Here is a 57,671-nt window from a genome sequence, read left to right as displayed (position 1 = left end):
TTTTTGGTAAGGGATACCGAATCCACCACCCAAATCTACGAATTCAAGATTATCAAATTTTTCAGCTATGTCTAAAACAGATTTAACACCCTCAACATATTTATCACCTTCCATGAATAATGAACCTATATGTTGATTAATACCTACTAGGTTAAGTTTATATTTAGATAGAATTTCTCTTATTTGTGGTATAAAACTAGGATCCACACCGAATTTGGTTTTCTTACCACCTGTAATAACTTTTTCATGATGTCCTGCACCCACACCAGAATTAAATCTTATACATACTTTTCCACCTTCATTAATCTGACCATAGGACTCTAGTTGTGATACTGAATCTACACTTACTAGAATATCTCTATCTACTGCAAACTGCATTTCTTCTTTTGATACATTATTACTAATGTACAATATTTGTTCTGGTTTGAATCCTGCTTTTAATTCAACAAAGATCTCACCTGGTGACATTGCGTCAGCATTAAGACCTTCTTCACGAGCAATTTGTAATAAAGTGAGATTACCATTAGCTTTTACAGAATAATTTACAGAGAAATTAGGATATGTTATAAGATTTTTCAGCTCTCTACATCTTTCTCTCATTACATTTTCATTATACACATATAGTGGACTACCATATTCTTTTATTAACTTTACTGGGGTAGTATTACCAAAAAAATTATTTTCATCAGATACTTTGTTATATGTTGTTAGCATACTCTGTTGCTCCTTTCTAAGAAATATATTGTAATAAACTAGTTTAATTATTTTTAATTAGATATATTATTCTTTATATCTATTAAACGAATTTCATTAATTATTGCTTCTCTAATAAGTTGCACTAAAGTAGCATTACGAGAGTAGAGTGCTTGATTCAATGTTCCTGTAATAACTTCTTCAGTATCTATAATAAGCTTAAAAGATTCGTAGTTAAATGATTTATAGAATTTGTTATGACTGAACTTTGGAACCTCTGGTGATAGAATTACTATTTTTTTATTTTTATTATAAGCTTCTATTATCTCATCAGAAAATATATCCAGAATTTTTTTATCAGCACAAAAATATAATCTGTACTTAGACTGTGTAATCATGTTTTTTATTTTATTAATTATATTTTTAGTGTCTACAATAGTAATATATGGATTATTAGTAACTAGGTTGAATTCTAGATTATCTCTAATAACTTGTATATTTTCATCAAAATCTCTTGTAGCATTCATAATCAGTTCGTTTTTAGAGATAGCAATGTATTTTGCAGAAGTACCTTCTATTATATTAGCACTACCTTTGTCAACCAGACTTGATAGTGCAGCGTAGGCATTAGAACGTGATATACCAGATATTTTTGCTGCTTCGTAGCCAGATAATTCTCCATGCTTACACAAGGTAATGTATATAATTGATTCCTGCTGAGTAAAGCCAATGCTTCTTAATGCATCAATCAAATTCATATTTTCACCTCATTAGTATTCCTTTATAGAACTACTATAAAGCATGTATCTATAATTGTCAAGAAAAAACTAAGGGACAGTATTCTCTAATATATTTTGCTGAATATAACCCTAAGTCGGTAACGCTAGTTTATCGATAAACTAATGTTGCAAAAAATATATTTGGATACTGTCCCTTAATGGATATTTTAGATATCAGATTTTTTATAAACAAACTTATTGCTTGTGAGTACTAACTAATGATTAATCATTATGGAAGATTAGGATTCTGTGTAGGTTAAAAACTGTAATTATCACCAAAGTTATTATCCCAATAAGTTACACCATTAATAGTATATCCGATAACATACTCGCCACTAGAATTTACAGGGAAAGGACTTTTTTCTTTTATGGTATTAAATGACCATAATTCTATATCATTATCATATTTGCAATTATAATGGGCGTTAATATCATGATAAGTTTGCCAGTTATCTGTAGTATAACGTACTATAACTTTTTTATCATAAGATAAATTTTTTAAGAAAATGTAGCCCCATAAAGAATTTGGAGTAGATATACCCTTGTCTAACATAACAACACTCTTAGATAATGCATAAGGAGCATTGTAAATCATTGTAGTATCTTGAAGAAAATAATTTTCACCATTATTATTATCCCAATATGTATTCCCATCAATCTCATATTTTATAGCAAATTTACAATTATATTCAATTTGATGTGTAGGTGTATAAGATTGTTCAGGTGTTTTGAAATTCCATAATTCAGAACCATCTGCTAATGTTTTTTGATAATAAGCAGACTGATCCAACCAGTTGGTACCGTCATAAGTATAGTGTACTGTAACATTTTTGTTAGTACCTAAATCTTTGATATAGATATTACCAGTTGAATAATAACCAATGATGTTACCCATATCACCGTAGGTTGGTAATATTTTTGCAGAATACAATTGTACATTTGTTGTCTCAGCTAAAATACTAAAACAATTAATGTTAAGTACCAAAATAAAACAAATTATAAAGGTTATTAAGTTTGTAAAATACTTTTTTTTCATAATAATTCCTCCTATATTTTTTATAGAACATATTATAATAGTAAAATAGAAACATGTCAAATAATAAACAGAATATTAGTTAATAATAAAATATTATAATACTAATTATTTGTTGTCCAATTTTCAATATCATTTGCATTTGTATGTTATAATAAACAGATAGATACAGTAATAAATTAGTTCTAATACAAGAAATATAGAAAAATTATAATCAGTATAGATGACAGAGGAGATAGATATGGATTTATTTGATATGATGAGAGAGAAAACTCTAGAAACTGAATCCCCATTAGCGGCTAGACTACGACCAACGTCTATAGAAGAAGTAGTTGGGCAAGAGCATATAATAGGAAAAGGTAAATTATTATATAGAGCGATAAAAGCAGACAAACTAGGGTCACTTATTTTCTATGGACCACCTGGAACAGGGAAAACCACCCTTGCAAAAGTTATAGCAAACACCACAAAAGCTGAATTCGTTCAATTGAACGCAACTATATCTGGAAAGAAAGACATTGAAAAAGTAGTAAATGAAGCTAAGAACAGACTTGGTATGACGCTGGGAAGCACTATCCTGTTCATTGATGAGATTCATAGATTCAATAAAGCACAGCAGGATGCCCTTCTGCCATATGTTGAAGATGGTACCGTAACACTTATCGGTGCTACTACAGAGAATCCTTATTTTGAGGTAAACAGTGCTCTTGTATCTAGGTCTAGAGTATTTGAACTAAAGCCTTTGGAAAACAAAGATATTCGAAAGCTCATAATGAGAGCCATTGAGGATAAAGAAAAAGGACTAGGTAATTTTAATGCCAAGATCAATGAAGAAGCCATAGAGTTTTTGTCAGATAGAGCCAATGGTGATGCAAGAGCCGCTCTTAATGCCATTGAACTAGGGGTTCTTACCACTGAACCAGATGAAGATGGAATAATCAACATAGATATAGATGTAGCATCTGAATGTATACAAAAAAGAGTTATCAGTTATGATAAAAACGGAGATAATCATTATGATACCATATCAGCTTTCATAAAAAGTATGCGAGGTTCAGATCCAAATGCAGCAGTCTATTATCTTGCAAGAATGATTTATGCAGGAGAAGACCCTAAATTCATAGCGAGAAGAATCGTTATATGTGCTGCTGAAGATGTAGGAAATGCTGACCCAATGGCGATACAAGTTGCAATGGCTGCCGCTGATGCAGTTAATTTCATAGGTATGCCCGAAGGTCGTATAATATTATCCCAGGCAGCAACATATGTTGCATGCGCCCCAAAAAGCAATGCTGCTTACGTAGCTATTGATAAAGCACTGGAAGATGTAAAAAGAGTACAGATTACCACAATACCATCTTATCTAAAAGACAGCCATTACAGTGGTGCAAAAAAACTAGGTCACGGAACAGGATATAAATATGCTCATGACTATGAAAATCACTATGTAAAACAGCAATATTTACCAGATGAACTTGTTGATGAGATATATTATAACCCTACTGAACAAGGGTATGAAAAGAAAATTGTAGAGCATTTCAACAAGATAAAGGGGAAGGTTAAATAGTTCTTTCCAACATTTTTTATAAAAAAACATTTATAGCCGTTAGTTATGTTAATTAGAAGAAAAAGTGTTTTGTGATTATATTGTAGATGCTAGGAAGCAAAATAGTATATGTATATGTGGAGTAGTGAGGCAGGACGCCGAACCCAGCTTTTTGCTCAGGACGAGCAAGTAGCTGGCGTAACATATACATATACTATTTTGCAATAACCAAGTCAGAACAAAACACTATTTCTGACTTACTTGCAATATAATCTAATCTAGATAAAAAACAGAAAACTCAAAAGCTAGTTTTATCTTGACATATCTATATTAAAGTATATAATAAAACTATCTTTGGATATATTTATATATAACATAAGATACTAAAATTTAATAGATGAAAAGGTACTCGTTGAGTTAAAAGGGAAAGTGGTTAGATGCCACTGCAGCCCCCGCTACTGTAAATGGTATGAAATCTAAAATGTCATTGGGAAACTGAGAAGACTAGAGAGTAAGTTAAGCCATAAGCCAGGAGACCTGCCTTTTTATAAGTTTTAAGCTTTCGGTGGGAGAGTGTAGATTTACATATTTATTTGTAATCTGACTGTGCCTTAGCACAGTTTTTTGTTGCTTATAAACAGAAAATGCTGCATGAGTATACCGAGTGTTAATCACTTTTCTTATTAAAGAAGATATTATGGAGGTTTAAAGGATGAAAAAATTATTAAAGCTGTTACTGACAACTATGTTAATTTCAGTACTCGTTTTTAGTTTAGCTGCTTGTGGCGGCAAGAAGACACCAAAGGATGATACATACAATCAAGAGAATCAAGTAGAAAAAGATGATACATCAAAGACTGATGAAGACAAAGATACTAATGAAGATAAAGATACTAATGATAAGAAAGATGAAACCACTAGTAATGAAGATGAAAAAGATACTAGTAGCGAATCAGATATTTATCCATTAACTATAACAGATAAGTATGGTAAGGAAATAACAATTGAAAAAGAACCAAAAACTGTAGTTTCAATTTCACCAGAATTTACAGAAACAATATTTGCTCTAGGAGCAGGAGACAAAATCATTGGTAGAACAGATTTTTGTGACTATCCAAGTGAAGTAGCGAATATAGAATAAATTGGTGGTTTAGAAGAATTTAATATCGAAAAAGTAGTAGACCTTAACCCTGATGTTGTAGTTACATCTGCTCATGTAAAAGATGATGCTGTAGCTAAGTTACAAGAACAAGGTATCACTGTCTTATCACTTTCTTGGAATAATAGTTTTGATGGCGTATACGGATATATAAATACAATCGGCGAAGTTCTTAACAAAAAAGAAGAAGCGGATAAAATAGTAACTAGTATGAAAGATAAAGTATCAGAAATCCAAAAAGCAATAGAAGAAAAAGAAAAACCAACAACATATTTTGTAGTAGGATATGGAGAAGGTGGAGATTATACAGCTACTGGAAATACCTTCTTAAGTGAGGTCATGGCTATGGCTGGAGCTGATAATATAGCGAAAGATGCTACAGGTTGGGCATATAGTATTGAACAAGTAGTTGATAAAGATCCTCAGATTGTTATATGTTCAGATAAGAATAATGCTAAAACTACGTTAGAATCATTAGAAGGATATAAAGATTTAACTGCTGTCAAAGAAGGAAGATTATACGAAATTGATGAAAATCTATTCTATAGACAAGGACCAAGAATAGTTGATGGATTAACTAAATTAGTAAAAATAATTCATCCAGACGCTATTAAATAATGTAAAAAGATTAGAATTAAGTATACTTTAAGTAAGTCTATGTTAAATATAAACATAGGCTTACTGTGTTATAGATAGAAATGACATATTAAAGTAAAGCAGGTTAAGACTATGAAGATATTTAGAAAAAGTAATATTATAATAAGTTTATTAGTACTTATAGCAGTAGTTATTATTGCATGTGGATTTGGTTCTGTCAGAATAGATTTTGTTGACAGCAGTAAAGTATTATTAAGTAAAATTCCATTCATTAATGATTTGATTTCCCTTGAGGGTATTAAGGAATCACATATAAAAATAATAGCTGACTTAAGGCTACCTAGAATAATACTTGCATTATTTACTGGAGGAGCATTAGCAGTTGTTGGCTGTTCTTTCCAAGGGGTTTTCAAGAATCCCATGGCAGACCCTTTTGTATTAGGTATCTCATCAGGTGCAGCACTAGGTGCAACAATTGGACTTATATTCAATTTTAATAAAACTATTTTTGGTTTTACTGGAGTGAGTATGTTTGCATTTATTGGTGCCATGCTTACAGTTCTGGTAGTACTGAGAATATCAGCAATTGGTAAAAAACTTCCTACTACAACATTATTGCTGGCAGGTATATCACTTAATTACTTATTATCAGCCCTTATGTCTTTGATGATGTTATTGAACAGGGATAAATTAGAAAGAGTATATCTATGGACATTAGGAAGCTTTAGTACATCAAGCTGGAAAGAAGTAGCCATTATAGCACCTTGCGTAATTATATGTTCTATTATCTTGATGGTATTTAAGGAAGAGTTAAATCTTATGTTATTAGGAGATGAAACGGCAAGGAGTCTAGGAATTGATGTAAACAGAACTAAGAAGATAATATTGGGGATATCATCAATAATGGTGGCTGTTGTTGTTTCCGCTAGTGGAATTATAGGATTTGTAGGACTTATCATACCTCATATAATAAGAATGATTAATGGCCCTGACCATAAAAAACTAATACCACTGGCAATGCTTATAGGAGCAATTTTCATGATTGTATGTGATACTATTGCTAGAACTATCATATCACCGGCTGAACTATCCGTAGGTATAATTACCTCGTTATTTGGAGTTCCATTTTTCTTGTTTTTATTATATCAAAACAAAAAAAGAATTATCTAAATCAGTAGCATATTACAGAAGGAATGAACAATATGAATAGTATAGTTAGTACAAAAAAATTAAATTTCAATTATGGGGGAAAAAATGTTTTAAAAGATTTGTCAATCAATATGGAAAAAGGTCTGTTTTATAGTATAATCGGACCTAATGGTTCTGGAAAAACTACTTTATTGAAGTTATTGGCAGGTATTTTGCCTTCTAATAAAAAGACAGTCTATATTAAAAATGACGATATCCATGTTATCAAACAAAAAGAAATTGCTAAGAGATTATCAATGGTACCACAGATAATGGATATACAGTATGAATTCTCGGTTTATGATATTGTCATGATGGGAAGGACTCCATATACTTCCAAATTTCAAAAAAATACTGAAGAAGATGTAAAGATAGTTAACGATGCAATGAAAGAAACGAGAGTCATAGGATTGAAAGATAAGAAAATCACTCAGATTAGTGGTGGAGAACTTCAAAGAGTCATTATTGCTAGAGCTATAGCCCAAGAAACAGATATCATGTTGTTAGATGAACCAATATCCCATTTGGATATTGGATATCAATATGAAATAAGTGAGTTGGTTCATAAACTATGTAAGAAAAAAGGAATTACGATTATAAATATTGTTCATGATTTAAATATCGCTATGAGGTATAGTGATAAGATATTGATGTTGAAAAATGGTCAAGTATATAGATATGGTGATCCAGAGGATGTAATAACCAAGGAAACCGTTAAAGATGTATATTCTATTGATGTAGAGTTAATAAATCATCCCATTTTAACTGATAAAAAAGTAATTATTAAGTAATATTTCAATATGTACTTGCATATATATATTTATTGTGGCAATATAGTTATATAAGATAAACTATCAATTAATTTGTAATTGATAGAAAATTATAATTAATTTTTATATGTAATTAAGAAAGGATATATGCAAGATGTCAGATAGTAGATTTGAAAATGTTTTACGTCTAGAATACCCACTATTTGAAAAAACACTGAATGATAATCTAACTAGAGATTACGTAGGAGAAATATTAAAACTATATAAAGATTTAAAAAAAGATGCCTGTAGATTTGAGACAAAAATCTATAAGGTATATTTAGATTTTGCTGTAGCTATTAACGCAGTCTATAAGTATCTATTGGTGAATGAAGTAGAAAAAGATAAAGCACTTAAAATATTGTCAGAATTTTGTATAAATACAATAAATAAGTCTTTGGATAGACTAAGTTTTATACAATTAGCATTTCACTATTCTACTAATAAAGCATATCTTAAACTTATTACAATAAGTTCAATTATAACGTTGGAAAGTCTTAAGTTGGCGAATGAATTAAATGAACATGATATGGATGAAGAACTAAGTAAATGCATGAAAGAATGTAGGATATTAGATTATTTCAACTATTATGGGGTAGAAGAGTTAATGGAAATAGTTGAAGTAGTAGAAAATTCATTCCATATGTTCTTAGATAAAAATGTTAATCACAATAAAGGAAAAGAAGTAGTTATTAAAATATGATAAAACAATTCTTCAAGGGGCTATTCATTTGAGAATGAAACAGCCCTTTCTTAATAAGATCCTCTTATAGATACATGATGTCACTTGTTTTTCCTTATCCTCAATATAATTCCAATAAAAACTGATAACACACAAGTAGAAGCTATACAGAAAACTATTATTTCACCACTATTTTCTCCGTGGGTTAATGCATAATAAATAGCAATACCATAGAATCCCAACAAGATGATTATTACAGCAAAAACCAGTATTCTTTTTAAATTAGTCATATGTTCACCTCTAACCACTCAACATTTGTATATGATTAGTATATTTGAAATGATTCAGTATGTCAAATAATCTGGAATTAATAAAAAATATGAATGAATAAAAATTTATACAATATATCAAGGTAACTGTCATAAATTAGAATAAGAGAGTTTTATTAGGGTGAGATAATGGATAATAATCAAAAAGTCGATGATAAATTGAATCTAGCTGTTGATCTGACTAGTGATGAAAGACAGTATACCAATAATCTGAATGTGGGCTATAACGAAGAAGCTAATACGTGGGAACTAATTGTGAAATACAATGGTAATATTAGAGATATTCCTGAAATAAGAACATTGACAGAAGATATTGAGCAGCTAACAATGGATTATGCTATAGTCACAATAAAACAAGAAAATATCGATAAATTTGCTTCCTTCCCAGAGATAGAATATGTAGAGAAACCTAGCAGCCTATATTTTAATCTTGATACCAGTCTTAGAGATGCATGTATCACATCAGTTCAAAATGTTTTTCCACGTTTAAAAGGTAAAGGCGTTTTATTAGGGATAATTGATTCCGGTATAGATTATTCCCATCCTGACTTTAGAAATGAAGATGGAACAACTCGTATAGTATCCTTATGGGATCAATCTATACAAGGTAGCCCACCTGAAGGATTTAGTGCAGGGACTGAATATAATGATGAACGAATAAATGAGGCACTTAGTATGAATAATAGATTTGAAATGCTTGAATTAGTTCCTTCAGATGACTTCTTAGGTCATGGAACCCATGTAGCAGGTATAGCAGGAGGCAATGGCAGAGCAAGTGACGGACAATTCATTGGGGTAGCACCAGAAGCAGAATATATCATTGTCAAGTTAGGAAGGAGAGGTCAGGAATCATTTCCAAGTACAACTGAGATTATGAGAGCGTTGGTTTATGTAACAAGAAAGGCAGAAGAGTTAGAGAGACCAATATCTATCAATCTAAGTTTCGGCAATAATTATGGATCTCATGATGGTAAATCATTATTTGAAACTTTTATTGATAGTATAGCTAGTGAATGGAAAAATGTTGTTTCTGTTGGCTCCGGAAATGAAGGGAGTACAGCACTTCATACTAGTAATACACTTGATGAAGGTGATGAAGAAATTGTTGAAATAGCAGTATTCACTGGAGAGCCTAACATAACTATACAATTATGGAAAGCTTATTCAGATGCAATAAATGTGTCAATCCTAGCACCTAATGGTGTGTCTTCAGGTTTTATATCGCCTACTCTTGGTAAACAGCAATTTAACTTAGATGGAACTAGAGTTTTATTATACTATGGTGAACCATCACCTTATAACTTGGATCAACAAATCTATATTGAACTAATTCCACAATCTGGTAATTATGTTACTGAAGGAATATGGAAGATAACTCTTCAAGCTGATACTATAGTATCTGGCAATTATGATATGTGGTTACCTGGTTCAGTGGGAAAAGATACAAAATTTCTTAGACCTACCATAGATACAACCCTTACTATGCCTTCCACAGCAACAAAAGTAATAACAGTTGGAGCATATGACTCATCAACAGGAAGTTTAGCACCATTTTCAGGAAGAGGATATACTAGAAGGTCCAATACAATAACTGTAAAACCAGACCTAGTAGCACCAGGGGTTAATATTGTAGCAGCATATCCAGGTGGGGGTTACGATTCATTAAGTGGAACCAGTATGGCAACCCCCTTTGTCACAGGATCAGCAGCTTTGTTGATGGAATGGGGTATTGTACAAGGTAATGATCCTTATATGTATGGTGAAAAGGTAAAATCATATTTGCAGAGATCCGCAAAGAGGAACGAAGCCCTATTTGATTATCCTAATAATTTATGGGGATATGGAACTCTTTGTTTAGCTAATGCTTTTAGAGGATTAGGCTCGGTTGAAATAGTTGAAAGTAAGGATAGAGTAGAAGAGATTAGAAAACGAGTTATTGAAGGAAGTGACCCTGAAATATGTAAACAAGCAGTAATATCAGAAGAGTATTTTGATTTACTGATTGAATATGAGAGTATAGAAGATATATATGAGAGATATAACCCAGAGTGTATACAGATATTGGATGACCAATATGCAGTAGTACATATATTTATTGGCAATGATGGATGCAGAGGGATTATTGATAGAGTTGATCTAAGTGATATTCCACACTGCTTTGGACCATATGCAATAAGTGCGTTAGAAGATGCAGGTATATTAACCTTTCATAATCAGCCATATGTACCTCTTAGAGGTGGGGGAGTTATGATTGGAATAATTGATTCGGGAGTTGATTATACTAACTCAATATTTAAATACGAGGATAATACTACTAAAATTAAAGCTATCTGGGATCAATCTATACAAGGTTCACCACCAGAAGGATTTATATATGGAACAGAATTTACGGAAGAACAGATTAATGAAGCATTACAAGCAGAAGACTCGTTAACTATTGTACCGTCTGTTGATAATACTGGTCATGGAACTTTTCTAGCTGGTATGTCTGCTGGGCGTGAAGATAGGGCTAACAATTTTGTTGGAGCTGCTCCTGATGCATCAATAGTAGTAGTAAAATTAAAAGAAGCTAAAAAATGCCTTAGAGATTTTTACTTAATACATGATAATGTTGAGAGTGTTTATCAAAATACAGATGTAATATTTGCAGCCAAATATATACGTGAATTGTCTGTTAAATTACAAATGCCACTTTCAATAATAATAGGTGTAGGAAGTAATCAAGGAGCACATGACGGAAGTTCAATAACAGAGAGTTATTTACAGTCAATCGCTAGAAGGATAGGTAATACAGTAACAGTTGCTGTTGGAAATGAAAGCAACTTGGCACATCATTATAGAGGTCAATTTGAAGAAAATGATGAACTTAAGAATGTAGAAATAAGAGTACCACCTAATGAACCAGGATTTACTTTTAACATTTGGAGCAATGCACCTGATAAAATATCAATATCTATTACATCTCCTACAGGTGAATTTATTGATAGAATACCAGCTACACTCGCAAAAAAGGAAGAAATAAAGTTTTTATTAGAAAGAACAACCATTTATATTGAGTATCAATTATCAGAAGGCAGAACTGGAGATGAAGTTATCTTTGTAAGAATGGAAGAGCCTACAGAAGGAATCTGGACCATTACTGTATATGGTGACTTGATAGTGAATGGAAGAATTGATGTTTGGTTACCTAGAAAAGATTGGATAAAAGAGGAAACACAATTCTTATTACCAGACCCATTTACAACAATCACTAACCCATCATCAAGTATTGGACTTCTTTCAGTAGGTGCATATAACCATAGAACTGGAAGCTTATATCTTTCTTCAGGTAGGGGATTGACAAGAGATGATGTATTAAAACCAGATTTAGTAGCTCCTGGTGTAGGGGTAGTAGGACCGTTACCAAAGGATACTTATGGAGCTATGACAGGAACAAGTATAAGTACAGCTATAACAGGAGGGGCAGCGGCATTATTATTAGAATGGGGAATAATAAAAGGTAATGACCCTACAATGGATACAGGTAAAGTTAGAAATTATTTAATTAGAGGAGCTAAGAGAAAGAGGGCAATCAAATATCCTAATAGTGAATGGGGATATGGAGAATTAGATTTACTTGGTGCTTTTCAAGCTATAAGAGGAAGTAAATAATTATAAAGAAAATAATAGTCTCAAACCGCTAATATACACAGTTTTAAGACTGGTAATAAGGGTTTTAGTACTTATTGTTTTTGTTCAATTTGTCTGATATACTGTTGATAGAGATAATAATACCTAAAACATGAAAACACAAAGGAAAAAGCCAAAAAGACATTCAAAGGAGATACATTTGATGTTCAGATTAAATAATATATATGGTCGTAAATATGAGATAGAAATGTTAAACAAGGCATATAGAGAAGTGTGTAATGGCGAATTTAAATTTATATTAATAAAAGGCAACTCTGGTACGGGAAAAACAGCATTAGTTTTGAATGCACTAAAACCTGCAATACAGGAAAATATTTTTTTTATATCAGGTAAGTTTGACCAATTTAATGATGATGAGCCTTATAGAGCATTTACTCAAGCATTTAAGTATCTTATTAAAAAGATATTAACACAGCCTAAAAACATAGTTGATAATTGGCATAAAAAATTAAAAGATATTCTTGGAAGAAATGGTACAATTATTGCACGATTTATCAGAGAAATTGAATTAATTATTGGAAAACAACAATTCAATGAAGAATATATTCCTCAAAAAGCAAAACGAAGATTTGAAAACGTATTCAAAAAATTCTTACAAGCTTTTCCTACCGAGGATCATCCTATGATCTTATTCATTGATGACTTGCAATGGGCAGATTCATCTTCTTTAGAGATGTTAAGATCCATATGTGAGAGTTCTGATAGTAAATATTTAATGATTATTGGTGCATATAGGCAGGAAGAAGTGGGGGGGAATCATCAATTACAAACAATTCTTGATAAAATAGATTCAAATAATTCCAAGATAGAATATATAACCCTAGACAATATAACACCTTATGATATTAATAATATGATAAAAGAAAATTTACAGTGTAATAATAAAGATACAACAGTTTTAGCTAATATAATCTTCAAAAAAACTCTTGGTAATCCGTTCTTTATAAATCAATTTGTAAACTATATCATAGATGAACACTATTTATGGTATAACCATAAGGAGGAGATATGGAGCTATAATTTAGATATACTAAGAGGTATTGAAGTTGATGATAATGTAGTTGCTTTGGTACTAAAGAGAATTAGTAAGCTAAACAATACAAAGCTTCTAAAACTTATTTCATGTTTGGGATGTTCTTTTGATTTGGCTTCTATAATGGTAGTAAGTAATCAATCAATTGATAAGATTAAGTTGATTTTGAATTTATATATTGATTCTGGGTTGATAATAATTCAAAATAAAGAATATAAAACTGATAGTGATAATGAAAATAACATTACATATGAATTTTTACATGATAAAATACAGCAGGCTGTATATACATTGATCCCTAATTTCGAAAAAAAACAAATACACTATAATATAGGTTGTTCTTTTCTAAATAATTTTAATGAAAATGAGATTAAAGAAAAAATTCTTAGTATAATGCATCATATTAATTATAGTATAGAATTAATTGAAGATAAGATGAGGATAAGTATAGCTAAGTATAATCTAATGGCAGGGAAAAAAGCTGTAATGACAGCAGCTTTTGATTCAGCTTTAAAATATTTTAAAAATGGTAAAAATCTTTTTGGTGAGGATAACTGGAAGGAAAATCATGAGCTGATTTTTCAATTAAACTTAGAATATGCAAAAAGTGAATTTCTATGCGGTAATAAAGAAGAATCAGAAAGAGTTTTTGAACTACTTGAAAATAATGCGAGAACCAAAAATAATTATGCTAATATATATAGCGCAAAGACATCTTTGTTTTCATATGAAGGAGATTATAATTTGGCTATTAAAACTGGTATAAAATCATTAGAATATCTAGGATATAAAATACCAGATAGTCCCAAAAAAATAAATATTATTTTAGATACTTTGGTATCTCTTTGGTATTTTAGAAATAGCAGGTCTAAGAAAATATTGAATATGAAGCCTAACAGTTCGAAGAAAATCGATGTAATACTTGAACAGCTTACATTATTAGCACCAGCGGCAAATCTTGTAAATGCAGATTTGTTTGTAATTATTTCTTTGAGAATAGCTATACTTTCTATTAAACATGGTAATTCTAAGTATTCATCTATAGGATATATTGGGTATGGAATTATAGCTGGAAGTGTTTTAGGTAATTATAAAAAAGCGAATTTATTAAAAGAAACAGCTTCAATATTAAGTGAAAAGTACAATGATGGTTCTGCATTATGTATATACAATTTTATTGATGCGGTATTTATAAATCATTGGAGAGAACATGCAAGAAATAATATAAAATATTTTCAAGATGCAATAAAGTATGGTATAGAATCAGGTGAATACATATACGCAGCATTTTCCGCAAGTATTCAAGTGGAATTTGAATATTATATTGGAGTAAATATAGATGAAATTTGTAATAAGTGTCTTCATGCTAGTGAATTAACAAATCAATTACAAATGAAAGCTACAGCTGAATATTTAATAAAATTCCGAGAAGCAGCAAAAAGTGTTAAAACAGGTGACTTAGAATTCTTTTATAATAAAGATATTGAAAGATTCATGAAGTTGGATTCTAATGATTTAATCATGTACTTTCTAATAAAGATACAAGCATTTTACTTATATGAAGTTTATGATGAAACTCTTCAGTTGATAGAAATGTCACTTAAACTCATTGAAGTAATAACAGGGTTTATACATTATGCAGAACATATTTTTTATCATTCATTAATAATTTTAGGTATGTATAATCAATTGACAGGAAGTAAGAAAAGAAAATACTTAAGAATGTTAAGAAATAATTTATCAATTCTAAGAAAATATTCAAATAATTGTAAAGAAAATTATCTACATAAATATTATCTAATCTACGCAGAAATATGTGGTATTAAAAAAAATCATGAAAAAGCTTCATTGTATTATGACTTGGCAATAAAATCCTCGGCAGAAAATGAATATATTCAAAATGAAGCTATTGCAAATGAATTGGCTGGAAAATACTATCATAACAGAGGTAATAATAATATTGCTACATATTATTTTAAGGAGGCTTATGATAGATATAGTAAATGGGGTGCAATAGGAAAATGTGAAAAACTAAACAGACAATATAAAGAATTAATGGAGGAAATGCCAATACATAATTATAATCCTATGAAAACTCTCAGAAATCCTATCGATAAATATAAAATTATTACAAAAGCATATAAAGAAATATCTGAAGAAAAAGACAGAAATAAGCAGTATAATAAAATACTTGAAACAGCTATAAGTATAACAAATGCCCAAAGAGGATACTTATTTGTTGAAAAAGAAGAAGAAATGTTTACTAAATATTATAAAGAAAATGATATGCAAGATATTGCACCAGTAGATAATGTGCCGCTTGAAGAGAATAATCAAATTCCCAAGATGATTATACGTTATATGGGAAGAACAAAAGAAACGATTATTATTAATAATAATATTTCAACAAGTATATTTTCCACAGATAATTATATTATAGACAATGAACCATATGCCATTTTAGGTATACCTATTATTGTTTCGAGCATTTTTTTATGTGCTATATATTTAGAAAATGTAAATAATAAAATATGTTTTGCACAAGAAGATATAACTAGTATTAAAATGCTGTCACACAGCATTCAATTACCGATAAAGAAGAAAAAAAGCACTGTCTCCATAAAGAGTAATAATAAGCTTTCAAAACGAGAACAGGAAGTTATAAAACTAATGGTACAAGGATTATCCAACAAAGAAATTGCAGAGTCATTGAATTTAACTATAAATACTGTTAAAACACATGCAAAAAATATTTATACCAAGTTAGGTGTCGATAGACGTATACAAGCTGTAAGTCTTGCAAAAGAATTAGGCTATTAATATCTAATACATAGGTTATTTCGTAAAAAAACACGAAATAGCCTTATTTTTTATAAAAAATCACTCCTTTGGGTGAAGTTGAAACCTCTTAATTTTGCTACAATAACTTTGACATTTAGGTAATATATAACTAAAAATAGTAATAAGGTTATTAGTAGAACATAATTATATAATGCAATTACCTATAAAAAAAGAAAGGAGAATGTATAGTAATGAAAGTATTATTTCAAAAGATAGTTTTCTTTTTCATAAGTATTGTTATGGTAACAACATTTAATTTTTCAATTATATCTCATGCTGAAGTCTGGGTACCACCTACTATAACAAGTGTTAGTTTAGATTCACAAAATGAGGTATATAAAAAAGGTGATATTATAACAATTAATATTGAATTTAATAAGAACGTTACATGTGATCCAAAAGTATCTGTGTTTGAAATAAATATACCTACAGTACCTTCAGTTCCTAACAAAGTATTAACATATAAAAGTGGAAACGGCACAAATACTTTAAGTTATGAATATATTGTAGATGATAATTTAGAATACAATGGTAATATTATTTTGTTCAGTGTGATGGGTAGCTTTATAAGAGAAGGACAAAACTATATATATCCGTCTATAAAAGATGATACTAATTTTTCTTGTTTAAAAACTCAAAATACTATAATAGGTCAAGTAAATATTGATACAAAAAAACCAGTAATAAATCAAATGACAGTATATGAAGGAGATTTTCCTAGTGATAAATATGCAAAAGAATATAATGTAAATATAGATATTTTAGAAAAAAATCTGGAAAAACCTTCTGCTGAAATTAAATATTATTGGTCTACTGATAGTAATAGATCGTTGAATAAAAGTGACTATAATAACTCTAAACAATTCTTAGTAGGCAATAATAGTTCTAATTATGTAGTTATACCATCAAATATATTAGGTAATGTAGAAGGAATATATTATTTACATGTTTGGATAGAAGACAATGCTGGAAATGCAACAACAGGGACATTCAGTGGTAACGATAATAACACACATCAAGGTGTGTATATAGATAAAAAACCACCAGTAATTACATTTGAACCAAAAGATAATACTCCACAAAAAGAGCAGACAGTTACAATTAAGATTACAGATCTAGGAGCAGGAGTAAAAGGGTATAAGTATTCGTTGATTAATGAAAAAGGTAATAAATATGTTGGTAAAGATAACGATGAATATTTCATTCTAGACGAAAATAAAGAAAATTTTTCAATACCTATTGTATTTAGAAATATTATTCCAGATATAATTGATGGAAAATATCAACTAGAAGTTTCTGCATATGATGAAATGTTGTTACCCATAGAGAATAATACTGAGCGTAATTATCAGAATCAAGTAAAGTCAATACTATATACAGTTGATACGACAAAGCCTAATATTAAATTTGATGAGAAAATAGAGGATAATTCAAGGGTGGGATTTGAGGTAACCCTAGAAGATGTGTTGAGTAATAAAATAACATTATATTATAGTTGGGAAAATGATTATAATGTAGAACATTCGAGTATTCAATGGAAGCATTATCAAAATTCAGTTAATAATAAAGAAAAAAACGTTATATTACCTGATTCATTATTAAATTCTGGTGCTTATTATTTGTTTATAAAAGCTGTTGATGAAGCAGGTAATGAAAGCATTAGTAATAGTACAGATTCTGTCTATATACCTGAAAAACCAACAGGAACAATAGCTATAATGACTTCTCAAGGAGATAATGAAGGTTATACAAATGACATAAGATTAAATGTTAACTTTACAGTTTCAGGAGAAAAAACACCCCTATCAATGCGTTTAAAAATTCATAACGGTAATTGGCTAGATTGGGAAAAAGTCACCTCAAATAGTTTTAGTAAGCAAATTAATTTAACAGAAGAAGAAGGCAACCAAACAATTTTTGTACAGTATAAATATGATTATCATAACAAGGAATATATATCAGATATATATTCAGATACTATAATATATGATAAAACACCACCTGTTGGGAATGTAAGCTATAGTACAAAAACAACTACTAGAGATCCTGTAACTGCTTACTTAAAAGTAACAGATAACATTAATTCAGAAGATCAAATAATATGTAATCCTAGTAGTAAAGAAATAAAATTTGATGAAAATGGAAATAAGACATTTACTTTTACAGATCTTGCAGGTAATGTTGGAACAATTTCTGCAAAAGTAGATTGGATAATTAATGAAGCACCAAGAGGTACAATAACTTATAGTACTTTGGATATGACAAGAAATGATGTTACTGCAACATTAACATTTCCAGATTATAAAGGTAAAATTACCATTGAAAATAATAATGGAAAAAATAGCTATGTATTTACTAAAAATGGAAGCTTTACATTTAATTATATAAATGAAAAAGGCAAAGTTGGACATGCTACAGCAATAGTTAATAATATTGATAGAATTAAACCAGAAGTAAAAATAAGTTATTCAAAAATTAAAAAGACAAATCATAATGTTAGGGTAACTTTTATTCCTAATGAAACAGTAAATATTGTTATTGAAGATTTACAGGGAAAAGAACTAAAAACAATAAATGCAGTTAATAAACAGAAACTAGCAGATTATACTTTTGAAAAAAATGGAATAATTAGAGTCAAGATTACAGATATAGCAGGTAATGAAACAAATACAATTAAGAGTAAAGACTTAGCAGGTAATGAAATTGTATTAAGTGAAATTGAAGTTAATAATATTGATAAAACACCACCTGTTGTATTACTAACATATGCTATTATAGACAATCCAGATACTAATATTAGTTATGAAAAAGTAGCTAAGACAAAGGAAAATGTGAGTGTAACAGTGTCAGCAAATGAAGATTTTGTTGTTTTAAATAATAATCATCAAAAATCTAAAATATTCACTGAAAATGGGGAATTTATTTTTAATATTGCAGATTTGGCTGGAAATGTGACAAAGATAACTGCAACAGTCAATAAGATAGATAAGTCAAAACCAAAATTAACTCTTTCATATAGCACTAAGGAAGTAACTAAAGACAATGTATATGTAACATTAAAATCAGATAGGGAAATTAATATACTTAATAATAATGGAAGTAATATCTTGGAATTTACAGAAAACGGTATGAATTGGTTTAAAGTAAGAGATAAATTAGGAAATATCATTTATAAAGAAGTTTATGTAACAAATATAGATAGAATTAAACCTAAAATAGTATTTGAAAATAATGAAACTTTATTATTAGATATCAATAATAACAATAATGCATTTGATCCAATGGAAGGGGTTAAGGTTATTGATAATGTAGATGGCGATATTACAAATAGAGTAAAAGTAGAGGGTATAGTGAATCTATCTAAGAGAGGTAAATACATTATTAGATATTTGGTTTCTGATAAAGCTTTAAACAAATTAAGTTATGATAGGATTGTACAAGTATTATCTGATGAAGAATTAGTCATATATGTTGATTCAGAATGTTTAAGTGATACCCATACCAATGTAATACGAAAGAAAGACTTTGTATTTAATGTATATGGAATACAAGGTGATTATAAATTTTGGTGGGATTATGGAAAACAAAAAATGGGATATTTTAAAAGACCAAAAGAAATAATGAACAGTTTCAAATTTTCAGCTGTTAAAACAGGCTGGTATACATTCTATATACTGGATCAAGAGAGAAAATACAGATTGTTTAATGTATTTATGAGTTATTGAGGAGGGAAAAGATGAAATTATATAAAAGATGGGTAGCTTCAATGTTACTTGTAACAATGGTTTTTTCTACATGTATTCAATCAAATGCAGAAGTAATGAAAAATAATTATGAAGAAACAGTAAGTAATAAATTTATAGAATATACAATTAACTCAACTAATGGTAGATTCAGTATAAAAACAGTAAAAGGATTGGTAAATAGAGAAGATGATGATAATCAATCATTATTATATGAAGACATAGTACCAGATACGTCTTTTACAACTTTTAGAATTAACGGTAAGGATTATATTTATGGGAATAAGTATGATTTTTTAAAAAAAGATGGACAATTCAAATATGTACCTCAAACAGTAGATAAATCAAATCAATCAACATGGAAAATTGCAGACATAGAAATAACACAGAAGATTACTATAGTTGATGATGAGAAAAACCCTAATGTAGGAAATGTTAAAGTAACCTATCATGTAAAAAATACTTCTAAAAAAGAAGTAGATATTGGTGCAAGAGTTTTATTAGATACAATGCTTGGGGCAAATGATTCAGCCTCAATAACATTACCTGGTATGTCGCAATTTATTCATAAAGAAACACGTATAGATGGTGCTAACGTACCAATATATTGGAAGGCTATGGATGACTTATTTGCTCCCCAAATCGTATCTTACGGTGTTTTGGGAGGATGGGGGAATGAAAAGCCTGATTCCATAATTATTGGTCATTGGGATGGATTATCTAAAACCAAATGGGATTATTCAGTTAATACTGATTTGGATTTTACATCAAAATATAATAAGTATGGAACAGCTGATAGTGCAGTTGCACTTATGTGGAATCCAAATAAACTTGAGCCATCTGGTGAACGAGTATATGAAACATATTATGGACTAGGCGATTTTTCCACAGTTGGAGATGATAATAAATTCTCAGTAAAAACCTTTGCACCTGATAAACTTAACTTAAATTCTACTAAAACAGGATATATTCAAAATGAATTTGAAGTGGGAGTAGAAATAGATAATACATTAACAGGTGCAGGGAAGCTAACTAATGTTGAAGCTCAAGTTGAGTTTTCATATGGTGTTAAGCTAAAAGGAGGAGAAAGAAAAACCAAAAAAATATCATCAATAGAAGCAGGTAATATGTCAACTATTTCATGGAAAGTAAATCCAATGAAGCACTATAGTTATTCTATTGTAAGATATAAAATTATCATATCAGCAGATAATCTTTCTAATAATATAGAAAAAATAGGTAATATTATTATACCATCACTATCAGGTGAAGCACCAAAAATAAACTTTATTAATTTTTCACCTGACATTATTCATTATGAAGATACTGATACTAATGTAACAGTTATAGGAAATGGGTTGCAACTATTAATGGTTGATGATAATTGGAAAGTATATGCTGAGAATACAGTTAATAATAACCAAATTATTATTCCTAGAAATAATATAACTATCCGAAATAATCAAACCATGGTTATTAAAGTACCAGATGCGTTAAAAGTACGTGGTGAATACCGACTTTATGTAGAATATAGTCAATATGATAAAAAAGAAGTGTTTTGTTTTAAGAAAACATTAAAAATGACTAATGATATAAAATATATGTCCAGAAAATATGGAATATTATTAATAGAAAAAATAAAAAAAGAAATAAAAAATGATAATAATCAAATTGAAGTTTCATATAGTTATGGATTTATTGAAGGTAAAAATGAAAAGGATATTAAGGAGCTTAGGAAAGGTAAAGATATAATACTTGAAATAAGAGGTGAGATGAAGAAGTCAGATAATAAGTATACAGTAATTGGAAAGAAATCAACAATTAACTCATTTATTACCTATACCTATTCAGATAACAGCTTCGATAGAATGCAACCATTAGTTATTGAAAAGAAAAAACGTGATATAGCTCATGAGGCAGACTATATTACTATAAATGGACGAGGTAATCTATCTATTCCAAACCTACCTTTTTGGAATCAGGATTTTTACATTGAATTAGTAGATGGTATTTCCTATTCTTTAAGTCCAGAAAAAGAGGAAAATGAAGATGATAAAAATGAAGTTAAAATTATATTTCCTTCATTAAAATTTGTTCAGAATATAGATGGTTTTCCTATAAGACTAAACAATGCGGTTATTAGAAATAAGGGAATATCTTTTGGTGGATTTCTTGGTTTGAATTTTGGTAATTACAAAGATATGAAAAAGAAATCTGAGAATAATAATGATGATAATAAGAATAAAAAAAGTGATAACAATAATAATGATAATGACGAGGAAGATGATGATCATGGTCTCTTGAAATTTGGAATAGATGTTGAAGATATTCGTTTTGGATATGATAAATATAATAAGTTTAATCTTCAAGGAATTAAAGGTGAAGGAGAGATTGGATTACCTAGTAATTTAATACCTGGTTTAGACTTGGGGGCATCAGCAAGACTTGCTATTGACACATTTGATAATTTTAAAATAGAAGCTGAGGTGGAAATAAAATTCGAGGTTATTGAAGCTAATGGTTTAATTAGCATGAAATTATTAGATGTAGGCGGTGCTAAGATATATATACCAGATAAAGTAGTTTTTTCTGCTGGCGGTGAACCAGGAATTCCTATTATTCCAGCTGCACCAGTAGTCTTTATTAAAAAACTCGGCGGAGGGTTTGAAGGATTATATGATACACTTGCTGGTAATTTTAAGGTATTGCCACCATTAACACTTATAGCTATTTGTGGGGTTGATATAGCTAAAGTATTTGAAGGAGATGATATAACATTAAAAGCTTCACCAAGAGGCTTATCTTTATCTGGTGATTTGAAAATAGCAAAGTTCAAAATATTAAAGCATGCAGAATTAGCTATTGATTTTGCAGATAGATTAGATGCTATTGCATTTAAAATGTCAGCCAGTGCACAGTTAGAAGCTTTTGATATATTAACAGGTAATGTTTATATGACATTTGGAATAGATACGTTAAAACACGGAAACTTAGGTCCAGTATCTATTGCTGGTGGAGGAACAATAGGAGTTAAAGTTCCAGAAGTAATACCATTTATTGGTGGACTTAACATTGGAAATATAGATGCAGGTATTAGTGACGAAAGTGTATACGGTGTATTTCACATATTACATATACCTCTAGGTATCAAATATAAATGGGGAGACTCTATGCCTGTTCTATCAGCTTCGGCTAATGGTATAAGCGGGATAAATAATCTTGGGAAAATAGATTGTATTGATGATAATTCCAATTATGAAGGAACAATTATCTTCGGAGACAATATAAAAAGAATAGGTAGTTCAAAAACATGTTACGCATCATTAGGGGATATTTATATGACACCTAATAATAGACCACTAGTTATTGCTTCTATTGGAAAATTAAAACACACAATAACTATTCCAGAGAATCAAAAATACGCTTTAATTGAAGTTGATTATGAGGGTGATGAACCTAATTTAACAGTAACATCCCCAGATGGACCATACTTGTTAAACAAAGGTGTAAACTATATGCTCCAAGAAATAAAAGCTGAAGATAGTTCTTCTGGTAAGTTAGAAAAAAGAGCGTATATATCAATTGTAAACCCTACAAGTGGTTCATGGATAGTAGAATCAAAGAATAAGAACCAACCAATTGATACAGTACTTATGGATGTAAAGCCATTACCAAAGTTAAATAGTGTAGAAGTGAAAGATAATAATAATACATTAGACGTGGTATGGCAGACTGAAGATGCTGATAATACGGTTATTTCATTATATCTAGCATCTGATAAACAAGATGCTGGGAAGATTATAGCAAAAGATTTACCAGCTTCTAATGGAAAATCCACTGTTAGCATTCCAGATAGCTTTGCATCAGGAGAGTATTATGTACGTGGAGAAATAAAAAAGGATCAAACAACTTATAATAGTGTATATTCAAGTACTAAAATAAACATAGTTAATAAAAATGAACCAAATAAACCAACCAATCTAGTTGTAAATAGTAAGGGAAATGGTATGCTAGGTTTAACATGGAATAAATCATCAGATGCAGACGGATATTATATACAGGTACTTAATGAGAACGGAGAAGAACTACCTGAGATGGGAGTTATTCAATTAAAAGAAAATATTAACCAAGCATTAGTAGGAGGAAAATATAAATATAAAAAGACAGGAAAGAAAGACATTATTGAAGGTAATACAGGTCTTATTCCAGGAAAAACTTATAAAATATCATTAGCTGCCTATAAAGTTGTTGATGGGAGAAAGCATATAACGACTCCAATTATATCAGAAAAGATAGCTTTGCCTATTCCAAAACCTGCTACACTTAACGTAGCATTTGAGAAGAAAGATGGAATATTACAGCAAAAAGTAGATGATACAGGGAGTACTTATTATATATGCAATAATGATAAAATAAATATAGCTTTTAGTGCAAATCAAAATGTGGAAACAACTGTATATATTAATAACAAAAAATATAAGACAATAAAAGGAAATAAGTGGAGTGAGCCAATTAAGTTACAAGAAGGAGAGACTAATATAATTTTTGAGGCAAATAATAATAATGGTGATACTTCAAAAACAGGTTTAAGAATAATATCAGATAAAACACCTCCTGATTTGAAAATTGAAAGTCCTAGCAATGGTGATTTAATTGAAAATAGTATTATTACTGTAAAAGGTGTTGCAGAAGTAGATAGTAAGGTAATAGTAAATAATAAAGTAATACAAACAAATGCAGAAGGGTTATTTGAAACGGTAATACCTATGGAAGAATACATGAATAGGGAAATAACCGTAACAGTAGAGGATGAAGCATTGAATAAAACAATATATAAAGCTACAGTATTTAATAGTACCATTAAAAAAATTAATAATGTAAAAATACAACCTCCAACTTCTGTCATGGGAATAAATATAAGCAAGCAGTTTACATTAATTGCTGTTGATAAAGATGCAAAAGAATATGCTGTTGATAACAAATTAGTTAAGTGGAGTTTATTAAGTGGGGATGGAATAGCTCAGATATCAGATGAGGGTATGCTTAAGACCATGGATGAAGGAGAGGTTATTGTAAAAGCTTCTTATTATATATCTAAAAAATATGCTTATGAAGATGCTATTATTATCCAAGTAAAAGATGGTGTGGTTAATAATGAAATTGCTGGTATAGAAATAAGCCCTTCACAGGTAAAAATGTATACTAATGAAAAGAAAGAACTAAGAGTATACAAAGTGAGTAATGATCTAAGGAGAGAGAAAATAAAAGATAATTTAATCAAGTGGAGTATTGTATCAGGAAAAGACGTTGTAAATATTGAGAAAAATGGCAGACTTAGTGCATTAAAAGAAGGAGTAGCTGTAATTAGAGCATCCTATCTCTATAAGGGAATTCTATATAAAAATGCAAGTATAATTAAAGTTGTAAAGAAACCAGTATATAATTATGAAGATGGTAGTAATAATAAACATGAAAAAGAGGATAATATAGATTCCAAAATACTTAATATTATTAAAAATATTATTATTGCCGAAAAGAATATAAAATTAATAGAAGTAAAAAAAATAGAAAAACAAAAAAATACAACTATTAATGTAGATAAAAAAATTAAAATAACTATCCCTTTGCAGGAAGTATTAGGAGATGTAGGTATTGGGGTAGGAAAAGTACTAGACACTAGTAGTTACGTTAATAATAATATTAAATTATATAGTGACATATACGAAATAATACTAGATCAACCAGTACATTTTGAAAAGCCAGTTAAACTGCAAATACAATATAATCCAAATGAGATAAAAGATGTTAGCAAATTAGCTATATATTATTTCAATGAAATCACTAAAAAGTGGGAATATGTTGGTGGAAAAATAGATACAAAAAATAATATAATTACTGTAGAGTTAGATCATTTTAGCAAATACGCACTTGTTAGTGATAAAAAAATGATTAATATGGAAGATATTAATGGCAGATGGTCACAAGATATTGTTTATCGACTTATTTCAAAAGGAATTATTAATGGTGTTAAGGTAGACAATAAATATTACTATTATCCAAAACGTACTATAACAAGACTAGAGTTTGCTAAACTAGCAGTAGAAGCAAGCAATGTAGAAACAGAAATAATTGATCTTAGCAATATATTTGAAGATGAAGATCAAATACATAAATGGGGATTGCCATATGTAAGTACATTATATAAACATAGTTGGATTAACGGAATTACTGTAGATAATAAGCAGTTTTTTAAGCCAAAACGCCAGATAACAAGAGCGGAAGCAGCTGTATTATTAGGCAAAATACTTAAGATGGAAAAAGATACTAAACCATGTAATTTTAAAGATTATGAGAACATTCCAGAGTGGGCAAGAGATTATATTAATATATTAGTATCAAAAGAAATAATTAATGGTTATCCAGATAATACATTTAGACCTAATGATTTTATAACAAGAGAAGAAGCAGCATCTATGATTGAAAAGTTTAATACAATAAATAATAAAAAGGTAAATGATAACGTAGTAAGTAAATATTAAAATTAAGTGTAGGGTAAAACCCCATTCTGTTTTATGATAGAATGGGGTTTTACTTAACTGGAGCATAGGTAATGAAAATTAAAACAAATGAAAGGTTAATATTTTACATTTAATATGCTATAATATGAAATGATACTATTAAGATGAGTAATCTTATAAAAGAAATTACATGATTACTGGAATGGAGTAATACCAATGAAAAGATTGTTAAGTATATTGATAATAGTAACCATATTTATAGTAGGATGTGGTTCTGATAAAGAAGTAATTAAGATTAATGAAGAAGGTTTCAATCTTTTTTCACAAGGAAAATACCAAGAAGCACTGGAAAAATATAATCAAGCTATAGAAAAATATCCAGATTTTTCTACTTCATATGCTAACAGGGGTATGATATATTATGAACTTGGTAGTTATGATGAAGCATTAAAGGATGTGGATAAGGCAATAAGCTTGAATAGTAAAGATGCAGTAGCTTATAGTAATAGGGGATATATGAATCTTGCTCTGGGAGAAGTCCAAAAAGCATTAGAAGACCTAAATAAAGCAATTAGCCTAAAAAATTATTTTCAAGAAAAAGAGTCATTAGGAATAACTTATACTACTAGAGGTACAGCATATGGATTATTAGGTGAATATGAAAAAGGTATTGAGTCATTTGATAAAGCCCTCAAAATAAATAAGAATGACAAAACAATATATAATGCGAAAGGTATTCTATACAAGGATTGGGGTAAGTATGAAGAGGCTTTGGAAAGTTATAACCAAGCATTATCAATAGACCAATCATATGCTTATGCATATGCTAATAGAGCATTTGTTTTCTTTATCACAAAAGAATATGATAAAGCTCTTGCTGATGCAAATACAGCTATAGACCTTAATCCAATAATACCTCAGGTCTATAATACAAAGGCACTTATATATAGTGAAAAAGGGGAAACTGATAAGGCAATAGAAATCTATGATTTCATTATAGACAAATGGAAAAACTATGCTGATGCATATATTGGCAGAGGTAATGAATATCTTAAGAAAAAAGACTATGGGCAAGCATTAATTAACTATTCAGTTGCTGCTGATTATGGAAATAACGATGCTTTAGCTCAAAAGGGATATCTACATGAATATTTAGAACAGGAAGAAGAAGCAATTGCAGCTTTTGATAAGTACTTAGAAGCCGTTCCAAATAATTATGATATAACAATAGAGATTGGTGATCTATATCAAAAACAAGAAGAATATGAGAAATCAATGGAGTATTATGACCAAGCTATAAAGATAAATCCTGACATATACAATAGTTATTTTAAGAAAGGATTATCTTTAGAATACCAAGAAAAATATGAGGAGGCGCTAAAAATGTTTGGCAAAGTATTAGAAATCAACGAAAATCAGGTAGATGCAAAAAATGAGATTAAATTTATTGAAGAGAAACTAAAAAGGTAGAGTTAAAACCTCCCTTTAGTTTCTATAGGAGGAATTTATATGCCAGAAAAACACTTTGAAATAAAAAGAGATTATGTTGATAGAGTTATACTTGTCTGTGTAGCTACTAGGGAAAATGATTCTTATTGTATAGAATCCCTTAATGAATTAGAAGAACTAGCTAACACAGCAGGAGCTATAACTTTAGAGAAAGTGATGCAAAATAGGGAAAGTGTTCATCCAGGAACTTACTTGGGAAAAGGTAAAATTGCTGAAATAAAAGAGTTAATATATGAACTTAATGCAACAGGAATAATATGTGATGACGAATTATCACCAGCTCAGCTTAAGAATCTGGAAGATGTATTGGAATGTAAGATTATGGATAGGACAATGTTAATTCTAGATATCTTTGCAAAAAGAGCTCATACTAGAGAAGGTATAATTCAAGTTGAACTAGCACAACTTCAATATAGATTATCAAGATTAGCTGGTATAGGAACATCTTTATCCAGACTTGGTGGTGGTATTGGTACAAGAGGACCTGGAGAAAAGAAACTAGAGACTGATAGAAGACATATAAGAAACAGAATATCACAACTTAAGAAAGAGTTATTGGATGTTAAGAATCACAGAGATCTGATTAGAGAAAGAAGGAAAAAACAAGGTAAGGTAAAAATAGCTATAGTTGGTTATACTAACGCTGGAAAATCAACTTTGCTGAACAAATTAACTGATGCAGAGGTTCTTGAAGAAGATAAATTATTTGCAACACTAGATCCAACTACTAGACAACTGATATTACCTAATGGGACAGAAGTTTTATTAACAGATACAGTTGGATTTATTAGAAAGTTACCTCATCATCTTATAAAAGCATTCCATTCTACACTTGAAGAAGCTGTTGTAGCAGATATTTTAATCCATGTAGTAGATAGCGCTAATGAACAAGCCCAGAGCCATATAAGGGTTGTATATGAAACTCTAGAAGAATTAGGTGCAACAGGTAAAACAGTAATAACTGTTTTTAATAAGATTGACAAAGAAGGAAGTAACAAGCATCTTGAGGATTATAATGCATACAAGACTTTACGAGTTTCAGTTAAAGAAGGAACAGGATTAGAAGAGTTGTTGGATATAATAGAGAAAAAGATTCAACAAGACAAAATATTAATTAAAGAAGTTATTTCTTATGATAATGGTAATCTACTAAATCAGATTCGTGTAAATGGACAGATAATAAAAGAAGAGTATAGAAATGAAGGAACTTATATAGAAGCTTATGTAGATGATAAGACATATGGAGAACTAAATAAAATAAAGACTAAAGTACTAATTTAAAATTATAACATACAAAATTAACCACCAAATATTGTGACAATATATAATTAAATTCACAATATTGGTGGTTTTAATTGGCAAAAGGGACTTCAAATATTATATCTAATACCTAAAAATAAAACATAAAACAACATATATTCTAGTATTAATAGCCTATCCTACACATACTATATATAGTGTGCTTGTGTGTGATAGATACATTATATAGTGTTTTGTATATTGACTAGTATGGGTATATATGGTATATTATTATTAATTCGTTGTGAGAGAGGAGACTATCAATGTTTGACGTTGTTAAGAGAGATGGAAAAATAAGCAAATTTGATTTTGCTAAGATTAAAGAAGCAATTACAAAAGCATTTATTGCCACAGATAATAATTACACTGAAGAGATACTTGATATATTAGTGCTAAGAGTTACATCTGATTTTCAAGATAAGATTGAGGATAGTAAAATAACTATTGAAGATGTACAGGATAGTGTAGAAAAAGTTTTAGAGCAGACAGGTTATACAGATGTGGCAAAAGCATACATTCTATATAGAAAACAAAGAGAAAAAATAAGAAATATGAAATATACAATACTTGACTATAAAGAAATAGTCAATAGTTATGTAAAGGAAGAAGATTGGAGAGTTAAAGAAAATTCTACAGTTACGTATTCAGTAGGAGGACTTATTTTACATAACTCAGGTGCTATAACTGCTAACTATTGGTTAACAGAAATATATGATGAAGAAGTAGCAAAAGCTCATAGAAGTGGTGATATACATATTCACGATCTTTCAATGTTAACAGGGTATTGTGCTGGATGGTCATTAAAACAATTAATAGAAGAAGGTCTAGGTGGTGTTTCAGGAAAGATTACATCATCACCAGCCAGCCATTTATCTACTCTTTGTAATCAAATGGTTAATTTTCTTGGAATAATGCAAAATGAATGGGCAGGAGCACAGGCATTCTCTTCTTTTGATACATATTTAGCACCTTTTGTCAAAGTTGATAATCTTACATATAAAGAAGCAAAACAATGTATTCAATCATTCGTATTTGGTGTCAACACACCAAGTAGATGGGGAACACAATCACCATTTTCTAATATTACACTTGATTGGATGGTTCCAAACGATCTTGCTGGATTACCTGCCATTGTGTCAGGTAAAGAACAAGATTTTACATATGGTGACTGCCAAAAAGAAATGGATATGATTAATAAGGCATTTATTGAAATCATGATTGAAGGAGACGCCAACGGTAGAGGTTTCCAATATCCTATTCCAACATATTCCATAACAAGAAATTTTAACTGGGATGAAACAGAAAACAATAAATTATTATTTGAAATGACTGCAAAATATGGAACTCCATATTTCAGTAATTATGTTAACAGCGATATGGAACCTAGTGATATAAGAAGTATGTGTTGCAGATTGCGTCTTGACCTAAGAGAGCTTAGAAAGAAACAAGGTGGTTACTTTGGTTCTGGTGAAAGCACTGGTTCAGTTGGTGTTGTTACTATTAACATGCCAAGAATAGCATACCTAGCTAACAATGAACAAGAATTTTATCAAAGACTAGATAAAATGATGGATATAGCAGCACGTTCACTTAAGACAAAAAGACAGGTAGTAACTAAATTATTAGAAGAAGGATTATATCCATATACCAAAAAATATTTGGGTAACTTCAACAGTCATTTCTCAACTATTGGATTAGTTGGCATGAATGAAGCTACATTAAATGCTAAATGGATTAAATCAGATATAACAAAAGAAGATGCTAGAAAATTTGCTCTTAACGTTCTTGACCATATGAGAAATAGACTCTCAGATTATCAAGAGGTATATGGAGATCTCTATAACTTGGAAGCTACACCGGCAGAATCTACTAGTTATAGATTAGCAAAACATGATAAAAAACAATATAGTAATATATTATCGGCAGGAAAAGAAGGAGAAACACCTTATTACACTAATAGTACGCATCTACCTGTTAACTATACAACAGATATATTTGATGCACTTGATATGCAGGATGAATTCCAAAACAAATATACGTCAGGAACAGTATTCCATGCATTCCTTGGAGAAAAACTTCCAGATTGGAAGGCTGCTGCTAATTTAGTTAAAACAATAGCTGACAATTATACATTACCATACTATACAATTTCACCTACTTATTCTGTATGTAAGACTCATGGTTATATACCAGGTGAAGAATACACATGTCCTCATTGTGGAGCATCTACTGAAGTATACAGTAGAATAACTGGATATTACAGACCAGTACAACATTGGAATGATGGTAAGGCTCAAGAATTCAAACACAGAAAAGAATACGAAACTGATAAATCAACCATAAAATCAATAAATACAAGTTTCATAGCTGAAGAAGAAATTGCAGCAACATCTGAAGTTACAAATAATGCTGAAAAATTATTATTCACTACAAAGACATGTCCTAACTGTCATATAGCAAAACAATATCTTGAAAACAAGAGTGTTAAAATAATTGATGCTGAAGAACATGCTGAACTAGCAGCAAAATATAAAATAAGAACAGCACCAACACTTATTGTTATTGATGATGAGAATGTTAATATATATATGGGACTTTCTGATATTAAGAAATATGCTGAAAGTGAAAAATTAGAGGCTTAATTCATATAAGCTATAATGATATAGGGTATACAGATTCGATAAAGTATTAAATTAAAGGAGACAACGGTTGTATATTGAAACCATATATAGTGATAATACACTCTCGTTACGTTTGTTGCTTCTATCTGTTTTTAAGGTATGGCTGGTAATAGCCAATATTTCTGACTTACTTGAATACAGTATAACTGAAAAAATTGCACGGCTTAATATAATTTTTATAGACAAGTTCTCATTTATACTGTAATATTATACAAGGTTAAATGAGGTTATTACCATAGAGAAAGGAATGTGAGTTATGAGTAGAGCAGATAAGATATTTATTGATATGTGTAGAGACATCATTGACAATGGTTATAGTTCAGAAGGACAAGAAGTACGACCTAGATGGCAGGACGGAACACCAGCACATACAATCAAGAAGTTTGGTGTTGTCAACCGCTATAATTTAGCTGAAGAATTCCCAATTCTCACGTTAAGACCTACATACCTAAAATCAGCAATTGATGAAATTCTATGGATATGGCAGAAAAAATCTAATAACATAAAAGACTTAAAGAGTAAGATATGGGATAGCTGGGCTGATGAAACAGGTTCAATAGGAAAAGCTTATGGCTATCAATTAGGAATAAAACACAAATATAATGAAGGAGAATTCGACCAAGTAGATCGTGTATTATATGACCTTAAACATAATCCAAGTAGTAGACGAATTATGACTAATATTTATAACCACCATGATCTACATGAGATGAATCTTTATCCTTGTGCATATAGTGTTACTTTTAATGTGACTGGTAATAAACTAAACGCTATACTCAATCAGCGTTCTAATGATGTATTAGTGGCTAACAATTGGAATGTAGTTCAATATGCTGCTCTAGTCCATATGTTTGCTAGAGTATCAGGACTAGAAGTGGGAGAATTAGTACATGTTATTGCTGATGCTCATATTTACGATAGACATATACCACTAGTTGAAGAGCTTATATCACGTAAAAGTTATGATGCTCCAAAACTTATTATTAATCCAGAGATAAAGGATTTTTACGATTTTACAGTAAATGACTTTGTATTAGAGAATTATCAAAAAGGTGAACAGATTAAAGGTATACCTGTAGCTGTGTAAGATGTTAACAAAGATTAATTATATGTGGATAACATATAAACTAAAAGGGTGATTTGTGGATGAACTTAATAGTTGCTGTGGATAATAATTGGGCAGTAGGTTATAACGGTGGATTACTTACCTATTTACCAGGAGATTTACCTTACTTCAAAGAAAAGACAATGAAAAAAGTTGTTGTCATGGGAAGAAAAACTTTAGAGTCCTTACCAAAAGGAAAACCTCTAAAAGGAAGAAAAAACATAATCTTAACTAGAGATAGAGATTTTACTTGTGAAGATACTATAGTGTGTCACAGTAAAGATGAAGTGTTAGATTATATCACAAGGTATGAATCTGATGAAGTATTTATTATTGGTGGTGCCGAAATCTACAAATTATTTTTAGATAATTGTGAGAAAGCCTATATTACTAAGATATATGATGAACTCCCTGCTGATAAGTACATCACTAACTTGGATGAACTTGATAACTGGAACATAACATGGAAAAGCCAAATGAAAGAATATGAAGGGCTTAAGTTTCAGTGGACAATATATGAAAATAATAAATTAGGATAAATATATGAAAGCTATCAATTTATAAGGGTAAAGTGTTAAAAAGCCTTATGAATTGATAGCTTATTATTATAATTATGTACTGCATTTATTAAGCTTAATATTTCTAATGAAGAAAGCTATACTACCAATAAGTCTCAGTATTCCAACAAGTATCAAAGTAAAATAGATTGAAGTCATATCTTTCAGCCATACTGAAAAAATTGGGGCAATGGTAGCTGATATGTTGATTAATATACTATAAATAGCTATATAAATAGTTCTATTCTTATCTGGTGTTACCTCCAATAAAAGGTTAAATAATATAAGTATGGTTCCAGCTGTTGAAATTCCAACTATAATATTAAATATTACTAACTGCAAAAGGCTTTTTGAGAAAACATATAGTAATGGAGTAATTGCCATTCCCAGGGTTGCTAAAGCTAGTGCCAGGCTATTACCTTTTTTATCAGCAAATTTTGCCCATCTAGTAGATGCAATAATTGAACAACCACCGTTTACGATTGTCATTATACTCAACCAAGATTCATTAGCGTGTAAAATCTTAATAGAATAAATACTGAATAGGGGCCAACCCATTTGCCAACCAAAGTGGAACATAAGTGAGCATATGATAAAAGTAATCAATTTCTTTTGCTTAGGAATATCTTTAACTGTCTGTAGAAATAGTGCAAAATATTTTTCTTTTACAACTTCTTCCTTGTCCTGTCTGTTCTTGAATCTAAGTAACATGATGAATTCAATAATACCAAATACGAAGGCAATAAAGAAGAAAATCTGATAAAGAACAATGGTTTGCTGGGGTGTCTTAGGTATCAGTGTAAGAGCTTGACCTGATATAAAAGATATAATCAGTCTAGAAAAATCTGAGTACCTATTTCTAACACTCATAGCTCTACCTCTATTACGAGGAGTGAAAATATCTCCCATTGAAGATTGATAACCCATTATTGCTATTGAACCAGGGAAATTCATTAAACCAATTAATAAAACAAATAAAAAAGGCTTGTTAACACTACCTAGAAAAGGAACAGTAACTATTAACAAGTATATCAGTTTCTGTGCTAATAAAAATTTACTAGTAATCTTTGTTTTGCTTTTTGCTGATTCTATCATAAGAGCACCAGGTAGAAAAGCAAAAACACTTAATAATGCAGGTAAAGAATTGAGTAATGCAAAATGATAGTCATTACCCCCCAGTCTTTCAGCAAATTTTGCAAAATAAGGTTTAACTAAGTTTATGGATATAGAAAATGCGATACCGTTATATATATTAACTTTAATGTTATTATCAGTGATACCTTGTTTTTTAGACTTATTAAAAATCATAATATACGTCCTTTTTTTTGGCATTAAATAAATAGTGCTACTAAACGTTCAAGTCTGATTGTAAATCCAATATAATAAAAAGTCAATAGAATAGTAAAATACTTTATAAAAATAAAAGAATCAGGAAAAATTTATAAATAAATATTTTTTTACTATGCATGTATTTATAATAAATACAAATAATAAAAGAAAATATAATTACTAAGATGAGGTGTTATTATGAGTAAGAAGGTATTTCTTTGGGAATTTGTAGGTCTGATTGGTGTCATTATATTGTGGGCTATTCTTCATATATCTTATAAGAATACTGGAATAATGAGTTTAACATTATTCTCAGCTGTTAATGAAAGCATATGGGAGCATGTTAAAATAGCATTTTTTTCACTTTTTGCATTATATGTTGTAGAAACGTTTTTTATATCTAGATATTGCAAGAACTTCTGGTATAGTAAGATGATAGGGTTATTAGTTGTAATTATTACTTCACTTATAATATTCTATGTATTATCAGGTGTCAATTTACCTTTTTATGTAGTAGATATAATTGCAGGTATAGTAGGTTTCATTACAGCTCAGATTATTAGTTATAGAATATTGATATCCGAAGTTAATCATTCCCAATATGAGAGAGTATATATTTCTATGGTAATATTATTGATTATACCATTTTTTATCTTTACCTTTTATCCAATAAAAACAGATATATTTAAGGATATATCCACAAATGCTTACGGAATATTTTTTAGATGACTATATGGTTTTATGTATTGGGAAATTTGAATAAATATTATTTGATTTGATATAATTGTAACCATAATAAGAATATTAGTATTCAACATAAATCGCCTATTTATTTTATATTATTACAAAAAATATAAAATATTGTAGACAAAAACTTAAAATTAATTTATAATAATTCTAGGTGTGCTGAAAATATATTTTGTTAAAATATAATAAATTCATTATGAAGTTATATTTTCTGCATATTAGGGGGGATATTAATTAGTTTGTAATGCTATTTTTACTTTGAATATAAATTGTTAATTATAGATAAGCTTGCAAAGGCTTATTTTTTATTATGCTTAATGGGGTGAATTTGGATGAACAAGAAAACAGATGGAGCAGTAACAGTGTTCTTGAGCTGTATTTTACTAATAATAATTGTATTTACTTGTACCGTTATTGATTCAACTAGGATCAGGGTAGCTAGGTTACAATCTCTAAGGGCTCTTAGAAACGCTACTAATTCAATTCTAGCTAGCTATGATTCACAAATATCTGATGAATATGGGATGTTCATGTTAGAGAAACAAGACTATACTAATAAGATTGAAGAATATGCTAATGTTTCTCTTGAACCTAAGGATAATCTACCAGAAATGAACCGTATATATAAAAGATTATATTCTGATGATAGCAATAGGGATTTTAATTTATATGACTATAATCTTAAGATAACTAGTATCATGCCTACAGATACTATAGTGAAACCTGATACTGATTATATCAAATTAGAAATTCTGGAATATATGAAATATCGAGCACCATTATTAGTAATAGAACCTATTCTCGAAAAACTTAAGCTCATAACTAAAGCCTCAAAAACCACTGAATATGTAAAAAACAAAATGGAGATAACTAATAAAGCTGCTAAAATAGATGATGAATACAAGGAACTTGAAAGATTAATAGATGGTCTTAACATCAGCAAAAAAGGAAAAATAAGTTATGAAGACTTCTATGTAAAAGGAATAATTCAAGATAAAGGTATAACTAGAGACAAATGTTTTAAGGAAATACCTGATAAATATATAAGAAGCAGATTACAAGAAACCATATTTGATATTTATGGTGATATTAATAAGCTAAGATATGATATGGATTATTTCAACAGTTGTAAGACTTCAATGATAGATACATATAAAGAATTATATTATATAAGACAAGAAATAAGTGAGCTATCTGATAGTGATTTAGCAGATCAAGATGAAATTAAGTATCTATCTAAATTAATAGAAAGAAGCAATGAACTTCATAATTTGTTTATTAATCATTTAGATACTGTTAGGGTTTATAAGGATAACATAGAAAGATGTATTGTCAATCTTTCCTATCTGCCAGCATATCTAGAGAGTAACAAATCAGCTCTTGAAGTAATTGAGAAAATACAAGTAAAAGGGAATAGAATAAAAGAATCCATCAATGAACTAGAAAATAATATGAACAATGATAAAGAGGATATAATTGAGCAAACATCTAATGCGATAAAAAATGAACTAAAAGATTTAAAAGGTAGGTTAGTAATAGAAGATAAAGAAGATAAAACATATACTCTAGTAAATAATCTGTTAGCAATAAAGGATGAACTCCAGAATAATATTAGGGTATTGTCAAGTAATTTACCCTATGTAAAAGATTTGAATAATATGAAAAATAATCTAGTGAATCATATGGTATATGGGGAATTTAACACAGAAGAAAAAGATATATTATATGCTTTTATGAATGAACTTAAAACAACAAGTAATCTATTAACAAATCAAAATAGTTATATGAATACATATAATGATAATAATTATACAAAAGAGTTTAAAAGGTTATTATATCAATTAGAGAATGGTTTACATAATAATTATTCAACAAAAAATATGGTATTCAATTATGGGGATATGAAATCTTTATCAGATAAAGAAAAAGATAAAAAAGACCCTAGAAATGAGGTAACAGATGTTACCCAGTATATTAAGTTCAACAAGGAAGACCAAAATGTAAGTAATGAAATAGATAAGAATAACATACCTTCTATCCTTAGTTCCAATAATGATTATATTAACTTAATCAATGAAGAAGATGTAGATTTTGAAAATGAGGAAGAGGATAATTATACTAACAAGTCGTTAGATGTCTTTGGAAATATTGTTGATAAATTAAAAGATATTACTTATAACCTTAGAGATGAAATATATATAGGTGAATATATATTAGGGAATTTTAAATCAGCTACAGATAACTCATCCGATACTCTTCCATTAACTTTAAGTAATTATTCTAAAAATGATCATTATCTAAATAATGAAGTAGAATATATTCTTGGAGGGAGTTTAGATGAAAATTATAACTTAAAACATGTATCACATACTATATTAGGTATTAGATTTGTTATGAATTATATACATATACTGACAAACGCTAGCAAGAGGACCTTAGTGATGAGTATTGCTACTTCAATAGCAGGATGGTGGACTTTTGGATTAGGTACATATATTGTTGCGGCACTTATTATGGCAGCATGGAGTTATGCTGAATCATGTGTAGATGTAAGATATCTGTTACAAGGGAAAAAAGTTGCTTTTATTAAAACTAGTGGTGATTGGTATACCAGTTTAGAAGGAATCGCAAACGGTATTATTGACGAAGCAACTGATTACGTTACAAATAAATCTTTGCAGTTAATTGATGCAGCTTCAAAGACTATACAGAGTAATATATCTTCTATAACTAAAAGATTAGAGGGTAGCGTATCAGATTATGCAGAAGATAAATTATCACAAGTGCTAGATGAAGCAAAGAGATCACTTAACTACACCATTGATGAAGTTGATAATACTATTGATATTATTATCAATGATTCATTCAATAATCTTAGGGAAGGAATAAATAATCGTCCTTTACCGGATAATTACAAAAATATTGATTGTAATGATTTAATAAAAGAAATCATTGATACCATATATAATGAATATGCTAATCAAATAGTTAATGGGTCATATTCAGAGGTTATTTCAATTAAAAAAGAGATACTAGAAAAGTTCAAGGAAAAGATAGAACAAGCTAAACAAAAGATTATTAACACAGTTCTAGAAGGAATAGGACAGATATCTTATAGATTTGAATCAGAAATAAATGAAGTAGTTAAAAAAACATCATGTAAATATAAAGATATAACTAAAAAACATATTAACAGCATTGCTGATATAGTAAGAAAATCAACAGTACAAAAGGTAAATATTGATATAGATAACAGCTTAAAAACTAAAGGGAAAGGTTCTAAGATAACTTCACTGATGCCATCATTCTCTTACAATGATTATCTTCGTTTAATGCTATTGATAGGAGTAGATGATGATGTTAAGTTATATAGAGTACTTGATTTAATTCAATTTAACGTACAAAAAAGTAGGGAAGAGAGTGATTTCAATCTTAAGGATTACTCAGCTGGCTTGAATGTTACTGCTGAAGTATCAGTTAATTTCTTGTTCTTTGATTTACCATTTATGCCAGATGAAGCAAAGGACTTAGCTGATAAAGGTTATAGTTTTAAAATTAATACATCCATGGTTTACTAATTATGAAAAGAGGCATATATAGCATGAAAAAACTAAAAGGTTCATTGACAGTAGAAGCAGCCATTGTGTTACCTATTTTTTTAATGGCCATATTATCTGTTGTTTATATAATTAAGATTATGTATATACATGAAAGTATTCAATATAGCTTATCAGAAACAGCAAATGAATTAGCCACCTATTCTTATATAATGGAAAAATCAGAAATATTAAATGCACAGCAAGAAATATATAAGACAGCTAGCGAGAATGTAAAAAATACTAATGAGAATATAGATAATATTAATGAAAACTTAGAGAGTATATTTAATATTATTGATGGAGGGAATTCCTATATTAGTGGTAGTGATATAAATATAAAAACTACATTTGAAGATATGTATGGTAGCGGTAATCTAAATGAATATATAAAGGATTTTGCAAAAACCATATCTAAGATTAAGGAGCAAGTAATAGGGAATGCCAGTGAAGCTTATAGAAGCCTTAACAATATTATAAACTCGGTAGAAACAATATTACATAGTATCAAAGGAACATTAATTAGTGAATGTATATATGATGGTTTAGCTGTTTCCAATAATTTTGTGGGTACTAAGATTGCTAAGAGTATTTTTAATGATCATATAAGTGATGAACAATATAAGAAGTGGTATATAGTTAACGGTAAAGATGGAATAAATTTTAGATATTCAAGGTTTATGTTAGATGATGAAGATATAGACTTGATTGTTAAATATAAACTGGAGATTCCAATACCTTTTCCTGGGATAAAAGATATTTATATAACTCAGAGAGTAAAGGTAAGGGGATGGACAGGTAATGGTAATGGATTCAATTCTTGTTTGGAAGATGATAATATCGAGACAGATGAAGCTAGTGAAGATGATATAATTGTGTATTGTGTACAAGATAGAGAAGTATATCACACATATATTACTTGTCTAAACAATATAACCATGTGGGAAACATATGACATTAAGAAGCATGGTTCAAAATTATGTGAAACATGTGCTAAGAATATAGATAAGTATAATACTAAAATTGTATACTACACTCTGGAGGGAAAAGTATATCATGTTAATCACTTATGTTCCCAGATACATTCTGATAATATAATGGAGTTGTCATTAACACAAGCTAAAAATATGGGTAGAAGAATATGCAAAAACTGTGAGAAGAAAAAGAAAAGGATTGATTCAAAATGAGTATGGTAATTATTCTAATAGGTTTGGCATTAGGAATACTAACTTATAGTTATTCTTTTGATACTAATATCAAAAATGTGTTTTCAAGTTATAATAATAATAAAATCAAAGAATTATTGGTTGTAATAGTAGTAACTACCATGACATATCTATTTTACTATCAATACCAACTAACCAATTATTTTATTGTCATGGAATTGACTACTTGGTTTTTGATAATTACTACCATAAGTGATTGCAAAAATAAACAGATACCTATAGATGTTGTAATAATAACATTTATTATTGGAGTGATATTATTATTTTTTAATCCTAATGTCATATGGACTCATTCTCTTATAGGATTTGTGGGAATAGGTGGAGTTATAGCACTGATTTCAGTCCTCACAAAAGGAGCTATAGGTATGGGAGATGCTCTTGTTATAGGAACTATTGGTCTAATACTAGGATATAAAATGGCATTAGCTGTTTTGCTATATTCATTAGTGTTAAGTGGATTGATAGGGTTAGGATTGATGGCATTTGGTAAGGTGAATAGAAAAACTAAGCTGCCGATGGTGCCTTTTATGCTGTGTGCTTTTTTAATAATAGTTATGCTATGATGAAATCTATTAAATAATCTTTTTGAAATCAGGTGATATATAATTATGAATAATAAACTAGGTGGAAGTTTAACTGTAGAAGCAGCTCTAGTCTTTCCTATAGTATTTTTTGGGGTAATAAGTTTGATATACATAGGTATCTATCTTCATGATGTAACGTGCATGAAAGCTATAGTTAATGAAACAGCTGATCGTTATGAATTGGCTTATGTTGGCAAAATTGATTTTGATACAGGAAAAGTATTATCAAATGATAGTAGATTGAATAGAGGTTTGTATTGGAGGTTCAAATCAGGTAATATCCTAAGGGATAATGTTAAGACTTACGTAACAAAACAAATGAAAAACCAGCTAATATTGAAAGATGATAAAATCAATGTAGGTATAAAGGTAACAAACTCTGTATTAAGAAAGAAGGTTACTATAACTGTAAACAAAGACTTCAATACTCCTATCAATGTAATTAATAAGATATTGAGTATTAATAATAGACAACTTACTATGTGTGTAAATTCAAAAGTAGTAATAAATGATCAGGCAGAGTTAATAAGAAATGTAGATTTACTTGATGATATATCAGATTATATTCCCTCAATAAATAAAGCAAAGATGATATATAAGGATAAAGTAAATAAAATTGTAGATTTTTTTAGAAAATTATAATAGAAGAAATATTTTTTATGATATAATTGCTGAGTAACAATCTATAGACGGTAAAAATGTAATAAAAGAAAAAGAAATTATTTTGGGGTAGGAAGATGATCAAGATATTACTTAATGAATTATACAGAAGGAATGAGTATCTTATGAATATGAAGGCAAAAGAAATATTAAAAAAGTTATATGGATATGATGATTATAAGAAAGGTCAGGAAGAGGCCATAGACAGTATACTTAATAATAAGGATACTGTAATTATTATGCCTACAGGTGGTGGTAAATCAATATGTTATCAGATACCAGCACTTATATTTGATGGTATAACTATAGTAATATCTCCTCTTATATCTTTGATGAAAGATCAAGTTGATAGTCTTAAGGCAACGGGAATAGATTCTACATATATTAATAGCACTCTATCTTATGAAGATATTGAATATAGATTACAAGCTATAGAAGAGGGAAAATATAAGATTGTTTATATTGCACCAGAAAGACTGGAAACTGAAAACATGTACAGGATAACAAGAAGAAATAAAATATCTTTTATTGCCGTAGATGAAGCTCATTGTATTTCACAATGGGGGCATGATTTTAGACCTAGTTATATGATGATAAACAAATTCATAGATAATCTTGATGAGAGACCTATTATTGCAGCTTTGACAGCTACTGCAACCAAAAGAGTTGAAGAAGATATAATTAGTGGGTTAGGATTAAATAATGCAAATGTATTCAAGACCGGATATGATAGAGAGAATCTTACATTTACTGTGTTAAAAGGTGCTAACAAAAATAATTTCATTATAGATTATGCTAAAAAACATAAAGAAGAAGCAGGAATCATCTATGTAGGAACAAGAAAAGATACTGAGAATCTATGTAGATTACTAATTAAGCAAGGTATCAACGCTGGTATGTACCACGGGGGTATGAATTCTCAACAAAGAAAAGAAAACCAAGACAAATTCTTATTTGATGATATTGACGTAATGGTAGCCACTAATGCATTTGGTATGGGTATAGACAAGTCTAATGTTAGATATGTAATCCATTATAATATGCCCGAAAATATAGAGGCTTATTATCAAGAGGCAGGACGTGCTGGAAGAGATTCGTTAAACTCTCAATGTATACTGTTGTTTAGTGCTGGTGATGTACAGCTTAGAAGGTTTCTAATTGATAGAGCAGATGAATTAGATGATACAAGAAAAAGATATAGATATGAAAAACTTCAAAAAATGACTAAATACTGTCATGTAACCACTTGTCTTAGAAAATATATACTAGAGTATTTTGGAGAAGAAAATATTAAAGATTCATGTGGTAATTGCAGTAATTGTAATGAAGACATTAAAAAAGAGGATATGACCATAGAAGCCCAGAAAATTCTATCCTGCGTCATAAGAATGAAAGAACGTTTTGGTACCAAAATAATTGCAGAAGTATTAAGAGGTTCTAAAAATAAAAGAGTTCTTAGTCTAGGATTCAACAACCTATCAACCTATGGGCTTATGTCAGAATATACTATTGATAGTATAAAAAATATGATAAACCTATTGATTGCAGAAGGTTACCTTAGAATGACAGCTGATGAATATCCTGTTATCAAGATAGATAATAAAGCAATTCCTGTACTAAAAAATAACGAAAAAGTATTTAGAAATGTAATGAAGACAGAAAAAATACAAGTAAAACAAGAGTTATTTGAGAAGTTAAGAGTACTTAGACGTAGAATTGCTAGTGAGCAAAATCTTCCACCTTATGTAATATTCAGCGATGATACACTAAAAGAATTAAGCACAAAATATCCTACAAGCAAATATGAAATGATGAACATTAAAGGTGTTGGGGAGAAAAAGTACGAGCAGTATGGTGAAATGTTCATGGAAATCATAAGACAATACGTAGAAGATAATAATATAAAAGTAGACACAATTAATTACTCTGAACCAATTACTAAAAAAACTAAGAAAAAAACCAATGAACCATCATATGTTATATCAGCAAAACTATATAATGAATTAAATGACATTAAGGAAGTGGCCAAAGAAAGAGGATTAACTATAAGAACTATTGAAAATCATATATTTGAAGCGTATACCAATGGAGTAGATGTTGATATTGAAAAGTTCATACCAGAAGGGGAAGAAGATACAATCAGAAGTACCATTGATAATATTGGTTTAGACAAGTTAAGACCTATCAAAGATGCACTGCCTGAGAATATAAGTTATAATGCCATTAAGGCAGTAATTGCTAAATGGTATTAATAAAGAATTATAAAATTTGACAAAAAATATATTTAATGGTAAACTACCTAGCATAACAAAGCATTGTTATGCTAGGTAATCTGTTTCTATGAACAATGAAAACCCAGTGGCAATAATATAGGTGGTGTTACATATGAATAAAGAGTTATTAAAGGGAACAACAGATATAATGATATTGAATCTGTTAAAGAAAGAACCTATGTATGGATATGGAATGATTAAAGAATTTGCAATCTTATCAAAAGGAACTTTCAAATTCAAAGAAGGAACCCTATATCCCATATTACATAATTTAGAAAAAAAAGGGCTTATTGAGTCTCTATGGAAACAAAATCCAGGAGAAAGAAAAAGGAAGTATTATCAGATTACCCAAAAGGGTATAAGTACTTTAGAAGAAAGAAGTACGGAATGGGAGATATTCCAACAAGCCATTAATGAAGTGTTGAGTTATGAGTAGAGAGTATAGATATTGTTTGAAAAAAATATATGTAATGAATATATTTTTTTTTGTAAAAAAATCGTTGACAAGTAAATTTTTTTGTTATAAAATAGTTATAAGTTATAACTATTTAACTATACAACTGTTATAACTTATAATTATTATAAAGTATAACAGTTATATATCTAATAAGTAATGAGTTATAAATCATTATGTAGGGTATGAAAAATGAAAGGAAGGTATATATGATTCAAAGAGAAAGGTTGATACAATGTATATTAGGATTCTTTCCTCTTATTAACGAAAAAATATTCAAAGATATAAAGTATAAGAATTCATTACATCAAATGAGATTGATTGGTATGTTAGAGCATAACAATGGAAAACCAATGAAATATTTTTGTGAGAAATTAATGATTCCAAAATCAAATTTGACAAAGGTAGCTAATAGATTAATAGAAGAAGAATTGATTGAAAGAAAAACAGACGAAAAAGATAGACGTATTATTAATTTGTATATAACGAAAAAAGGGAAAGAAGAGTTAGCTAAACATAAACAGGTTATGAAAGAAAATATTAGAATTAAATTAGAAAAGCTATCCAATGAAGACATCCAGAGGCTTATTTCCGATTTTGAAGAAATAGAATTAATATTAAATAAGCTTTAGAAGATTACATCATGAAAGGAGAGATAAAATATGATTAAACTTCTTAAAGGTTTAAAACCTTTTAGTTTATCAATTATTATTATACTTATATTTACATTTTTAAGAACTTTAACAGAGTTATTTTTGCCAACATTAATGTCTGATTTAGTTGATATAGGTATTGTTAAGCAAGATATAGGGTATATAGCAAAAACAGGAGCGTTTATGCTACTTATTGCTTCTCTAGGGGGCCTATGTTCTATATTGACAAGCATGATGTCAGCAAAGACTGGAAGTGCATTTGCAAGAAACCTAAGGAATAAGGTCTTTAAAAAGATTGAAAATTATTCGTTAAAAGAATTTGATGAAAAAGGTACTGCTTCACTAATAACTAGAACAACTAATGATATTACACAGATACAAAGTCTTGTTGTTATGTTATTAAGAATGTTTATTAGGGCTCCTCTAATGGCTATAGGTGGTATAATTATGGCTATTAACAAAAATCCTAATCTATCGTTAATTATTATAGTAGTTGTTGTTATATTAGGGATTGTAATAGGTTTGGTGGCTAGTAAAAGTATACCTATGTTCAAGTTAATGCAAGTTAAGGTAGATAAGCTTAATCTAGTACTAAGAGAAAGATTAACTGGTATAAGGGTTATTAGAGCTTTCAATAAGATTAATCATGAGAAGAAAAGATTCAATGATGCTAATAAAGAGTTAACTAATACAGCTATAAAAGTTAATAAGTTAATGGCATGTTTGGCCCCAATACTAATACTGTTATTTAATTTTACAACTATATTCATTATATGGTTTGGTTCTTATAAAATTAATAATGGTGCTATGCAAGTTGGAGATTTAATGGCATTTATCCAATATGTATCTCAGATAATGTTCTCATTAATCATGTTAACTATGATTTTTATCTTGATACCACGTGCTTCTGCATCTGCTATTAGAATTAATGAAGTTTTGAATGTAGACCCTGAAATCAATGATCCTAATGATCCAGTGGAAAAGACTGAAAAAAGAGGATATATTGAATTTAAAAATGTATCTTTCAGATATAATAATGCTGAAGGTGAAGCATTGAAAGATATATCATTTCAAGCTAAACCAGGAGAGATTACTGCTATTATAGGGGGAACTGGTTCAGGAAAATCTACATTAGTTAACTTAATATCTAGATTTTATGATGTATCAAAAGGTAGCATATTAATTGATAATGTTGATATTAGAAAAATGTCTCAGAAATATCTACGAAGTAAGATTGGTTTAGTTCCTCAAAAAGCAGTATTATTCAGTGGAACAATAAATGAGAATATCAGATTTGGAAAAGAAGATGCAAATAATGAAGAAATAATTCATGCTTGTGAGATAGCACAAGCAAATGAATTCATAAATGATATGAAAGAGGGGTACGATTCTGTAATTTCTCAAGGTGGTACTAATATATCAGGTGGACAAAAACAGCGTTTGTCAGTTGCAAGAGCTTTAGTCAGAAAACCTGAAATATATATTTTTGATGACAGTTTTTCAGCTTTGGATTTCAAGACTGATGCGAAACTTCGTCAAGCTCTTAAGAAAGAAACACTAAATGATACTGTAATAATTGTTGCACAGCGTGTGACTACTGTAATGAATGCAGATAGAATTATCGTTCTAGACGAAGGACGTATTGTAGAAATGGGAACACATAAAGAATTGCTAAGCTCAAGTGATGTATATAGACAGATTGTATCTTCACAGCTTTCAGAGGAGGAATTAGCATGAGTAAAGGTAGAGTAGGGAGAGGACCGGGTAGAGGTCATGCCATGAGTATGCCTGTAGAGAAAGCAAAAGATTTCAAAGGAACATTAAAAAGACTATTAGGGTATCTAAAACCTAGAAGAGTAAGTCTTATCTTCGTAGTTATAATGGCTATTTGTAGTACAATATTCACTATTTTGGCACCAAAGATAATGGGAAACGTTACAACAAGACTTTTTAATGATTTTATGGAAATCATTAAAGGAGTTCCTAATGCAGCAGTTAACTTTGATGTTATATGGAATATTCTACTTGTGCTAGGGATTTTGTATATTTTAAGTTCTTTATTCAGCTTCATTATGCAATTCACTATGGCAAGTGTTGTTCAAAAAACAGTTTTTAACATGCGTGAAGATGTTAGTAGGAAGCTTACAAAATTACCACTTAAGTATTATGACTCTCATACACATGGTGAAATACTAAGTCGTGTTACTAATGATATTGATAACATAAGTAATACTTTGCAACAAAGTGTTATACAGTTAATAACTTCTATAATAACTATAGTAGGTGTTATTATCATGATGTTGACAATAAGCCCTTTGTTGACACTTATTACTATTACCACATTACCATTAAGTATTATAATTACTAAGAATATAGCTAAGATGTCACAGAAATATTTTAAGACTCAGCAAGAAATAATTGGTAACTTGAACGGTCATGTTGAAGAAATGTATACAGGGCATAAGATTGTAAAAGCTTATGGACATGAGAAAAAAGCCCTTAAAGAATTTGAAGAGATTAATGATAAATTATATGAGGCTGGTTGGAAAGCGCAATTTATTTCAGGTATTATTATGCCGATGATGAGTTTTGTTAATAATCTTGGTTATGTATTTATTTGTATAGCTGGTGGTATATTGATGATAAAGAAATCTATACAGTTAGGTGACATTCAAGCTTTTATCCAATATTCAAGAGCATTTGGTCAACCTATTGTTCAAACAGCTAATATTGCTAATATTATTCAGTCAACTATTGCATCAGCTGAGCGTGTTTTTGAAGTATTAGATGAAGAGGAAGAGATACCGGATAAAAAGAATTCAGTGCAAATTGATAATCTACAGGGTAATGTTAGATTTGAGCATGTTGATTTTGGTTATAAAGAAGATGTTATTCTTATCAATAATATGAATATTGATGTTAAGAAAGGTCAAACAGTGGCTATAGTGGGTCCTACTGGTGCTGGAAAGACAACGTTGGTTAATTTACTTATGAGGTTCTATGAACTTAGGGATGGTACTATAAGCATTGAGGGTGTTAACATTAATGATTTGAGAAGAAGTGATCTTAGAAATCTGTTTGGTATGGTTCTTCAAGATACATGGTTGTTCAAAGGAACCATAAGAGATAATATCGCTTATGGAAAAGAAGGGGCTAGTGAGGAAGAAATCATTAGGGCTACAAAAGCTGCACATGCGGATCATTTTATTAGAACCCTTCCAGAGGGGTATGATACTGTACTTAATGAAGAAGCTAATAATATATCCCAAGGACAGAAACAGCTTTTGACTATTGCTAGGGCGATACTTGCTAATCCATCAATTCTAATACTCGATGAAGCAACAAGTAGTGTTGATACTAGGACGGAGATATATATTCAAAAAGCTATGGAGTCACTTATGAAGGGAAGAACAAGTTTTGTTATTGCCCATCGTTTGTCTACGATTAAGGATGCGGATATGATTATTGTGATGAATAATGGTGATATTATAGAGAAAGGAAATCATCAGGAATTACTTGAATTCAATGGTTTTTATGCTGAGCTTTATAATAGTCAGTTTGTTGGAAGTGAAGAAGCGGTTTAGAGATTTATTTCAAGGCTTGAGATTTTATTTTTGATGGCTAGTGCAAGGTGTATATAGTAGGTTTAACTTGCCTTACCCTGAGAAGCGGTCGGTCTGCGTTAAACCTACTATATACACCTTTTTTATGGCTAGGGTAGCGGGGGGGTGAAAATTATAATTATTGATGTATAATGTTAAAAAGATAAAGGAGGATATTATGGGATATGCAATCGAAGTTAATTTTGATAAAAAGAGTGAAGATAAGTAAATAGAATATTGGAGACTATTATGTCAAAATAATATTAGTTCATACATGTATAAAAATGGGGCACACCCACATATAGCGTTTGCTGTTTTTGATGAAAAGACTAAAGATATTAGTGGGCTTAAAAAATTTTATAGCACCAAAGGTATCTCAACAGTTATTGGAGTATCATAAGGGTTTCATTAGTAGAATTCTTTCCTAGTAAATATTTAGAAGTGATAGAGTTATAGTAATAAATATTTGACAAAACAAATAGATATATGTAAAATTAATTTCAGAGTGAAATAATTGAGCTATACTTATATAGTAGTAAAGGATTGATACAATGATAAATAAAAATATAAAAGGCACATCAGCTCTTAGACAAAAAAATAGGATACAGATTATTGACTATATTAGAAAGAATGCTCCTGTTACTCGTATAGATATTTTTAATGGTACAAACATTTCAAGACCTACAATAACAAGGATAGTTAAGCAGCTGGTAGAGGAAAAAATAGTTGAGGAAAGTGGTATGGTTGAAACTCACGCAGGGCGAAAACCTATTTATCTTAAGCTAAGAAAATCTGCTTTATGCTGTATGGGAATGAATATATATAGAAATAATATTAGAGCATCAATAATAGACTTAGATAAAAATATATTAATCAGTAAAAAGGTTTCTATTAATAATGTGAAAACAGAAAAAGAGTTTTTAGAAACTGTACTTGATATGATTCATAGTTTAATTGATGAATCAAAAATATCAATAAAGCATGTAATTGGTATAGGAATAGGTTCTTCAGGAGTTGTTGACTATGATAAGGGCATACTACATAATTTTAATCCACATCTTAATATTAGAAAGGTTCCTTTGAAGACTTTTTTAGAAAAAGAGCTTAATATTCAAACTTTTGTTGATAATAATCCAAACACAAGAGCTTTAGGTGAATATTGGTATGGCTATGGTAGAGGGTATAAAGACATAGCTTATATTGTCTGTGGTGAAGGTATTGGAAGTGGAATTATTGTTGATGGTAATATCCTAAGAGGAAAAAATAATATTACTGGTGAATTTGGACATATGACTGTAGCTGTTGATGGTAGAGAATGTAATTGTGGAAGATATGGTTGTGTAGAAGCATATTGTTCTACTGAAGGGATAGAAAAGATTTTAAACGAAAAGATATCAGAAGTTGACACATCACCTATAAAAGATTTCATAGAAGGAAATAGTAGTAAACTAAATTATAGTTTGATTTGTGAATTTTATAATAAAGATAGATTTTGTAAGGAAGTATTGGATCAAGCGACAACTATACTTAGCATTGGTTTGTCTAATCTTATGGGAATACTTAACCCAGAAATTATTGTTTTATCAGGTGAATTATTTGATAATGATTTTATGTTTGACCAAGTAATAGATAAGACTAAACAGGAAGTATTCACTAATATCATTGGAGATATAAAGTTCAAAAAAAGAGAGCAGTTGGATTATGTATATGAAATTGGAGCGGCGGCATTAGTATATAAAGCATATTTTAAGAGTGTATAGAAATTTAATATTCAGAGGTTAATCACTAGTATATAATTGCCTAACATTGGGCTTATAAATTATTAGAATTGGTTATATTCAATTAATTTATATTCAAATAGCTTTAATAGATAAAATATTATGGAAGTTAATATTAAATCAAAGAGATATAAATGATACATCATCTTGACAAAACTTTAATAAGGATATAAAATAAAAATAGGTTAATTTCAGACTGAAATTTAATTGGTAAAAATGTATTATATAATAATTTAAAAGTGATTTACTCACTTTTTATTATTGGATAAATAATTTCAGACTGAAATTATAAAAAATGAAAGAAGGTATGATATGAAAAGATTAAAAATTGGTCTAGTAGGATTAATGCACAAAAATTTCACAGGTGACAAAGTAGGTGTTTATAATCGTTCAAAACAGGAAATAAACAAACTAAGTGAAGAGATGAATTTTGATGTTGTATGTGTAGAAGATGGAATATATACTGACCAAGAAGCTGAAGCAGCATACATTTTTCTAGAAAAGGAAAAAATCGATTTTATTATGATTCAAAGTAGTGCTTTTAATTCAGGAACAATTATTCCAATTTTAGCGAAATTAAATATACCTATTGGTCTATGGGCAGTTCAAGAACCAACTTCGTCAGGTCCATTACCAATTAACTCTTTCTGCGCAATGAACATGAATGCTAGTATCATAGGGCAGTATCTAAAAGAATTTGATTTACCATTCAAATGGTTCTACGGCTATATGAATGATGAATTATTCAAGAAAAGATTTAGAATAACAATAAAGGCTCTTACAGCTATAAAAAATATAAAAAATGCAAAGATTGCTCTAATTGGTGGTATTGCTAATGGATTTGACAATCAATATTTTGATGAAAGAAAACTTCAAAAAAGATTTGGAGTAAAGCTATGTAGAAATCATGAATTTTCTGAGATAAAACATAAAATGTTATCTTATAAAGATGAAGATGTGCAAGATATAATGGAACAAATATTACAAGATAGTTGTAGTTGCAATGCTTTAGCAAAAGAGAAAATAAATAAAAATGCACGTTTGATTAAAGCTGTTGTAGATTTTAAAGAAGAAAATGGATATGATGGCATTGCTCTTAGCTGTTGGCCAAAATTCAGAGTAGAACTTGATATGGTTTCATGTGCAGCAATAGGAAGGCTTAATCAACTGTATTTTACTACGGCTTGTGAAGGTGATGTATACGGACTGATTACTATGATGATGATGAGATATATGAATGATAAACCTTCATTACTTATGGATTTATCTGATCTTGATGAGCAGGATGAAAGTGTATTATTCTGGCATTGTGGTTTGGGATGTAATAATGTAGCTTATAATGGAGAAGTTAAATTAGCCTCTCACTGTAATCCAGGACCTTGGTCTGGAGAAGGACTCAAAGAAAATGCTCCAGTAGCTGATATGATTTTTGCTAAGCAAAAAGGGACAGCTGCAAGATTTACTAAAGATGGGGAAGAAATGTTTCTCCTCACAGGAGAATTTAATAATCCAGAAAAACCAAGTTTTGATGGTTCAAGAGGATGGATGTCCAACTTGAAACTTAATACAAAGCCAATTAAAGTTAGAGATTTGGTGGAAACTATTATTATGAAGCATCAACCACATCATTATGCCCTAGCATTTAATGATTTAGGTGAAGAAATGATGGAAGTAGCCGCATGGCTTGGTATTAAACCAATGGAAAAAGTAACTTATGAACATTTTTTACAAAGATAATATAAGGAGGAAGAATAATGTCATTAGTACCTATGAAAGTATTACTTGATAAAGCTTTAGAAGGGAAATTTGCCTATGGAGCATTTAATGTACATACTACTAACGAAGTAAAAGCAGCAATTGAAATTCATGAAACATTTAGATCACCTGTTATATTACAGATAATAGAATTTGCAACTGGTTTTATAGCAGGTAGAGAAGATTTTCTTAATGCAACATTAGAAGAAAAGATTGAAGGTATTAAGATTATAACTGAAAAAGTAAAAGAAGCTGCTAAGAAAACTGATATACCTGTAGTTCTACACTTGGATCATGGTCATGATAAAGAACTTGTGAAAGCTTGTATTGACGAAGGATTTACATCAGTAATGATTGATGGCTCATATCTTCCATTTGAAGAGAATGTCGCTCTTACTAAAGAAATAGTTGATTATGCACATAAAAAAGGAGTTACAGTTGAAGGGGAACTTGGAGTATTAGCAGGTAGAGAAGATAATGCTAATCATAGTGGTTCATTATATACAGACCCTAACAAAGTATGTGAATTCTTTGAAAAAACAGGTGTTGACTGTTTAGCTATATCTTATGGTACTAGCCATGGAGCTGCAAAGGGTAAAGACGTTGTAATCAGTAAAGAAATTGCTATAGCAGCATATGAAAATATGAAATTCAAAAACATTAAAGGTTCTCTAGTTTCTCACGGTTCTTCAACTGTTCCTAAGTATTTAGTTGAAGGAATTAATAAATTAGGTGGGAAATTAGAAAATGCACATGGTATCCCTATTGAACAAGTGCTAGAAGTAGTTCCTTACGGTATAGCTAAAGTAAATGTAGGAACAGATATCAGATTAGCAATTACAAGAAATATTAGAGAGTATTTTAAAAATAATAAGAACATAGATGATAATTCTAGGGTTGGACAAATCAAGAAAATTGTAGAAGATAGACCAGAATTAATTGACGAAAGAGTTTATTTATATCCAATGTATGATAGTGTAACTGATGGAACAGGTAAAACTGCTGAAGAAAATGATATATTAGACTGTGTTGAAAAAGGTGTTAAGGAGATAGTGGGACAATTGATTGTTAAATATGGTCAAGTTGGTACTGCTGAATTATTTAATTAAAACCTTATTACTTATAAACAAAAATTCCCCTTTTATATATAATATTTTATATGTGTAATATTAATAAAGGATGAATAATTATCAATTATTCATCCTTTAAATAATGGTTATTGGATATAAATGGTGCAAGTATAGTAGCTTATAATGAAATTAAGGGTGTTACATTCAAGATTCAATGGAAATTGTAGGCATATTAATAATTTTACTTGAAAAAAAACCAAAATCGTATATAATATATAATAATATATAAGTACTTAAGAAGCTTCTTTCATAATTGAAGGAAGCTTTTAAGTTTAATATCATATAAATATATTAATATATATTGGAAAAGGGTGGACAGATGGAAGAATATGAAGTGATTATTAGGATAGTTATAGCTATTCTAGTAGGTGGATTAATAGGCTATGAAAGGCAGATTACCAATAGACCAGCTGGTTTTAGAACTCACATACTAGTATGTGTTGGTGCCGCAGTAGTATCTATTATTCAAATCGAGTCAGTTGAAAGAACAATAGCTCTAATTCAGGAAAAACCAGAGTTGGCTAATGCTCTAAAAGCTGATATTGGTAGGATGGGAGCACAAGTTATAACTGGTGTAGGTTTTCTTGGTGCTGGAACTATAATCCGTGAAAAGGGATTAGTAAAAGGATTAACAACTGCTGCTTCTATATGGGTAGTTGCTTGTATAGGTCTTGCAATAGGTCTTGGGATGTATGTAATAACAGCTGCATCTACTATTGGAGTATTTATTTCACTAGTTATACTTAAGAAAGTGGAAGACAAATTCATTGACAAAGTATCAACTATTTCCTTGGATATACAATATACAGGGGATAAGGAATTTATGAAAGGTATTCAAAAATACTTTAACATGAAGAATATCAAAGTAAGAAAAATTAAATTCTTAAGTGAAGAAGAAGGTTTAGATGAAACAGCTGCTACTAGTGAAGGAGAGATCATTAGACATTCAATTTACAGCATTGATGTACCTAAATATGTTAATTGCACTAAAATAGTTCAAGATCTATGCAGGAAAAAGAATATTAAACAGGTAAAGATTTTATAACCTGCATGGTATTTTGGTTAGCAGATACTCAAGTTTAACTAAAATACATAAATAAAATAATTAATTAATACTTATTGATAGACTCATACATTTGGGTCTATCTTTTTATTATCTATATGAAATATGACGAACGAAACGTCCCATAGTCATATATGTGGGAAATTGATATAAATGCCTGTTTTTAGGGGGTATCTATTAATATAATACAACAATATTAATATTTTTTAATATGAAAAAAACGCAAAGAATAAAAATAATACTATAAAATTAAAATTATATTATTGAAAGTTGGGCAAAATTAATGTATCGTGTAATCATCCAATAAGCAATGCGCGCAATAAATGTTGGTTGTAAAATTTAACCATTATTCTTATGAAAACAACAGGGAGGGTTACATCAAATGAAAAAATTTACAGTAATTTTATTAATTATTGCAATGTGTTTAGCTAGTTTTACTGGTTGTGGTAAAAAAGATAGTGTAAATGTAACGTCTAATGAAAATAATGATGAATCAAACAAAGAGAAAAGCAATGAACCAGTTAAGTTAAAATTATTTTTACATAGTAAAGATATTCAAGAAGAGTCATTTACAAAAGATTATATTGAAGAAAAAACTAATACTATATTAGAAGTTACACAAGTAACAACTAAAGAATTGGAAAATAAATTAAATCTTATATTAGCTTCCGGTAATAGACCTGACATTATGAATTTTTATACGGATGCAATGGAAGATAAGTTAGTTAAAGGAGGAGCATTGATTCCTCTTAATAAATATTTTGATAAATATCCAGAATTAAAAGCAGCTAGAACCGATAGAGAATGGGAAGTAATGACTCATGATGATGGTAATATTTATGCAATTGGGATAAGTACAGCAAACCCATTATCAATTATTGGTTATAGAAAAGATTGGTTAGATAAGTTTGGAATGGATGTTCCTACTACACTAGATGAATACTATGAATTTGCAAAAGCAGTAGCCTTAAAAGATCCAGATGGGAATGGAAAGAATGATACTTATGCTTTTGGAGGCTATAGTATAGTAGATAGATACATGGATCATATCTTTGGTGCCTATGGAGCATTACCTCACTATTGGATGGAAAAAGATGGAAAATTAGTAAATGGCTCTGTTTTACCTGAAGCAAAAGAAGCATTAAAATTCTTAAAGAAAATGTATGATGAGAAATTAATAGATCCAGAATTTGTAACAGATGATAGTAAAAGATGGAAAACAAAAGTAAAAGCAGGTACATTTGGTGGTGGTGAAATGAAAATACATTTATTTGACAAAAATAATCATCAAAATTATTATGTGCCTTTCAAGACAAAGAATCCAGAAGGAGAGTTTGTGTTTGGACCTATTCTAAAAGGTGGTTCAGATAATCCTGTTGGTATAAGAATGGCATCTATAAAAGGTTGGGTAAGAACAGGTGTTAGTAGTGAAACGAAAGATGTAGATGCAGCTCTTCGTTTGTTAACTTGGACAGCTAGTGAAGGAAATAAGTTTATTAATTATGGTTTAGAAGGCGAGCATTATAAAGAAGAAAACGGTAAACTTATTAGAACCATTGATAATAATAAATCTAGTGAATTAGATATTAATAAATATAATATTGCTAAAAAAATATTATTTAATCACTCATCAAATGAACTATTTGATGCATTTAAACATAATGAATCAATAGCTTTAGCAAATCCAGCTGACGGAATTTTGGTATCAGAAGCTACTAAATATGATGCGGATTTAAGAGATTTTACAAATATAGAATTTATTTCTATGATTGTTGGAGCTATTGATATAGAAACTGGTTTTGATTCATTTGTAGACGAATGGAATAAAAGAGGTGGAGAAGCTTTAACTAAAGCGCTTAACGAAAAATACCAATCAAGATAATAGGAGTAAATATTTTTGATAGTGTGTTCTAGAGAAGTCATTTAGAACGCACTGGTTATTTATGACTATAGGAAAGAGGAAAACAGATGGTTATTAAATCCAATGAACAAAAACAATTAAAAAGCTATAATAATTCATCAAATAAGTTATTGAAATATATAAAGAAAAATAAATGGTTATACATCTTATTAATTCCAGGTTTAATGTATTTTATTCTTTTTAGATATGTACCTATTTTGGGTTTGATTATTGCATTCAAAGATTACGATATATTTAAAGGTATTTTTGATAGTGCTTGGGTAGGATTTGATAATTTTAGAGTGGTATTTGGTTCAAGTGATTTTAAAAAAGTATTTTCTAATACAATGGTTATCAGTTTATTGAAAATATTAATCGGTTTTCCTGTACCTATTATTCTAGCATTAATGCTTAATGAGATGAAAAATTTTAAGTTTAAACGAATGAGCCAAACCGTACTGTACTTACCACACTTCTTATCATGGGTTGTAATAGGGGGAATTATGTTAAATTTATTCTCTCCAAGTTATGGTGTAGTAGGTGAAATTTTTAGACTGTTTGGAATGGAACCTGTTAACTTGTTGGCAAGTAAAAAACATTTTAGAAGTATTTTGATTATATCAGATATATGGAAAGAGTCGGGTTGGGGAACTATTGTCTATTTAGCTGCGTTAACACAGATTGACCCTAATTTGTATGAAGCTGCTAATATAGATGGTGCAAGTAAATGGAAGCAAACAATTCATATTACTTTACCTGCAATCTCAGGTATTATTGTGATGCTACTAATATTAAGAATTGGTAGAGTAATGAATGCAGGATTCCAACAAATCATGGTATTACAAACACCATTAGTTCAAAGTATTAGTGATATTTTTGATACATATGTCTATAGAAATGGATTAACCAGAGGACAATATAGTATAGCTGCAACGGTAGACATGTTCAAATCAGTAGTAGCATTATTATTAGTAGTAACTACAGATAAAATCAGTAAGCGTATTGGTGAGGAGGGATTATTATAATGGTTAGTAGAAAAGTAACTCCATTTAAAATATTTAATTATACTTTCTTTGTAATAATTGGTCTTCTTATGTTTTATCCATTTTGGTATGTATTAATGTATTCAC

At 29.6% G+C, this 57,671-nt stretch carries 36 protein-coding genes and 1 riboswitch (1 of these 37 running past the window's edge); of the genes, 31 read left to right on the top strand and 5 right to left on the bottom strand.

The genetic code is table 11. The features are described 5' to 3' along the window. The 3 genes from lysA to N4A55_RS15685 form a co-directional block, all read right to left on the bottom strand. On the bottom strand, positions 1-714 hold the 5' portion of the coding sequence (gene lysA, locus N4A55_RS15695; RefSeq protein WP_293758170.1) for a diaminopimelate decarboxylase. The gene continues 537 nt to the left of window position 1, outside the view; only the first 714 of its 1,251 coding nucleotides appear in the window; it begins with the start codon at positions 712-714; its stop codon lies off the left edge, out of view. Positions 715-767: 53 nt separating this feature from the next. Beyond that, the gene (locus N4A55_RS15690) at positions 768-1,451 is read right to left on the bottom strand and encodes a TrmB family transcriptional regulator (protein ID WP_293758169.1); all 684 of its coding nucleotides are present in this window, start codon (positions 1,449-1,451) and stop codon (positions 768-770) included. Between the two features lie 277 nt (positions 1,452-1,728). Continuing rightward, positions 1,729-2,508 carry a carbohydrate-binding protein gene (locus N4A55_RS15685; RefSeq protein WP_293758167.1) on the bottom strand — a complete coding sequence of 260 codons (780 nt, stop codon included), beginning with the start codon at positions 2,506-2,508 and terminating at the stop codon, positions 1,729-1,731. A 238-nt stretch (positions 2,509-2,746) separates the two neighbouring features. Between N4A55_RS15685 and N4A55_RS15680 the strand changes: the two genes are divergently transcribed. From N4A55_RS15680 to N4A55_RS15655, 6 genes are all read left to right on the top strand, one after another. After that, positions 2,747-4,072 (top strand): replication-associated recombination protein A, encoded by a 1,326-nt coding sequence (locus N4A55_RS15680; RefSeq protein WP_293758166.1) that lies wholly within the window; start codon positions 2,747-2,749, stop codon positions 4,070-4,072. Positions 4,073-4,437: 365 nt separating this feature from the next. Next, positions 4,438-4,610, top strand: a riboswitch (cobalamin riboswitch). A gap of 153 nt (positions 4,611-4,763) precedes the next feature. Further along, on the top strand, positions 4,764-5,192 hold the full coding sequence (locus N4A55_RS15675) for a hypothetical protein (RefSeq protein WP_293758163.1): 429 nt from the start codon (positions 4,764-4,766) through the stop codon (positions 5,190-5,192). Then, positions 5,193-5,828: an ABC transporter substrate-binding protein gene (locus N4A55_RS15670; protein ID WP_330666444.1), complete on the top strand. Its 636-nt coding sequence runs from the start codon at positions 5,193-5,195 to the stop codon at positions 5,826-5,828. Between the two features lie 111 nt (positions 5,829-5,939). After that, positions 5,940-6,977 carry a FecCD family ABC transporter permease gene (locus N4A55_RS15665; RefSeq protein WP_293758160.1) on the top strand — a complete coding sequence of 346 codons (1,038 nt, stop codon included), beginning with the start codon at positions 5,940-5,942 and terminating at the stop codon, positions 6,975-6,977. A gap of 32 nt (positions 6,978-7,009) precedes the next feature. Continuing rightward, the gene (locus tag N4A55_RS15660; protein WP_293758157.1) at positions 7,010-7,786 is read left to right on the top strand and encodes an ABC transporter ATP-binding protein; all 777 of its coding nucleotides are present in this window, start codon (positions 7,010-7,012) and stop codon (positions 7,784-7,786) included. Positions 7,787-7,919: 133 nt separating this feature from the next. Further along, positions 7,920-8,507 (top strand): hypothetical protein, encoded by a 588-nt coding sequence (locus N4A55_RS15655; RefSeq protein WP_293758155.1) that lies wholly within the window; start codon positions 7,920-7,922, stop codon positions 8,505-8,507. A gap of 80 nt (positions 8,508-8,587) precedes the next feature. Here N4A55_RS15655 and N4A55_RS15650 read toward each other — a convergent pair whose 3' ends face one another. Next, positions 8,588-8,776: a hypothetical protein gene (locus tag N4A55_RS15650; protein WP_293758153.1), complete on the bottom strand. Its 189-nt coding sequence runs from the start codon at positions 8,774-8,776 to the stop codon at positions 8,588-8,590. Positions 8,777-8,944: 168 nt separating this feature from the next. On the opposite strand from N4A55_RS15650, the gene N4A55_RS15645 reads away from it, so the two are divergent. The 9 genes from N4A55_RS15645 (at position 8,945) to N4A55_RS15605 (ending at position 33,773) form a co-directional block, all read left to right on the top strand. Continuing rightward, positions 8,945-12,466: a S8 family peptidase gene (locus tag N4A55_RS15645; protein ID WP_293758151.1), complete on the top strand. Its 3,522-nt coding sequence runs from the start codon at positions 8,945-8,947 to the stop codon at positions 12,464-12,466. Between the two features lie 181 nt (positions 12,467-12,647). Next, a complete protein-coding gene (locus N4A55_RS15640; protein WP_293758148.1) occupies positions 12,648-16,358 on the top strand; it encodes a helix-turn-helix transcriptional regulator in 3,711 nt (1,236 codons plus the stop codon). Between the two features lie 212 nt (positions 16,359-16,570). After that, positions 16,571-20,104, top strand: a complete 3,534-nt coding sequence (locus tag N4A55_RS15635) for an immunoglobulin-like domain-containing protein (protein ID WP_293758145.1) — start codon at positions 16,571-16,573, stop codon at positions 20,102-20,104. Positions 20,105-20,115: 11 nt separating this feature from the next. Next, entirely contained in the window at positions 20,116-26,661 is a 6,546-nt protein-coding gene (locus N4A55_RS15630; RefSeq protein ID WP_293758142.1) for an S-layer homology domain-containing protein, read from the top strand. 195 nt (positions 26,662-26,856) lie between these two features. Further along, a complete protein-coding gene (locus tag N4A55_RS15625) occupies positions 26,857-28,110 on the top strand; it encodes a tetratricopeptide repeat protein (RefSeq protein ID WP_293758139.1) in 1,254 nt (417 codons plus the stop codon). 39 nt (positions 28,111-28,149) lie between these two features. Continuing rightward, on the top strand, positions 28,150-29,430 hold the full coding sequence (gene hflX, locus N4A55_RS15620; protein ID WP_293758136.1) for a GTPase HflX: 1,281 nt from the start codon (positions 28,150-28,152) through the stop codon (positions 29,428-29,430). A gap of 281 nt (positions 29,431-29,711) precedes the next feature. Then, positions 29,712-32,090, top strand: coding sequence for a ribonucleoside triphosphate reductase (locus N4A55_RS15615; protein WP_293758135.1), 2,379 nt, complete (start codon positions 29,712-29,714; stop codon positions 32,088-32,090). A 295-nt stretch (positions 32,091-32,385) separates the two neighbouring features. Next, positions 32,386-33,216 (top strand): thymidylate synthase, encoded by an 831-nt coding sequence (gene thyA / locus N4A55_RS15610; RefSeq protein WP_293758133.1) that lies wholly within the window; start codon positions 32,386-32,388, stop codon positions 33,214-33,216. 59 nt (positions 33,217-33,275) lie between these two features. Then, entirely contained in the window at positions 33,276-33,773 is a 498-nt protein-coding gene (locus tag N4A55_RS15605; protein ID WP_293758131.1) for a dihydrofolate reductase, read from the top strand. A 72-nt stretch (positions 33,774-33,845) separates the two neighbouring features. On the opposite strand, the gene N4A55_RS15600 is transcribed toward N4A55_RS15605, so the two are convergent. After that, the gene (locus N4A55_RS15600) at positions 33,846-35,099 is read right to left on the bottom strand and encodes an MFS transporter (RefSeq protein ID WP_293758129.1); all 1,254 of its coding nucleotides are present in this window, start codon (positions 35,097-35,099) and stop codon (positions 33,846-33,848) included. A gap of 219 nt (positions 35,100-35,318) precedes the next feature. On the opposite strand from N4A55_RS15600, the gene N4A55_RS15595 reads away from it, so the two are divergent. The 16 genes from N4A55_RS15595 (at position 35,319) to N4A55_RS15520 (ending at position 57,566) form a co-directional block, all read left to right on the top strand. After that, a complete protein-coding gene (locus tag N4A55_RS15595; RefSeq protein ID WP_293758127.1) occupies positions 35,319-35,849 on the top strand; it encodes a DUF6512 family protein in 531 nt (176 codons plus the stop codon). A 350-nt stretch (positions 35,850-36,199) separates the two neighbouring features. Then, positions 36,200-39,445, top strand: coding sequence for a DUF5702 domain-containing protein (locus tag N4A55_RS15590; RefSeq protein ID WP_293758124.1), 3,246 nt, complete (start codon positions 36,200-36,202; stop codon positions 39,443-39,445). Between the two features lie 23 nt (positions 39,446-39,468). Continuing rightward, positions 39,469-40,650: a TadE/TadG family type IV pilus assembly protein gene (locus tag N4A55_RS15585; protein ID WP_293758121.1), complete on the top strand. Its 1,182-nt coding sequence runs from the start codon at positions 39,469-39,471 to the stop codon at positions 40,648-40,650. Then, on the top strand, positions 40,647-41,252 hold the full coding sequence (locus tag N4A55_RS15580) for a prepilin peptidase (protein WP_293758119.1): 606 nt from the start codon (positions 40,647-40,649) through the stop codon (positions 41,250-41,252). The genes N4A55_RS15585 and N4A55_RS15580 overlap by 4 nt, the downstream gene beginning before the upstream one ends. Positions 41,253-41,297: 45 nt before the next feature. Further along, on the top strand, positions 41,298-41,915 hold the full coding sequence (locus tag N4A55_RS15575) for a TadE family protein (protein WP_293758116.1): 618 nt from the start codon (positions 41,298-41,300) through the stop codon (positions 41,913-41,915). A gap of 95 nt (positions 41,916-42,010) precedes the next feature. Beyond that, the gene (recQ, locus tag N4A55_RS15570; protein WP_330666442.1) at positions 42,011-44,185 is read left to right on the top strand and encodes a DNA helicase RecQ; all 2,175 of its coding nucleotides are present in this window, start codon (positions 42,011-42,013) and stop codon (positions 44,183-44,185) included. Positions 44,186-44,318: 133 nt separating this feature from the next. Continuing rightward, the gene (locus tag N4A55_RS15565; protein WP_293758113.1) at positions 44,319-44,642 is read left to right on the top strand and encodes a PadR family transcriptional regulator; all 324 of its coding nucleotides are present in this window, start codon (positions 44,319-44,321) and stop codon (positions 44,640-44,642) included. 227 nt (positions 44,643-44,869) lie between these two features. Further along, positions 44,870-45,292 (top strand): MarR family winged helix-turn-helix transcriptional regulator, encoded by a 423-nt coding sequence (locus tag N4A55_RS15560; RefSeq protein ID WP_293758110.1) that lies wholly within the window; start codon positions 44,870-44,872, stop codon positions 45,290-45,292. Positions 45,293-45,322: 30 nt separating this feature from the next. Further along, positions 45,323-47,050, top strand: a complete 1,728-nt coding sequence (locus N4A55_RS15555) for an ABC transporter ATP-binding protein (protein ID WP_293758107.1) — start codon at positions 45,323-45,325, stop codon at positions 47,048-47,050. Next, entirely contained in the window at positions 47,047-48,897 is a 1,851-nt protein-coding gene (locus tag N4A55_RS15550) for an ABC transporter ATP-binding protein (RefSeq protein ID WP_293758105.1), read from the top strand. The genes N4A55_RS15555 and N4A55_RS15550 overlap by 4 nt, the downstream gene beginning before the upstream one ends. Positions 48,898-49,466: 569 nt before the next feature. Continuing rightward, a complete protein-coding gene (locus N4A55_RS15545; RefSeq protein ID WP_293758103.1) occupies positions 49,467-50,675 on the top strand; it encodes an ROK family transcriptional regulator in 1,209 nt (402 codons plus the stop codon). Between the two features lie 330 nt (positions 50,676-51,005). Beyond that, positions 51,006-52,430 (top strand): hypothetical protein, encoded by a 1,425-nt coding sequence (locus N4A55_RS15540; protein ID WP_293758100.1) that lies wholly within the window; start codon positions 51,006-51,008, stop codon positions 52,428-52,430. A gap of 17 nt (positions 52,431-52,447) precedes the next feature. Continuing rightward, positions 52,448-53,557, top strand: coding sequence for a class II fructose-bisphosphate aldolase (locus N4A55_RS15535; RefSeq protein WP_293758097.1), 1,110 nt, complete (start codon positions 52,448-52,450; stop codon positions 53,555-53,557). Between the two features lie 340 nt (positions 53,558-53,897). Continuing rightward, positions 53,898-54,623 (top strand): MgtC/SapB family protein, encoded by a 726-nt coding sequence (locus N4A55_RS15530; RefSeq protein WP_293758095.1) that lies wholly within the window; start codon positions 53,898-53,900, stop codon positions 54,621-54,623. A gap of 400 nt (positions 54,624-55,023) precedes the next feature. Next, positions 55,024-56,523 (top strand): extracellular solute-binding protein, encoded by a 1,500-nt coding sequence (locus N4A55_RS15525; protein WP_293758093.1) that lies wholly within the window; start codon positions 55,024-55,026, stop codon positions 56,521-56,523. An 86-nt stretch (positions 56,524-56,609) separates the two neighbouring features. Then, positions 56,610-57,566 carry an ABC transporter permease gene (locus N4A55_RS15520; RefSeq protein WP_293758091.1) on the top strand — a complete coding sequence of 319 codons (957 nt, stop codon included), beginning with the start codon at positions 56,610-56,612 and terminating at the stop codon, positions 57,564-57,566. Positions 57,567-57,671 lie beyond the last annotated feature (105 nt).

The sequence above is a fragment of the Vallitalea sp. genome (assembly GCF_025211055.1).
GTDB lineage: Bacteria > Bacillota > Clostridia > Lachnospirales > Vallitaleaceae > Vallitalea.
This window is presented reverse-complemented; position numbering and strand designations above follow the sequence as displayed.

Bases quoted from the DNA above. Each gene is read 5' to 3' on its own strand.
- N4A55_RS15645 (WP_293758151.1), top strand. From the start codon at position 8,945: ATGGATAATAATCAAAAAGTCGATGATAAATTGAATCTAGCTGTTGAT.
- N4A55_RS15605 (WP_293758131.1), top strand. From the start codon at position 33,276: ATGAACTTAATAGTTGCTGTGGATAATAATTGGGCAGTAGGTTATAAC.
- N4A55_RS15630 (WP_293758142.1), top strand. From the start codon at position 20,116: ATGAAATTATATAAAAGATGGGTAGCTTCAATGTTACTTGTAACAATG.
- N4A55_RS15530 (WP_293758095.1), top strand. From the start codon at position 53,898: ATGGAAGAATATGAAGTGATTATTAGGATAGTTATAGCTATTCTAGTA.
- hflX (WP_293758136.1), top strand. From the start codon at position 28,150: ATGCCAGAAAAACACTTTGAAATAAAAAGAGATTATGTTGATAGAGTT.
- N4A55_RS15680 (WP_293758166.1), top strand. From the start codon at position 2,747: ATGGATTTATTTGATATGATGAGAGAGAAAACTCTAGAAACTGAATCC.
- N4A55_RS15600 (WP_293758129.1), bottom strand. From the start codon at position 35,099: ATGATTTTTAATAAGTCTAAAAAACAAGGTATCACTGATAATAACATT.
- N4A55_RS15615 (WP_293758135.1), top strand. From the start codon at position 29,712: ATGTTTGACGTTGTTAAGAGAGATGGAAAAATAAGCAAATTTGATTTT.
- N4A55_RS15575 (WP_293758116.1), top strand. From the start codon at position 41,298: ATGAATAATAAACTAGGTGGAAGTTTAACTGTAGAAGCAGCTCTAGTC.
- N4A55_RS15545 (WP_293758103.1), top strand. From the start codon at position 49,467: ATGATAAATAAAAATATAAAAGGCACATCAGCTCTTAGACAAAAAAAT.
- N4A55_RS15560 (WP_293758110.1), top strand. From the start codon at position 44,870: ATGATTCAAAGAGAAAGGTTGATACAATGTATATTAGGATTCTTTCCT.
- N4A55_RS15595 (WP_293758127.1), top strand. From the start codon at position 35,319: ATGAGTAAGAAGGTATTTCTTTGGGAATTTGTAGGTCTGATTGGTGTC.
- N4A55_RS15690 (WP_293758169.1), bottom strand. From the start codon at position 1,451: ATGAATTTGATTGATGCATTAAGAAGCATTGGCTTTACTCAGCAGGAA.
- N4A55_RS15640 (WP_293758148.1), top strand. From the start codon at position 12,648: ATGTTCAGATTAAATAATATATATGGTCGTAAATATGAGATAGAAATG.
- recQ (WP_330666442.1), top strand. From the start codon at position 42,011: ATGATCAAGATATTACTTAATGAATTATACAGAAGGAATGAGTATCTT.
- N4A55_RS15540 (WP_293758100.1), top strand. From the start codon at position 51,006: ATGAAAAGATTAAAAATTGGTCTAGTAGGATTAATGCACAAAAATTTC.
- N4A55_RS15665 (WP_293758160.1), top strand. From the start codon at position 5,940: ATGAAGATATTTAGAAAAAGTAATATTATAATAAGTTTATTAGTACTT.
- N4A55_RS15550 (WP_293758105.1), top strand. From the start codon at position 47,047: ATGAGTAAAGGTAGAGTAGGGAGAGGACCGGGTAGAGGTCATGCCATG.
- N4A55_RS15685 (WP_293758167.1), bottom strand. From the start codon at position 2,508: ATGAAAAAAAAGTATTTTACAAACTTAATAACCTTTATAATTTGTTTT.
- N4A55_RS15535 (WP_293758097.1), top strand. From the start codon at position 52,448: ATGTCATTAGTACCTATGAAAGTATTACTTGATAAAGCTTTAGAAGGG.
- N4A55_RS15565 (WP_293758113.1), top strand. From the start codon at position 44,319: ATGAATAAAGAGTTATTAAAGGGAACAACAGATATAATGATATTGAAT.
- N4A55_RS15675 (WP_293758163.1), top strand. From the start codon at position 4,764: ATGAAAAAATTATTAAAGCTGTTACTGACAACTATGTTAATTTCAGTA.
- N4A55_RS15635 (WP_293758145.1), top strand. From the start codon at position 16,571: ATGAAAGTATTATTTCAAAAGATAGTTTTCTTTTTCATAAGTATTGTT.
- N4A55_RS15650 (WP_293758153.1), bottom strand. From the start codon at position 8,776: ATGACTAATTTAAAAAGAATACTGGTTTTTGCTGTAATAATCATCTTG.
- N4A55_RS15590 (WP_293758124.1), top strand. From the start codon at position 36,200: ATGAACAAGAAAACAGATGGAGCAGTAACAGTGTTCTTGAGCTGTATT.
- N4A55_RS15580 (WP_293758119.1), top strand. From the start codon at position 40,647: ATGAGTATGGTAATTATTCTAATAGGTTTGGCATTAGGAATACTAACT.
- N4A55_RS15525 (WP_293758093.1), top strand. From the start codon at position 55,024: ATGAAAAAATTTACAGTAATTTTATTAATTATTGCAATGTGTTTAGCT.
- N4A55_RS15625 (WP_293758139.1), top strand. From the start codon at position 26,857: ATGAAAAGATTGTTAAGTATATTGATAATAGTAACCATATTTATAGTA.
- N4A55_RS15555 (WP_293758107.1), top strand. From the start codon at position 45,323: ATGATTAAACTTCTTAAAGGTTTAAAACCTTTTAGTTTATCAATTATT.
- thyA (WP_293758133.1), top strand. From the start codon at position 32,386: ATGAGTAGAGCAGATAAGATATTTATTGATATGTGTAGAGACATCATT.
- N4A55_RS15520 (WP_293758091.1), top strand. From the start codon at position 56,610: ATGGTTATTAAATCCAATGAACAAAAACAATTAAAAAGCTATAATAAT.
- N4A55_RS15660 (WP_293758157.1), top strand. From the start codon at position 7,010: ATGAATAGTATAGTTAGTACAAAAAAATTAAATTTCAATTATGGGGGA.
- N4A55_RS15655 (WP_293758155.1), top strand. From the start codon at position 7,920: ATGTCAGATAGTAGATTTGAAAATGTTTTACGTCTAGAATACCCACTA.
- N4A55_RS15585 (WP_293758121.1), top strand. From the start codon at position 39,469: ATGAAAAAACTAAAAGGTTCATTGACAGTAGAAGCAGCCATTGTGTTA.